Raw genomic sequence first — 57,671 nt, 5'->3', positions numbered from 1 at the left:
AAGAGGCGGTGCACCTGAGCAACGCGGCCTCGCGCTTCATTGCCGGTGGTACCAACCTGCTGGACTTGATGAAAGAAAACATCAGCCGCCCGGAACATTTGATCGATATCACTGGTTTGCCCTTGCACGAGGTTGAAGAAACCGCCGACGGCGGCGTGCGGATCGGCGCGTTGGTGAGCAATGCCGACCTGGCCTGGCACCCGCTGATCGAACAGCGTTACCCATTGTTGTCCCAAGCGATCCTGGCGGGGGCCTCGCCGCAATTGCGCAACATGGCCAGTACCGGTGGCAACCTGTTGCAGCGCACCCGCTGCTACTACTTCTATGACGCTACGGTGTCGTGCAACAAGCGCGAGCCCGGTAGCGGCTGCCCGGCGCGTACGGGGTTGAATCGCATCCATGCGATCCTTGGCGCCAGTGAGCAGTGCGTGGCCACGCATCCCTCGGACATGTGCGTGGCCCTGGCGGCGCTCCAGGCACGGGTGCATGTAGAAGGGCGTGGGGGGGCACGTGTCATCGAGTTCGCCGATTTCCACCGTCTGCCCGGCGATGCGCCACAGCGCGACAACCAATTGGCCGATGACGAACTGATCACCGCGATCGAACTGCCTGCCGACCATCTGGCCCGGCACAGCCACTACCTGAAAATCCGCGACCGGGCCTCGTATGCCTTTGCTTTGGTGTCGGTGGCTGCGGCGCTGGAACTGGACGGCGACACCATCATCGATGCGCGCCTGGCCCTTGGCGGCGTGGCGCACAAACCCTGGCGCGACCGCGCAGTGGAAGCGGCATTGATCGGTCAGACCGTCAGCCGCGAAACCTTCAGCAACGCTGCCGATGCCCTATTGCAAGACGCCGAGCCGCTGGAGCACAACGGCTTCAAGATCAAACTGGCACGACGCGCAATCATCCGTGCCTTGAGCGACGCCGCTGTCGCAGGAGAACAGCCATGAGTGCCATCGGCAAACCCCTGGACCGTGTCGACGGTCTGCTCAAGGTCACAGGCCAGGCGCGCTATGCCGGTGAGTTCCCTGAGGATGGCCTGCTGCATGGCAGTGTCGTCTCCAGCACCATCGCCAAAGGCCGCGTTATCAAGATTGATGCCTCCAGGGCCCTGGCCTTGCCCGGCGTGGTCGAGGTCATTGATCACCTCAATCGCCCCAGAATCGCCAGCTATGACGACGCCTTCCAGGATGATGATGCCGCCGACGGCTCACCCTTTCGCCCGCTGTACAACGACCGCGTGCTTTACAGCGGCCAGCCCCTGGCCCTGGTGATCGCCGATAACCTGGAACTGGCCCGGCACGCCGGTTCACTGGTGCACATCGAATACGCGCCTGAAGATTTCGAAACGGACCTGCTCACCCAGCAGGAACGGGCCTACCCTTCACCGCAGACACCGCCCGAGCCACGCGGCAACTTTCAGGCCGAGTGGGCCGGTGCGGCGATCAGCCTCGATCTGCATTACAGCACCCCCATCGAACACCACAACCCCATGGAGCCCCATGCCAGCACCGTGCTGTATCAGCCGGACGGCACGTTGCATATCCATGACAAAACCCAGGGCCCGCAGAACTGCCAAGCCTACGTGCAAAAAGTGTTCGGCCTGGATAAAAGCCAGGTGCGCATCTTTGCTGCCTTTGTCGGTGGCGCCTTCGGTTCTGGCCTGCGCCCGCAGTATCAACTACCACTGGCAGTGATGGCGTCCCTGGCGCTCAAGCGGTCGGTGCGCGTGACCCTGACTCGCCAGCAGATGTTCACCTTCGGCTATCGCCCACGCACTTTGCAGCGTTTGCAGATGGGTGCCGCCGCCAATGGGCGCTTGCTGGCCCTGGGGCATACCGCGATTGGCCAGACCTCGCGCTTCGAGGATTTCAGCGAGCACGTGGTGGAGTGGAGCGGCATGCTCTATCACTGCGACAACGTGCAACTGACCTACAAGCTGGTGCCGCTGGATGTCTTTACCCCGCTGGACATGCGCGCCCCCGGTGCTGCGCTGGGCGTGAACGGCCTGGAATGTGCCATGGATGAACTGGCCTGCGCCTTGGCCATCGACCCGGTGCAACTGCGGCTGATCAATTACGCCGAGCGCAACCAGAACGAAGGCAAACCCTGGTCGAGCAAAGCCCTGCGCGAATGCTACAGCGAAGGCGCCGAACGCTTCGGCTGGAGCCAGCGCAACCCGGAACCGCGCAGTATGCGCGACGGTCGCCAGTTGATCGGCTGGGGCATGGCCGGTGGGGTGTGGGAAGCCATGCAGATGAAGGCCAGCGCCAAGGCACGCATCGATAGCAGCGGCAAACTCACTGTCAGCAGTGCCACCACCGACATTGGCACGGGCACCTACACGGTGATGACCCAGATTGCCTCTCAGGCCAGTGGCGTGGCGATGGCCGATATCAGCTTTCTACTGGGTGATTCGTCATTGCCCACGGCGCCGTTGCAGGGCGGTTCGTTTACCGTGTCTTCCGTCGGCACCGCCGTACAGCAAGCGTGCGAAGCGCTGAATGCCAAATTGCTGGAGATCGCCCGGCAGACTTACCCGGTATTCAAGGATGCCGATTCGGTTCGGTTTGAAGACGGCCAGCTACACAGCGGTGACGTGAGCGTGTCGTTGGCGCAACTGGTCAAGGACAGCGGTGAAGACGCCTTGCAGGTACAGGTCGACAGCGAGCCCGACAAGAAGCGCGAGGGCTATGCCAGCGCTACGCACTCGGCGGTGTTCGTCGAAGTGCGGGTGGATGAAGACCTGGGCACCATCAAGGTCAGCCGTGTGGTCAGCGCGATTGCTGCGGGGCGCGTGGTCAACCCGAAGATGGCCCGCAGCCAGATCCTTGGCGGCGTGGTGTGGGGCATTGGCATGGCGCTGCATGAAGAGACCCAGGTCGACCATCAATTGGGACGCTACATGAACCACAGCCTGGCCGAGTACCACATCCCGGTGAACGCCGATATCGGCGAGATTGACGTGCTGTTTGTCGAAGAACACGACGATGTGGTCAATGCACTAGGGTCCAAGGGCGTGGGGGAGATCGGCATTGTCGGCGTGGCGGCGGCAGTGGCGAATGCGATTTACCATGCCACCGGCAAGCGGGTGCGGGAGTTTCCGATCACCTTGGATAAAGTGCTCTAGCACCGGCCTTCCAAACACCGAAGCTCCAACTGTGGGAGCTGGCTTGCCTGCGATAGCGGTGCCTCGGCCACCAGAGAGTTGCCTGATACATCGTTATCGCAGGCAAGCCCGGCTCCCACAGGGTACAACGCTTAAGCTTATGGCTTGGTTTCTTCCACCGGCACATGCATACGATCGCGATTGGCCAGGGTCGGGAACAACTTGATCCATACTCCGGTCACCACCAGGGTGCCGATCCCGCCCATCACCACCGCCGGCACGGTGCCGAACCAATGAGCGGTTATCCCGGATTCGAACTCGCCCAGTTGATTGGATGCACCGATAAACAGGCCATTGACCGCGCTGACTCGCCCACGCATCTCATCCGGTGTTTCCAGTTGCACGAACGACGCGCGGATCACCATGCTGATCATGTCCGCCGCGCCGAGCACTACCAGCACTGCGAGGGAGAACCAGAACGAGGTCGAGAGGCCGAAGGCAATGGTCGCCACGCCGAATACGCCGACGGCGGTGAACATCACGCGTCCTACCTTGCGGTCTACCGAGAACCGCGCCAGCCACAGCGACATCAGCAAGGCGCCCACCGCCGGTGCCGAACGCAGCAGGCCCAGGCCCCAGGCGCCGGTCAGCAGGATGTCCTTGGCGAACACCGGCAGCAACGCGGTGGCGCCGCCCAGCAGTACGGCAAACAGGTCCAGGGAGATGGCGCCGAGGATGTCCGGGCGGCTGCGGATAAAGCGGATGCCGGCCAGCAGCGAGTCCATCGTGGCCTTGGCTTTGTTGAGCGGCGTCTGACGGGCGGGCAGGTTCAAGGTCAGGACGCAGGCAATCAGGTACAGCGCCACGGTCGGCCCGTACACCCACACGCTACCAAACGCGTAGAGCAAACCGCCAACGGCGGGTGCGACGATGGTCGCCAGTTGCTGGGCCGATTGCGATGCCGCCACGGCCCGTGGGAACAACGCGCTGGGCACGATGCTCGGCAGCAGCGCCTGGGTGGTGGGCATTTCAAATGAGCGCGCAGCGCCCAGCAGGAAGGCTAGGATAAAGATCATCTCGCGGGTCACGTTGCCGGTCAGGCCGCCGATGGCCAGGGACAAGGCAATCAGCGCCTGTAACGTCTGGCAAATGGCGGCGACCCTGCGTCGCTCATAGCGATCGGCTACATGCCCGGTGTGCAGCATGAACAGCACGCGCGGTACGAATTCCACCAGGCCAACCAGCCCCAGGTCCAGCACGTTGCCGGTCAGTTGGTAGAGGTTCCAGCCGATCGCCACGGTGAGCATCTGGAAACCGCTGGCGGTAAAGATCCGCGCCAGCCAGAACGCGATGAAAGGGCGGTGGTGACGTAACAGCAACGCGGGTTCACTGGGCATCGGCAATCAGGTCGGCAACGGGGGAATGGCGAGATTAGCATCAAGCTGTAACAAATAGTTGCAAGAACAGGGCTGAGGCAAGCTGTCACGCGGCAAAAGACCACACAGTCCTACAGCAAAAATGGGACTACTCTTTCAACGATGCTTGATCCAGATCAAAACCTGCCCCGGAATTGCTCTGGCGGCCGCAAGGCCAGAATCCCCACGAGATGGGTAAAAAAAGAAACGAATTGAAATTCGCCACACTCCATATCCGTGGGGGCAGTGGGTGCAGGCTCCCAGCCAGCAGCCGGTATTACCTGACAGAGGAAGACTTATGTTCGGTTTGGAGGCGCTAGATCTCGCCCGAATTCAATTCGCGTTCACCATCTCGTTTCACATCCTGTTCCCGGCGATCACCATCGGCCTGGCCAGTTACCTTGCGGTGCTGGAAGGCTTGTGGCTCAAGACTCATAACGATACCTACCGTGACCTCTACCATTTCTGGTCGAAGATCTTTGCCGTCAACTTCGGCATGGGTGTGGTCTCCGGCTTGGTCATGGCCTATCAGTTCGGCACCAACTGGAGCCGTTTCTCGGACTTCGCCGGTGCTGTCACCGGGCCATTGCTGACGTACGAAGTGCTCACGGCCTTCTTCCTTGAGGCCGGTTTCCTCGGTGTGATGCTGTTCGGCTGGAACAAGGTGGGGCGCAAGCTGCACTTTTTCTCCACGGTGATGGTGGCCGTGGGGACGTTGATCTCCACGTTCTGGATTCTCGCCTCCAACAGTTGGATGCAAACGCCACAGGGCTTTGAAATCATTGATGGCCGGGTGATTCCCACCGATTGGCTGGCGGTGATCTTCAACCCTTCGTTCCCCTATCGCCTGATGCACATGGCCACGGCTGCATTTGTTGCCACGGCATTCTTCGTCGGCTCGTCGGCGGCCTGGCATTTGCTGCGCGGCAAAGACAACCCGGCGATCCGCAAAATGCTCTCCATGGCGATGTGGATGGCGCTGATTGTCGCGCCCATCCAGGCGGTGATCGGTGACTTCCATGGCCTCAATACCCTCAAGCATCAACCGGCAAAAATCGCCGCGATTGAAGGCCACTGGGAAAACATCGGCAACGAGCCGACGCCATTGATCCTGTTCGGCTGGCCGGACATGAAAGCCGAGAAGACCAAGTATGCGGTCGAGATCCCGTACCTGGGCAGCCTGATCCTGACCCACTCCCTGGACAAGCAGGTGCCGGCCCTCAAGGAGTTCCCGCCTGAGGACCGCCCCAACTCGACCATCGTGTTCTGGTCGTTCCGGGTCATGGTTGGCTTGGGTTTCCTGATGATCTTCACCGGTCTGTTCAGCCTGTGGCTGCGCCGTGGCGACAAAATGTACACCTCCAAACCGTTCCTGTACCTGGCGCTGTGGATGGGCCCGTCCGGGCTGATTGCGATTCTTGCTGGTTGGTTCACCACTGAAATCGGCCGCCAGCCTTGGGTGGTCTACGGGCTGATGCGCACCGCAGATGCCTCGTCCGGGCATAGCCTGGCGCAGATGACCATTACCCTGGTGTTGTTCGTGGTGGTGTACTTCGCGCTGTTCGGCGCAGGCCTGGGTTACATGATGCGCCTGGTGCGCAAGGGCCCTGTGACTCACGACAGTACCGAACCGGCCCATGGTGGCCCTGGTCAGAAACGCACCCCGGCGCGTCCGTTGTCTGCCGCCGACGATGGCAGCGATAACGACCACGACCACATCCAGCACAAGGGGAATTGAGATGGGTATTGATCTTCCGCTGATCTGGGCCGTGATCATCATCTTCGGCATCATGATGTATGTGGTCATGGACGGCTTCGACCTGGGTATCGGCATCCTCTTTCCGTTTATCCCCGGCAAAGTCGACCGTGACGTGATGATGAACACCGTGGCCCCTGTATGGGACGGCAACGAAACCTGGCTGGTACTCGGCGGCGCGGCGTTGTTTGGCGCGTTCCCGCTGGCGTATTCGGTGGTGTTGTCGGCGTTGTATCTGCCGCTGATCCTGATGCTGATCGGGCTGATCTTCCGCGGCGTGGCCTTTGAGTTCCGTTTCAAGGCCAAGGACCACAAGCGTCACCTGTGGGACAAGGCGTTTATCGGTGGCTCGCTGGCAGCAACCTTCTTCCAGGGCGTGGCGTTGGGCGCCTTTATCGATGGCATCCCGGTGGTGGACCGCCAGTTTGCCGGTGGTTCACTGGACTGGCTCACACCGTTCACGATGTTCTGCGGCGTGGCGCTGATCGTGGCCTATGCCTTGCTCGGCTGCACCTGGCTGATCATGAAGACCGAGGGCAAGTTGCAGGAGCAGATGCATAACCTGGCGCGGCCGTTGGCTTTCGTGGTGTTGGCGGTGATCGGTATCGTCAGTATCTGGACGCCGCTGACCCACCCGGAAATCGCTTCGCGCTGGTTCACCTTGCCGAACCTGTTCTGGTTCCTGCCGGTGCCGGTTCTGGTATTGGTCACGATGTACGGACTGTTCCGCGCCGTGGCCCGTCATGCGCACTACACGCCGTTCCTGCTGACACTGGTGTTGATCTTCCTGGGCTACAGCGGCCTGGGCATCAGCCTGTGGCCCAATATCATCCCGCCGTCCGTGTCGATCTGGGACGCTGCGGCACCGCCGCAAAGCCAGGGCTTCATGCTGGTGGGCACGTTGTTCATCATCCCGTTCATCCTGGGTTATACCTTCTGGAGCTACTACGTGTTCCGCGGCAAGGTCACCCACGAAGACGGCTACCACTAGGAGGGTTGAAACATGTCCGGTAAACCTTCACTGCACGAGATTGAACAGGCCGAGAAGCAGCCATTGTGGCGGCGCCTGGGATGGCTGGCGGGGATCTGGGTGGGCAGCGTGCTGGCCCTGTTCGTGGTGGCCAGCCTGATGCGCATGTTCATGAATGCGGCGGGCCTGACCACGCACTGACATACCGAACCGGCCTGCCAGCGTGAGAGGCAAGCCCTGCTCTTCTATTGGAAGGGCAGGGCTTTTTTATTTGCGCGCTTTGAGGATGACGAACTTTGGTGTGGCCGCCACTTGTTCGACGCCACGGAACAATCGCGCCAACTTGCTGTGGTAGCCCAGGTGGCGATTACCCACGATATACAACGCGCCGCCCACTACCAGGGCTTCGCGTGCCTGCTGGAACATGCGCCAGGCGAGGAAGTCACCCACCACTTGTTGTTGATGAAACGGTGGGTTGCACAGCACCACGTCCAACGATTGCGCCTCCTGACCGGCCAGGCCGTCATCGGCACGTACAATAACGTCGCGATTGCCCAGAGCGGCTTGCCAGTTTTCAGCCGCCGATTGCACGGCCATATAGGACTCATCCACCAACGTGTACTGCGCGTCGGGGTTTTGCAGAGCGCTGGCAATCGCCAATACGCCATTGCCGCAGCCCAGGTCTGCCACGCGGGCGCTGCCAAGGTTTTTCGGCAGGTGCGGCAGGAAGGCGCGGGTGCCGATGTCCAGGCCCTCGCGGCAGAAAACGTTGGCGTGGTTGAGCAACTCGATGGCTGGCGCGTCCAGCCTGTAGCGGGTGGGATAGGGCGAGACGGCGACAGGACGATCTGCCACGGTGGCGATCAGCAATCGCGCCTTTTTGACCGCAAGCGTCGCGTGCATCGGCCCGATGTAACGCTCCAGCAGTTCACCGGCGGCGCGGGGCAAGTGCTTGACCATCGCCCCGGCGATCACCTCGGCGCCCGGCGCCAATTGCCCTTGCAGGCGGATCAACTGTTCTTCCAGCAGCGCCAGGGTTTTTGGCACACGGATCAGCACCCGATCGAAGGGCCCCACCGGCGCGGTACTGGCGGGTACGAATGGCACGGCATCAAACGCCTTGCCGTTGCGCACCAGGTTTTTCTCCAGGGCTTGGGCGGCGAGGAACGAGTCGCCGCTGGAGGTCACCAACATCTGGCCCGCAAGGCTGGCCGCGAGGGCGCCGAAGCTGTCATTGAGTACCAGCACGCGGGTCAGCGCATTGGGTTGCTGTGCGCCAAGGTGGTTGAGCAGGTACTCGTCGGCGGCATCGAAGGCTTGCAGCGGATCATTGTGTTGCTCTGGCTGACGAATCAGATCGAGCTGGGCGAAGGGGCTGTCAAGCAGGGGCATGGGGGAAGAATGCTCTGGGTAATCGACGGAACCGTCTGAGTGAACGGCGAAGCGACCCGCTGAAGGGGGTGGCATCAACACTCAGAATTGACCGTAAATGTTACGTTTTTTTTTACGCAATGACATGGGGTGTTTAATTGACGATTAGAGCATTCCGGCTTTGGCGAGGCAGAGCACAGCCTGGATCTTACTGGTGACCTTCAATTTGCTGAGCACCCTGCCGACATGAAAACCCACCGTGCGCTCGGACAGGCACAGAATGCGAGCGATCTCCGCGGCGGTCTTGCCCATGGCGCACCATCTGAGAATCTCCGTTTCGCGGGCCGTTAACTTGAATGGCGCCTCGTCGATGGGCTCGCCGGTGTATTGAAGCGCGACGACCGCATGCATCGCATGGCAGAGCCACAATACTTGACCGGCTTTTTCGTAAAGCTCTTCAGGGCTGACCTCACCCTTGTCACGCACCAGGGTCAGCATACTGAATACACCCTTGAAATCATGCACCGCCTGGGACCAGCCCCTATGCACCCCACATGACTCAGCCAAGTCCCACAGCTCAGGTGCGTTATCGAAGGCTTGCTTCTCCCAAAGGATGGGCAGTACAGAGTGCTTGCAGTGAACTACAGCCGGATCTTTGTCGAAGAAACCTGCTTGTTGATAGATTTTGTTCCATTCATTTGGGTAGTTGTTGCAGTTGAAAGGCTTTGCTTGGGCATTTTCGGATTGAGTACTCATTGTGAACGAGCAATATTTGAACCCCATTTCCTGAGTGCGGTTGATCACCATTTCATACACGGTGGTGATTTCGCTCTCGCCTTCCAGCTTGGGCAGCCGTGAATTGTGCCAATTGACCATCGGTAACTCTCCATGGGTTTCTTTGTGACTTGGGTACTTCCTGATCCCCAATCCAACACGAAAACAAGTGTAGGACACGTCGTACAAGCTAGTCTGAAAAAAAATTCATCAAGTGTTTGGTCTTCGGGTTTCAGATATGTACAAGCGTTATTGGTTTGTATGAAAAAACCGATGGGACATTTTTTTTGCACTGGTTTTAATGACTTGCAGGTGATATCAAAATGACGTCTTCGGACGGCGTAGTTTCATCTTGTGGCGCATTCCGGTTGGGTTAATAGCCAAATGATTAGTATGAGTGTGCGGCGCGTTGTTTGCTGCGGATTGCGGGTGAACCGCTGGCTCACTTGCGTCACTGACAGGCGGTGCGCGATGGGTAAATGCAATGCCAGTACAAATCAACGGTGTTTGCGTCATCTGCTTTGAGAGACACTAGCGGCCTGTGCAAAACGGAGCCTCCCATGACGGCCAGTGCTGAGAAATTTACCCGCCAGACCTTGCTCGACGTGCAATCGCTGACCCCCAGCCTCTTCACCCTGCGCACCACTCGCGACCCAGGCTTTCGCTTTACCGCCGGCCAGTTCGTGCGCCTGGGTGTGACCAAGGCCGATGGCAGCACCGTGTGGCGTGCCTATTCTGTGGTGTCATCGCCTTTTGATGAGCATCTCGACTTTTTTTCCATCGTTGTCCCTGGCGGGGAGTTCACCAGCGAACTCAGCCGGCTGCGGGTTGGCGACACCTTGTTGGTAGAGCGCCAGGCCACCGGCTTCCTGACCCTTAATCGCTTTGTCGACGGGCGCGACCTGTGGCTGCTGGGCACCGGCACAGGGGTTGCGCCGTTCCTGTCGATCCTGCAGGACTTTGAGGTCTGGGAAAAATTCGAACGCATCATTCTGGTGTACAGCGCGCGGGAAGCGAAAGAGCTGGCTTACCAGGCGCTGATCAAGGAACTGGGGGAGCGCGAGTACTTGGCCGAGTACGCGCATAAACTCACCTACATTCCCATCGTCACTCGCGAGCAACATCCGGGTGCGCTCAACGGGCGCATTACCACGCTGATCGAAAATGGCGAACTGGAGCGCGCGGCCGGCCTTGAGTTAACGCCGGAACACTCCCGCGTATTGATTTGCGGTAATCCGCAGATGGTCGATGACACCCGCCAGCTACTCAAGCAACGGGACATGCAACTGAGCCTGAGTCGACGCCCTGGTCAGGTTGCAGTAGAAAATTACTGGTAGAAAAAAGGCGCCTCACGAGGCGCCTTTTTGCAACCGCTGATTAAAGCGGTTTGTTGTTATTTTGAGCCTTGAGCAGATCGCGGATCTCGCCCAGCAGCACTTCTTCCTTGGTCGGCGTCGGTGGCAAGCTAGGGGCTACGGCCTCTTCTCGCTTCAGGCGGTTGATGGCCTTCACACCCATGAAGATCGCAAAAGCAACGATCACGAAGTCGATGATGCTCTGGATGAACTTGCCATAAGCCAGCACCACCGCCGGTACGTCACCCTGCGCGGCCTTGAGCGTTATCGCCAGGTCGGCAAAGTCCACACCCCCGATCAGCAGACCGATAGGCGGCATAATCACGTCGCCTACAAACGAGGAAACAATTTTGCCGAAGGCGGCGCCGATGATGATACCGACGGCCATGTCGACCACATTACCTTTGACCGCGAAGGCCTTGAACTCACTGATCACGCCCATAGGTTATTCCTTGTTACAGTTGAGAAGGGTGGAGGTCAGTGTAATTCAGTCGTACAAGGCTTGCTCGACACAACTGTTAACACTGTCGATTTTTATCGACACATTAAAACGCAAATAGTTTGCAAAGTGCCACCAGTCGCGCGCGAATTACCCGTCATTTCAGCCAGTTACCAGATTATTTTATTAATCGGGCCTGTGGCGTTTTTCTATTTATCTTCTGACTCGCAGGTCTCTAGCCTCTGACAAGCACAACAGAATGTGCGCTAAAAAAACCAGAGGAAACCTCGATGAACACTCCAATCCGCCGCAGGCCCGTGTCCGCGCGTCACGCGTTGGCACTGGTGACCGCCAGCCTGCTGTCCCTCTCCGTGCAAGCCGCCAACCTGACCCGCGATAACGGGGCCAACGTCGGTGATAACCAGAACTCGCAAACGGCCGGAGCGAACGGCCCGGTATTGTTGCAGGACGTTCAGCTGATCCAGAAGTTGCAGCGCTTTGACCGCGAACGCATCCCCGAGCGTGTGGTACATGCCCGCGGTACCGGCGCCCATGGCACCTTCACGGTGACCGACAACCTCAGCGACCTGACCAAGGCCAAGGTGTTCGCCGCCGGTGAAACCACGCCAGTGTTCGTACGCTTTTCGGCGGTCGTCCACGGTAACCATTCCCCTGAAACCCTGCGTGACCCAAGGGGTTTTGCCACCAAGTTCTACACCGCCGAAGGTAACTGGGACCTGGTTGGCAATAACTTCCCGACCTTCTTTATCCGCGATGCCATCAAGTTCCCGGATATGGTCCATGCCTTCAAACCCGACCCACGCACCAACCTGGATGACGACTCGCGCCGTTTCGACTTCTTCTCCCATGTTCCCGAAGCCACGCGTACGTTGACCGAGTTGTACTCGGACTCCGGTACCCCGGCCAGTTACCGCGAGATGGACGGTAATGGCGTACATGCCTACAAGTTGATCAACGCCAAGGGCGAAGTGCACTACGTCAAGTTCCACTGGAAGAGCCTGCAAGGCATCAAGAACCTGGATCCCAAGCAAGTCACCGAAGTACAGGGTCGTGACTACAGTCATATGACCAACGACTTGGTCACCCATATCAACAAGGGCGACTTCCCCAAGTGGGACTTGTATGTGCAAGTGCTCAAGCCCGAGGACTTGGCCAAGTTTGATTTCGACCCCCTGGATGCCACCAAGATCTGGCCGGATGTACCGGAGCGTAAAGTCGGGCAGATGGTGCTCAATCGCAACCCGGCCAATGTCTTCCAGGAAACCGAGCAAGTCGCGATGGCGCCTGCCAACCTGGTGCCGGGCATCGAGCCGTCGGAAGACCGCCTGCTGCAAGGCCGGGTGTTCTCCTATGCCGATACGCAAATGTACCGCTTGGGTGCGAACGCCCTGCAACTGCCGATCAACGCTCCACGGGTCACCGTCAACAACGGTAACCAGGACGGTGCGATGAACTTCGGCAAGACCACCACCGGCGTGAACTACCAGCCAAGCCGGCTGTTGCCACGCGAAGAGCCGCAAACCGCGCGCTACAGCCAGTCGCCGCTGTCGGGCAGCACCCAGCAGGCGAAGATCCAGCGCGAGCAGAACTTCAAACAGGCCGGTGACCTGTACCGCTCCTACACCAAGAAAGAGCGTCAGGACTTGATCGACAATTTCGGCGGCTCGCTGGCCACCACCGATGACGAAAGCAAGCACATCATCCTGTCGTTCCTTTACAAGGCTGATCCGGAATACGGCACCGGCGTCACCAAGGTGGCCAAAGGTGATCTGGCTCGCGTGAAGGCGCTGGCGCAAAAACTGACTGACTGATTCGTTGGTTGCGGTCGGCGCCTCTACGGGCGTCGACCTTTGGCAGGAGAAGCCCCTATGCGTATCTCTATCGGTTTACTGATGGCCATGCTGGCCTTTGTCGCCCATGCGGAGTCTCCCGACCCGGTGGCGCTCAAAGCCCAGTTGCAGGATTACTACTTCGACGCCGCTCGCCGTGGCGACCTCGACATGCTCAATACCTTTATCGACTCCGGCTACAGCCTCAACATCCAGGATGACAAAGGCTACACGGCACTGATTCTCGCCGCTTATCACGGCCAGGGCTCGTACGTGGAGCGTCTGCTCGACGCGGGTGCCAACGCCTGCGTACAGGACAAACGCGGCAACACGGCGCTGATGGGCGCGATCTTCAAGGGTGAGCTGAAAATCGCCCAGCGCCTGCTGGCCACCGACTGCAACCCGGACCAACGCAATGGCGCGGGACAGACTGCCGCCATGTACGCCGGGCTGTTCAAACGCGTCGAGTTGCTGGGTGAACTGCAAGCCAAAGGCGCAGACCTGAACGCCGAGGACCCCGTCGGTAACAGTGCTTCACGTTTGGCCAGTGGCGAAATCCGGACCCCGGCGTCGCGCTGAGCTATCATCGCGGTTTTTCGGTTGGAGGTTCTCACATGGCAAAGGCCAAGCGCATGTACGGCTGCACGGAGTGCGGCGCGACCTTTCCCAAATGGGCGGGCCAGTGCTCCGAATGCGGTGCGTGGAACACCCTGACTGAAACCATGATTGAAAGCGGTGGTGCCGCAGCCCCTACCGGCCGCGCCGGCTGGACCGGGCAACAGGCACAGATCAAGACCCTGGCCGAAGTCAGCGTCGAAGAGATCCCGCGCTTCTCCACCGCGTCCGGCGAACTGGACCGCGTACTTGGCGGTGGCCTGGTCGATGGTTCGGTGGTGCTGATCGGCGGTGACCCGGGCATCGGCAAGTCGACCATCCTCTTGCAAACCCTGTGCAGCATCGCCAGCCGTATGCCGGCGCTGTACGTCACCGGTGAAGAATCCCAACAGCAAGTGGCCATGCGCGCCCGCCGTTTGGGCCTGCCCCAGGACCAGCTGCGGGTCATGACCGAAACCTGCATCGAAAGCATCATCGCCACGGCGCGGATTGAAAAGCCCAAGGTCATGGTGATTGACTCGATCCAGACGATTTTCACCGAGCAACTGCAATCGGCGCCGGGCGGCGTGTCCCAGGTGCGCGAAAGTGCGGCGCTGTTGGTGCGCTACGCCAAGCAGAGCGGCACGGCGATCTTCCTGGTCGGCCACGTGACCAAGGAAGGCGCGCTGGCCGGGCCACGGGTGTTGGAGCACATGGTGGATACCGTGCTGTATTTCGAAGGTGAGTCCGATGGCCGCCTGCGTTTGCTGCGGGCGGTAAAAAACCGCTTTGGCGCCGTGAACGAGCTGGGTGTGTTCGCCATGACTGACCGTGGGCTGAAAGAAGTCTCCAACCCCTCGGCGATTTTTCTCACTCGCGCCCAGGAAGAAGTCCCGGGCAGTGTGGTGATGGCGACGTGGGAGGGTACCCGGCCCATGCTGGTGGAAGTCCAGGCGCTGGTGGATGACAGCCATTTGGCCAACCCGCGGCGGGTCACGCTTGGCCTGGACCAGAACCGTCTGGCGATGTTGCTGGCGGTATTGCACCGTCACGGCGGCATTCCAACCCATGACCAGGATGTTTTCCTTAACGTAGTGGGCGGCGTCAAGGTGCTGGAGACCGCCTCCGACCTGGCGCTGATGGCGGCGGTGATGTCCAGCCTGCGCAATCGGCCGCTGCCTCATGATCTGCTGGTGTTTGGTGAGGTCGGCCTGTCGGGTGAAGTCCGCCCGGTGCCCAGTGGGCAGGAGCGGTTGAAGGAGGCGGCCAAGCATGGGTTCAAGCGGGCGATCGTGCCCAAGGGCAATGCGCCGAAGGAAATGCCGGCAGGTTTGCAGGTGATTGGGGTGACGCGCCTGGAGCAGGCGCTGGATGCACTGTTCGAATAATCACCAGCATTGCAAATCCAATGTGGGAGGGGCGGTGCGACGATTCGACTTGCTCCCGATTGCGGTGAATCAGTAACAGATAGGCTGACTGACCCACCGCAATCGGGAGCAAGTCGAATCGTCGCACCGCCCCTCCCACATTTGAGTTGTGTTGGCTTCTAGATTTCCAGCAATGCCGCCAGCTCTCTGTGTAGCTCTTCCTCATCCCCCAGGTTCAACTCAATCAGTCGCCGCAAATGGCTGATCGAATCCAGATCGATATGTTGGCACACGAAGCCCAACTGCCCCTGATCCTCGTGGCTCAGCTTCACTTGCATCTTTATATGCGCTTTCGGATCCAGGCGTATGTCTACGTCGAACGGCAGCGCCTTGTTCCCCTTCCAGTCTTCGGGGCGCTCGACCAGTAGACCCTTTAGCGAGAGATCCACCAGTTTCACCGGAAAATCCCATCCGTTTTGCCGAATTTCGGTTTTGGCATCAAAAGCAATCCGGCGAAAACGGCGGCGATCAGACGGTTGCTCAGTCATGGTGAAGTCCTCGGTGGATAGGGGGATTGTAGCCTTGCGCCATCATTTGGCATTTATTTCGTTTTTTTGCCGCATAGAAGGCTCTAGACCAACGTAGGGGGCTGGTCTTTGAGGCCAACAGCGCTAAACTCGGGCTGGCTGTCCTTTCTGTCCACCCTGGCTGGAATACAAAAATGAAAAATAATAATAGCCTGCTACGCCACCTACCCTGGCTGGTGCTGGCAATCGTAGGAGCGTGCGCCCTGGGCGTAGTGGCCTTGCGCCGCGGCGAGGCGATCAACGCCTTGTGGATTGTGGTCGCTGCTGTGGCCATCTATCTGGTTGCGTACCGTTACTACAGTCTGTTCATCGCCAATAACGTGATGCAACTCGACCCTCGGCGGGCCACCCCCGCAGTGGTCAATAACGACGGTCTGGACTACGTGCCGACCAACAAACATATCCTTTTCGGTCACCACTTTGCGGCGATTGCCGGTGCAGGCCCGTTGGTCGGTCCGGTGCTGGCGGCGCAGATGGGCTACCTGCCCGGCACCCTGTGGCTGATTGCCGGTGTGGTGCTGGCGGGTGCGGTGCAGGACTTCATGATCCTGTTCCTGTCCACTCGTCGCAACGGGCGTTCCCTGGGGGACATGGTTCGCGAAGAGATGGGCCGCATTCCCGGGACCATCGCCCTGTTTGGCTGCTTCCTGATCATGATCATCATCCTCGCGGTGCTGGCACTGATCGTGGTCAAGGCCCTGGCCGAGAGCCCGTGGGGCATCTTTACGGTGATGGCGACCATCCCGATTGCGATGTTCATGGGCATCTACATGCGCTACATCCGCCCGGGCCGCATTGGTGAAATTTCGATCATCGGCGTGCTGTTGCTGCTGGGTTCGATCTGGCTGGGCGGGCAGATTGCCGCTGACCCGGTCTGGGCCAAAGCGTTTACCTTCACCGGGATTCAGATCACCTGGATGCTGATCGGCTACGGCTTCGTTGCCGCTGTTCTGCCGGTATGGCTGATCCTGGCGCCGCGTGACTACCTGTCTACCTTCCTGAAAATCGGCACCATCATCGCTCTGGCGATTGGCATCCTGGTCACCATGCCTGACCTGAAAATGCCGGCACTGACCCAGTTCATCGACGGCACTGGCCCGGTGTGGAAGGGCGGCCTGTTCCCGTTCCTGTTCATCACCATTGCCTGTGGCGCGGTCTCGGGCTTCCACGCGCTGATCTCTTCGGGCACCACGCCCAAGTTGCTCGCCAGTGAAAGCCACGCCCGTTACATCGGTTATGGCGGCATGTTGATGGAGTCGTTCGTGGCCATCATGGCGATGGTTGCCGCTTCGGTGATCGAGCCTGGCGTGTACTTCGCCATGAACAGCCCGGCGGCGATTGTCGGTACTGACGTGGTCACCGTGGCGCAAACCGTCAGCAGTTGGGGCTTTGCAATTACCCCTGAAGCGCTGTCGGCTGTTGCCCACGATATCGGTGAAACCACCATCCTGGCGCGTGCCGGCGGTGCGCCGACGCTGGCGGTCGGTATCGCACAGATCCTGCACAGTGTGCTGCCAGGTGAAAACACCATGGCGTTCTGGTACCACTTTGCGATCCTGTTCGAAGCGCTGTTCATCCTCACGGCGGTCGATGCCGGTACCCGTGCCGGTCGCTTCATGCTGCAGGACCTGCTGGGTTCGTTCGTGCCTGCGCTCAAACGCACCGAGTCCTGGACCGCCAACCTGATTGCTACCGCAGGCTGCGTGGCGATGTGGGGTTACTTGCTGTACCAGGGCGTAATCGACCCGCTGGGTGGTATCAACACCTTGTGGCCGCTGTTCGGTATCTCCAATCAGATGCTGGCGGGTATCGCGCTGATGCTGGCGACCGTTGTGCTGATCAAAATGAAGCGCCAGCGCTACATCTGGGTGACCATGTTGCCGGCCGTCTGGCTGCTGATCTGCACCACCACCGCAGGCTTCATCAAGCTGTTCGACGCCAACCCGGCGATCGGCTTTCTGTCGCTGGCCAAGAAATACAGCGATGCCCTGGCCAACGGTCAGATCCTCGCCCCGGCCAAGAGCATCGACCAGATGCAGCACGTGATCTGGAACGCCTACACCAACGCAACGCTGACGGCGCTGTTCCTGTTCGTGGTATTCAGCATCCTGTTCTATGCGCTCAAAGTCGGCGTAGCCGCCTGGGGCAACAAAGAGCGTACGGATAAAGAAGCGCCATTCCAGGCCGTACCGGACGCATAAGCGAGGATTGCCACTATGTTCAATGACATCAGTCGCCTCGGTAAATACCTCGGTCAGGCCGCGCGCCTGATGGTCGGCATGCCCGACTACGACACCTACGTCGAGCATATGCAAACCAAACACCCGGACAAGCCGGTGATGGACTACAAGGCGTTCTTCCGCGAACGCCAGGAGGCCCGTTACGGCGGCAAGGGTGGTCCCAAGTGCTGTTGACCCGGTAACGCGGGCCAATGCGATACCCCTGTGGGAGCAGGGCTTTCTGTGGGAGCTGGCTTGCCTGCGATAGCATCACCTCGGTCTGACTGAAGCACCGAGTTGTCTGCATCGCAGGCAAGCCAGCTCCCACAGGGGCCTTTGCTCCCACATTTGTTTTGTGTTTATTCAGTTATCAGGAGAATAGTTTTGTCCTCTCCCATCCCCGTCACCATCCTCAGCGGCTTCCTCGGTGCCGGCAAGACCACCTTGCTGCGCCATCTGCTCAAGGCCGAGCACGGCTTGAAAATCGCCGTGATCGAAAACGAATTCAGTGACGCCGGCATCGACACCCAGCTCTTGGGCGACGAGCCGGTACAAGTCATGACCCTGTCCAACGGCTGCGTGTGCTGCACCATCCACACCGACTTGACCAAGGCCCTGTACCTGCTGCTTGAGCGTCTGGACAGTGGCGAAATCGCCTTCGACCGCCTGGTGATCGAATGCACCGGCCTTGCCGACCCGGCACCAGTGGCCCAGACTTTTTTCATCGACGAAGAACTGCGCGAGCGCTACATCCTCGACGGCATCATTACCCTGGTGGACGCCGCCCACGCCGAGCATCACCTGACCCAGACCATCGCCCAGGCCCAGATCGGCTTTGCCGACCGCCTGCTGGTGAGTAAGCGCGACCTGGTGGACAACGCCACCTTCGACGCCCTCAGTCAGCGCCTGACCCGTATCAACCGGCGTGCGCCGATCCGTGTGGTGGATCACGGCAAGATCGACTTGGCTGAGTTGCTGGATGTGCGCGGCTTCAACCTCAATGCCGGCATGAGCCTGCGCCCGGTCAGCGCTGCGCCATCGGTCGACCGTATTTCCAGCCTGGTGCTGCGCACCGACCAACCGCTGGATATCGACCGCCTCAGTGAGTTCATGAACGAACTGCTGGAAGACCACGGCAAGCAGCTGCTGCGCTACAAGGGCGTGCTGAATATTGCCGGGGAGGATCGACGCATGGTGTTCCAGGGCGTGCTGAAACTCTATGGTTTTGACTGGGACACCGAATGGGCCGCGGGCGAGGCGCGGGAGAGTGTGATTGTGTTTATTGCCGATGAGTTGCCGGAGGACAAGATCCTTGAAGGCTTCCAGCGCGTCTACCAATCCTGACTTGAAATGCGATCAACTGTGGGAGGGGGCTTGCTCCCGATTGCGGTGGGTCAGTAAACATATAAGTGACTGACACACTGCTATCGGGAGCAAGCCCCCTCCCACAATTGAATGCATTTCAAATTGAAATAAAAAAGCCCGGCTCAAGAGCCGGGCTTTTCATTCAAGCAACTGCAATCAAGCGCCGTAAACCGGCAGCTTCTTGCAGATGGCCTTGACCTTCTCACGTACCGCGTCGATCACGGCTTCGTTGTTCAGGTCAGCCAGGATGTCGCAGATCCAGCCGGCCAGTTCCTTGCACTCTGCTTCCTTGAAGCCACGGGTGGTCACAGCCGGGGTGCCGAAGCGCAGGCCGGAGGTGACGAACGGCGAACGTGGATCGTTCGGCACGGAGTTCTTGTTCACGGTGATGAAGGCTTTGCCCAGGGCGGCGTCAGCGTCTTTACCGGAAATGTCCTGTTTGATCAGCGACAGCAGGAACAGGTGGTTTTCAGTACCGCCGGACACCACGTCAAAACCGCGCTCGATGAACACAGATGCCATGGCCTGGGCGTTCTTCACCACTTGTTGCTGGTAGGTCTTGAACTCAGGCTGCAGTGCTTCCTTGAAGCAGATCGCCTTGGCGGCAATCACGTGCTCCAGCGGGCCACCCTGGGCGCCGGGGAATACCGCGGAGTTGAGCTTCTTCTCGATCTCGGCGTTGGCGCGAGCCAGGATCAGGCCGCCACGTGGACCGCGCAGGGTCTTGTGGGTAGTGGTGGTCACCACGTCAGCGTAAGGCACTGGGTTCGGGTACACGCCCGCTGCCACCAGACCGGCTACGTGGGCCATGTCGACGAACAGGTAGGCACCGACCTTGTCGGCGATTTCACGGAAGCGTGGGAAATCCAGGATCTGCGAGTAGGCAGAGAACCCAGCCACGATCATTTTTGGCTTGTGCTCTACCGCCAGGCGCTCGACTTCGTCGTAGTCGATCAGGCCGTTGGCATCGATACCGTACTGGACGGCGTTGTACAGCTTGCCGGAGGAAGAAACGCTGGCGCCGTGGGTCAGGTGACCGCCGTGGGCCAGGCTCATGCCCAGGATAGTGTCGCCGCCTTGCAGCAGGGCCAGGTACACGGCGCTGTTGGCCTGGGAGCCGGCGTGTGGCTGGACGTTGGCGTAATCGGCGCCGAACAGCTCCTTGGCACGGTCGATGGCCAACTGCTCAACCACGTCGACGTACTCGCAACCACCGTAGTAGCGCTTGCCCGGGTAGCCTTCGGCGTACTTGTTGGTCAAAACCGAACCTTGAGCCTCCATCACCGCAGGGCTGGTGTAGTTTTCCGAAGCGATCAGCTCAATGTGCTCTTCCTGGCGCACGGCTTCTTGCTCCATGGCGGCGAAGAGATCGGCGTCGTACTTGGCAATAGTCAAATCACGGCTGAACATGGCGGTCCTCAAGGATCGGGGGCAGAAAAGGAGGGCATTCTAACCCAATGGGTTTTAGATGGCATATGAAAGGACATCATGTCGCGGACAAGTGGGGCTCATCTGGGGATGAGTGGTGACTGTGCTGGCCTCATCGGGAGCAAGCCCCCTCCCACATTCGAAGGTATTCACAGTTCAAAGGTGGGAGGGGGCTTGCTCCCGATGGAGCCATAAGCTTCACAACAGCAGGTCAGTCGAACATGAAGAGGGCATCATTGCTGAACTGCGCCTCGAACCGATTCGCCGGCATCGGCCGCCCGAACAGGTAACCCTGGACCTCATCACAGCCATGCTCACGCAGGAAGTCCAACTGCTCATGGGTTTCCACCCCTTCGGCAATCACCGCCAGGTTCAGGCTGTGGGCCATGGCAATGATCGCCCGGGCGATCTGTGCGTCCTGCTCACCGGAGGGCAGGCCATCGACGAAGGTGCGGTCGATCTTCAACACGTCGATGGGGAATTGCTTGAGGTAGTTGAGCGATGAATAGCCAGTGCCAAAGTCATCCACTGCGATGCTCAGGCCCAGGTTCTTCAAGCTGGCGAGGATTTGCAGCGCTTCGTTGACTTCGCGCATCAGGATACTTTCGGTCAGTTCCAGCTCCAGGCACGCTGGCGGCAGGCCAGTGTCCTTGAGGATGGTGGCGATGCGCGTGCCCAGCTGGCCGTCGGAGAACTGTCGCGCCGAGATGTTTACCGAGACTTTGGGCACCCGCACCTTGTTCTGGTGCCAGGTCTTGAGTTGGCGACAGGCTTCGCTGATCACCCAATCGCCCACGTCCACCACCAGCCCGAGTTCTTCCAATACCGGAATGAAATCCCCCGGCGGCACCAGCCCGCGACGCGGGTGGCGCCAGCGCAGCAGGGCCTCGGCACCGGTCAGGCGTTTGCCGTCCCCGCTGAATTGCGGTTGGTAATACAGCACGAATTCGTTCTGGTCCAGGGCGTGGCGCAGGTCGCTCTCCAACTCCAGACGCTCCAGGGCGCTGGCGTTCATGTCGGCCTGGTAGAACTGGAAGTTGTTCTTGCCGCGCTCTTTGGCGTGATACATCGCCGTATCCGCGTTTTTCATCAGTTGGCTCAGCTCGTTGCCGTCTTGCGGGCTGAGGGCGATGCCGATACTGGCGGTCACGAAGAACTCGCGGCCTTCGAGCACGAATGGCTTCACCAGGCTGGCGAGGATCTGCTCGGCCACATGGATCGCACGGTTGAGCGCCATATCGCGGCTGGCCCGTGGTTGCAGGAGCAAGGTGAATTCGTCGCCGCCCATGCGCGCCACGGTGTCGTCCTCGGCCACACAACCGAGCAGGCGGGTGGCCATTTCCTTGAGCATGCGGTCGCCGGCGGCGTGGCCGAGGGAGTCGTTGATCGGCTTGAAGCGGTCAAGGTCGAGGAACATCAGCACCACCCACGACTTCTGCCGTTCGGCGGACTGCAACGCGGTGTGCAGGCGGTCCTGGAACAAGGTGCGGTTGGGCAGGTGGGTCAGGGCGTCGTAGTAGGCCAGGCGGTGGATGCGCTGCTCACTGGCCTTGCGCTCGCTGATATCGCTGAAGAAACACACGTAGCTGGCCAGGTCACCTTCATCGTCGAACACCGCGGTAATGCCCACCCAGGCCGGGTAATGCTCGCCGTTGCGACGCTTGAGCCACACTTCACCTTCCCAGGTGCTGTGCTGGTGCAATTGCTTGAGCACATAACGCAGGTGGGCTTCCTGCTGCTCGTCGACGGTGAGCATGTTCGGCAATTGGTCGAGCACATCCGCCACTTCATAGCCGCTGACCCGGCTGAACGCCTCGTTGGCCTGCACGATATAACCGGCTGGGTCGGTGATCAGGATCGCCGAGGTGGAATGTTCGAACACCGTGGCTGCCATGCGCAGGTCTTTTTCGGCGCGGCGTTGCTGGCTGATATCGCGGCCCACGCCGAGGATGCCCTCAAAGGCGCCATGTTCATCCCACACCAGCACCAGGCGCAGTTCGATCGGTACTTTGCGCCCGTCGGCGCGCAGGCAGTCGAACAGGAACAGTTGGGTCTGGACTTCATCGCGCAAGGTGTTCAACGCCTCGGGGTTGCCGAGGGCGCGACTGACCTGTTCCATCAGGCTATAAATGCCGGTCAACTGTTGCGGGTTGGCAACGATCGACTGCCAGCCATGCTTGAATACCCAATCCACGTCATAGCCCAGCACGGTGTTGACCGATGGGCTGATGTAATTCAGAGCCAGTTGGCTGTCGGTAGAGCAGATCACGTCGCTGATGCTTTCAGCCAACATGCGGTAGCGCTGTTCGCTGTCGCGCAGGGATTCGCTGGCTTCGATCTGGTCGGTAATGTCCTTGGCCACACCGATGATCCGAGTGACCACCGTGGACGTATCCCGGGCCAGGGCCTGTTCGCGAATATCGAAGCGGCGCCATTGGTTATTGCGGTGACGAAAGCGCAGTTGGCAGTGCAGTTGGGTCGTGTAGCCGACCTGGCGTTGCCGTTCGCGCGAGTCATGATAGTGCTCGGCGTCTTCGGGGTGCAGCAGGATTTCCCAGAAGTACTCACCCATTTGCTGCAGTTCGGCTTTGTTGTAGCCCAGGGTGTGGCCCAGATGGTGGTTGCTGAAAATCATGCGCTGGCTGATCACGTCCTGCACATACAGGTGATCGGGCACGGTGCGCACCACATCCGACCAGAAGCTCTCACGCTCCACCAGCGACAACTCGATCAGTTTGCGGCTAGTGATGTCGCTGATGCTGAGGATCACGGCCTTGACGTCATCCTGCTGCTCCGGCAAACGCATCACCAGCCACAGGTACTGTTCGTTGCCGGCCACGTCGTTGAGCTGGATTTCCAGCTCCAGCTGTTTTTGCCGGGTCAATACGGCTTCCAGCACCTGATAGCCGATGGACGTGGCATTGCGCGGGCAATCATCGATCAGGCGTTCCCACGCCTGCTCGCAGGACGCGACGTTGAGCAGGCGCACGGCCATCTGGTTGACCTCGGTGACGCGCAACTCCCTGAGCAGTTGCTTGCGCTCGGCGGGGTTGGCCTGCAACCAGGCGTGCAACTGCTCGCGGCTTTGCACCTGGGTCTTGTTGCAAAACGCCTTAAGCCCCGACAGGTCCAGAACGCACAAGGCCACGCCCGTGCCTTCGAAGATGTCCTGGTAGCGTCGCCGGCCTTCATTCACCTGGCGTTGGCGGCGGCGCATGTTGAGCAGCACGATCACCGGGATCAGCGAAAACGCCAGGCCCAGCAAGCACTTGCCGATAAAGGCCGGCAGCAGTTGTTCCAGCACCGCACTGCGGTCAAACAGGCCGCGCAGTTGCCAATCGCTTTTGCTCAACGGCGTGACCAGCACGCTGCGGTTCAATTCTTCCGGCGTCAGGGCGCCGGACCACTGCGCCGGCATACCGCTGTCACGGCTGACCACACGATGGTTCAGGCTGTTCTCGATCGCCCACATCGGGCGTTGACCCTGGACATCCTGGCGCGTGAGGTTGGCCAGATAATTGGGCGCCAGGCGCAGGGCCCAGTACACCTTGGAGCCACCGCTGGGTTGGTGCAGCAACAGATAGATGACCGTGCCGTCATTGTCGTTGCTCAGGTAGTAGGACTGGGCGTGACTGCGTTTGACCAGGTCTTCGAGCAGGGCACTGTCTTGGCTGCCTTCGGCAGTGTCGCTGATCAGCGCGCCGCTGGGGGCGAGCAGGGCGAAGCTGCGCAGGTCCGGCAACGAGCGTTGCAAGGTGCGCATCAGGGCCTGCTGCTGTTCGGCATTGCGCGGCGGCTCGACAATCGGCAACAGGTTCAGGGCGATCTGCGCGCTCAGTGCCATGCTCTGGCTGATCTGCTCGGCCAGGTCGGCACTGTAGTCGATGGTGTATTGCTGCTGGTTTTTCTGGTTTTGCTGCAACTGGTCAAGCAGTTGCCAGAACAATAACGCGAGCAACATCAGCACAAGCGTCGCCAATGCGCCCTTCAAGGTACCGTGCAGGGGCGCTCCCGGCGCAATATGAGCGGCGCGCAAGGGAGTGGGCGGCGTGACTTTGGACAAGCTGTGATCCTGCGGTTGGCTGGACTGGCGCGCGACGTGCACTATAAGCCGGACGCCCGGAGGGCGGCTAGCATGCCTTGAGTTGTGGCAAAGTGCCAGTCCTCCCTGGCTGGACTGCCCCAGCGCATTCAGGTAGCTTTGCCGGTTACGCGGGGGCGTTCCAGCCCCAGACATTCAGGCTTTTTCCCCACGCAGGCATTGATGATAGTCAAAGGCCCGCGCGGCGCATGGCCTGGCACGGGCTTCGTCCGCTTAATTCATCAGTCACTGACGCTAGGTTCACCATGGCTCAATACGTCTTCACCATGCATCGGCTGGGAAAAGTTGTTCCGCCGAAGCGGGAAATCCTGAAAAACATTTCGTTGTCCTTCTTCCCAGGCGCCAAGATCGGCGTGCTCGGCCTCAACGGCTCGGGTAAGTCCACGCTGCTGAAAATCATGGCCGGCGTCGATACCGAGTTCGAAGGCGAAGCCCGCCCGATGCCGGACCTGAATATCGGTTACCTGCCGCAAGAGCCGATCCTGGATCCGACCAAGACCGTGCGCGAAGTGGTTGAAGAGGCCGTCAGCGTGATCAAGGACGCCCAGGCGCGCCTCGACGAGGTGTATGCCGCCTACGCCGAACCGGATGCCGACTTCGACAAGCTGGCCGCCGAGCAGGCCAAGCTCGAAGCCATCCTGCAGGCTGGCGACGGTCACAACCTGGAGCGCCAACTGGAAGTCGCCGCCGATGCGCTGCGCCTGCCGGCGTGGGACGCCAAGGTCGAGCACCTGTCTGGTGGTGAAAAACGTCGTGTGGCCCTGTGCCGCCTGCTGCTGTCGGCTCCCGATATGCTGCTGCTCGACGAACCGACCAACCACCTGGACGCCGATTCCGTCGCCTGGCTGGAGCACTTCCTGCACGATTTCCCGGGCACCGTGGTTGCAATCACGCACGACCGGTACTTCCTGGACAACGTTGCCGGCTGGATCCTCGAGCTCGACCGCGGCGCCGGTATCCCTTACGAGGGCAACTACTCCGGTTGGCTGGAAGCCAAGTCCGACCGTCTGGCCGCCGAATCCAAGCAGCAATCGGCCCACGAAAAAGCCATGAAGGAAGAGCTGGAGTGGGTGCGCAAAGGCGCCAAGGCCCGCCAGTCCAAATCCAAGGCCCGTCTGCAACGCTTTGAAGAAATGCAGTCGCAGGAATTCCAGAAGCGCAGCGAAACCAACGAGATCTACATCCCGGCCGGTCCGCGCCTGGGTGACAAGGTCATCGAGTTCAAGAACGTATCCAAGGGCTATGGCGACCGCGTGCTGATCGACAACCTGTCGTTCTCCATGCCAAAAGGCGCGATCGTCGGCGTCATTGGTGGTAACGGTGCGGGTAAGTCCACGCTGTTCCGCATGTTGATGGGCAAGGAAACGCCGGACTCCGGCAGCATCGAGATCGGCGACACCGTGCAACTGGCCTGTGTAGACCAGAGCCGCGACGACCTCGACGGCAGCAAGACTGTATTCCAGCAGATCTCCGACGGCTCCGACCAGATCCGTATCGGCAACTATGAAATCCCGTCGCGCACCTATGTCGGCCGTTTCAACTTCAAGGGCGGCGATCAGCAGAAGTTCGTCAAGGACCTGTCCGGTGGTGAGCGTGGTCGCTTGCACCTGGCCCTGACCTTGAAAGAGGGCGGCAACGTGTTGCTGCTCGACGAACCGTCCAACGACCTCGACGTTGAAACCCTGCGTTCCCTGGAAGAAGCCCTGCTGGACTTCCCGGGCGCCGCCATTGTGATCTCTCACGATCGGTGGTTCCTTGACCGCGTCGCGACCCACATCCTGGCGTACGAAGATGACTCCCAGGCGGTGTTCTTCGAAGGTAACTACACCGAGTACGAAGCAGACCGTAAAAAGCGCTTGGGCGAAGCAGCTGCCCAGCCGCACCGTGTGCGTCACAAAAAACTGGCCTGATTCGGGCTGGTTTGAAAAAAGCGGAGCCTTCGGGCTCCGTTTTTTTTTTGGCGCTGTTCAGGTGGACCGAGGCGACTTCATCGCAGGCAAGTCAGCTCCCACATTAGATCGAGTACCTCTGCTACGACACGGTCCAATGTGGGAGCTGGCTTGCCTGCGATAGCGGTTTAACTATTGGTGCATATCTCGCGTTGAAATCCCTGTTAGAGGGCAAAAATCCTGATTATTTATATCCAATGCACCATTTAAATTCACAAAAGCGACATTTTGCCCTGTCACGGTGCGAAATGAATTGATAAAGTCCGGCTCATTCTCTGTTTAACAACAATCAATTTGCCGAGACTTTTCATGATCGAATCCGTCGAATCCTTCCTGGCCCGCCTCAAGAAACGCGACCCCGACCAGCCGGAATTCCACCAGGCTGTAGAAGAAGTCCTGCGCAGCCTGTGGCCCTTTCTTGAAGCCAACCCCCACTACCTGACCTCGGGCATTCTGGAGCGCATTTGCGAACCGGAACGCGCCATCACCTTCCGGGTGTCGTGGGTGGATGATCACGGCAAGGTTCAGGTAAACCGCGGTTTCCGTATCCAGATGAACAGCGCCATCGGCCCGTACAAAGGTGGCTTGCGCTTTCACCCTTCGGTCAACCTGGGCGTGCTGAAGTTCCTCGCCTTCGAGCAGACCTTCAAAAACTCCCTGACCTCGCTGCCCATGGGCGGCGGCAAAGGCGGCTCGGACTTCGACCCCAAGGGCAAGAGCGATGCCGAAGTGATGCGCTTCTGCCAGGCGTTCATGAGCGAGCTGTACCGCCACATCGGTGCGGACGTCGACGTGCCGGCCGGAGATATCGGTGTGGGCGCACGGGAAATCGGCTTTCTGTTCGGCCAGTACAAGCGCCTGAGCAATCAATTCACTTCAGTGCTGACCGGCAAAGGCATGACTTATGGCGGCAGCCTGATTCGTCCGGAAGCCACCGGTTTCGGCTGTGTGTATTTCGCCGAGGAAATGCTCAAGCGCCAAGGTCAGCGGGTCGAAGGCAAGCGGGTGGCGGTGTCCGGCTCCGGCAACGTGGCGCAATACGCGGCGCGCAAGGTCATGGACCTGGGCGGCAAGGTGGTTTCCCTGTCGGACTCCGAAGGCACCCTGTACGCCGAAAGTGGTTTGACCGAAGAACAATGGTCGGCCCTGCTGGAGCTGAAAAATGTACAGCGCGGGCGTATCAGTGAACTGGCTGAACGTTTCGGCCTGGAATTCCGCAAAGGCCAAACCCCTTGGGAGCTGGCGTGCGATATCGCGCTGCCATGCGCCACCCAGAACGAACTCGACGCCCAAGCCGCACGCACGCTGTTGCGCAACGGCTGCATCTGCGTGGCCGAAGGCGCCAACATGCCGACCACCCTGGAGGCTGTGGATATCTTCATCGACGCGGGCATCCTGTTTGCGCCTGGCAAGGCGTCCAACGCCGGCGGTGTGGCAGTGAGCGGCCTGGAAATGTCGCAGAACGCCATGCGCCTGCTGTGGACCGCCGGGGAAGTGGACAGCAAACTGCACAACATCATGCAGTCGATTCACCATGCCTGCGTGCATTACGGTGAGGAAAACGGCCGGGTCAACTACGTCAAGGGCGCCAACATCGCAGGCTTCGTGAAAGTGGCTGACGCGATGCTGGCCCAGGGTATCGTCTAGGCCTCGGGTTCGATGCGCAGCACTTCGATCAACTGATCGCCGACGGGACGCTGCCACAGCACCTCGTCGCCCACCTGGGCCCCCAACAAGGCGCGGCCCAGAGGCGAGCCCCAGTTGATCAAACCGGCGTTGGCGTCGGCTTGATCCTCACCTACCAATTGAATGCGCTGTTGCTCGTCCTGCTCATTGGCGAATGTGACCCAGCTGCCGATCTGCACCTTGTCGGTGGCTGTCGCCGGCGCGACCACCTGAGCGCTTTGCACCCGCTGGTTGAAGTAACGCAGGTCCCGCTCAAGATCCGCCTGGCGCTGCTTATCGGCCTGCTCACCTTTGGCGGACTCGGCGCTGTACTCAAGCTGCAATTGCGCCACCTTGGCTTGCAACTGCGCCAACCCTTGCGCGGTCAGGCGGTTGGGCTGTTCGCTGACCTGACGCTCCACCGGCTGGTCGGCCTGGGCGGCGGCGTTGTCTTCATTTACAAAAGCTCGGCTCATGGTGTTCTCCCTCTATGGCATTTGGGCCATGTTTGCCGTGCTTTAGTTTCGATGGATGTCTGCAAACGACCTATTGCGAGCGATACGCCTTGGCCGCATCGCGGTCTTTTTCCTGCTGCCACTCGCGCTCGCGGTCGTTGTTGCGGTTTTCCTGGTAGTCGCGCAGTTCTTCGTTCTCACGCATGGCTTTGCACTGGCGAAACCCGTCTTCCCAGCCTTCGGCGTATTGCCGGTCTTTCAAATAGCGTGGAACGTTCTTGCGAAACTCCCCGGTAATCACCCCAGCGGCCTGGCGACCGCTGCTGCAACCGTCGTCAAAGCCATCGGCAAAGGCGGGTGGATAACCCTTGGCCAGCAACTCTTGGTGAGTGGATTGGCAGCCTGACAAACACACCATTGCACACAGCATTACCGCATACCGCCACATGGCGTACTCCCTGGCCGATTCACGGCTGATAAGGGGAGTCTAGTCAGTGATTTGTGGGGGCGGTGTGAAAGGGCGGTGAGAAATGTGTTGGGTTAAAAGGCCTCGTTGACCGTCAGAGCGGCATGTTCAGCCAACTCCTGCTGGATAAACGCCGCAATCATCGCGCGATACACCTGCTCAGTTACCTCTGGGTTAGCGCCTACTACCTCGGACAACCCCCGCACCTTGGCGATCACCTGTTCAACTCGTTGCGGCGCCTTGACGCTATCCGAATCTTTTTTGAAGCGCGCTGCTTGAGATACGTAGTGGCCTCGCTCGGCGAGCAGGGTGACGATTTGTTGGTCAAGGTGGTCGATGTTTTCGCGGACTTCTTCGAGGGTGGTGCAATTAACGGCCATGTTGATAGAGCTCCTATTGGACAGGCAACGCGATGGTTTTGAAAGCATGCGGTCAAGTGTGGGAGCGGGCTTGCCCGCGATAGCGTTGTTTCAGCCTCGTATTCGGTGACTGACACTCTGCCATCGGGAGCAAGCCCCCTCCCACATTTTGATCTTCGCCAGGCCTATGTCAGTAGTGGTACCACTTCACTTCAAGCATCACTTCATTCACGGGCGTGGATAAGTGGCTGTATTCACGCTGCGCACTCAGGCGCAGGCCCAGGTTGCGCGACAGTTCCCACTGCTGGTTGAGGCTGATGCTGCGCCGCACTTCACCATTGGTAAAGAAATCCCCCTTGGCTTCCAGGCTCAGGTTGCCCAGTGGGTTTTTCCACAGCACGCCGGTGTTGAAGCCGGCGGCGGGCGAGATGGCTTCGCTGAAATCGTTGTTGTGTTCCACGCGCACGGTGCCAAGGGCGAAGCCGAGCGTGTCGTCGCTCAGTTGCCAGGTGCCGCCGGCGCCGCCGTTGACGTGGGCGACCAGGGTTTCGTCGTCGTGCTTGCCCGGTACCCGTTCCAGGCCGCCAGTCACTTGCCATGACCAGGGTTGCAGCAGCGCGTTACGCGGCGTCAGCGAGCGGATGGTGGCCAGGTCCAGTTGCTGCAACTGCCAGTGATTGCCTTCGTACTGGCGCAGTTTCATTTGCAGGATTTCGATTTGGGCGCCGAGGGGGAAGCCTTCGGCGTTGTCGTTAAGGTCGTGATAGGCCATGCGCAGGCCATATTCACCAAAGGCTTTGTCGCCACGGGTGCCGATGCCGGCTTGCCAGGTGCGTGACTGGTGGCCGTTTTCCGGCAAACCAGGCGGCGTGATCTTGAGGTCTGGCGCAGGGTTCTGGTTGATCGCGCGCAGCAGTTCGAAGCTACGTTGGGAGCGTGCGGTGTCACGCTCCAGGCCGTTGGCGCGGTAGCGGCCAAGGCGATAGGCGGCATCCACAATCAGTGCCTGGCGATCACGCGCCAGAGCCTTGAAGGCCGGCTCTTGCAGTTGCTTCTGATCGTCGCTGATTTTCAGTACCCATTGCTGCTCATCACTATCCAAAGGTTTAGCGCGTTCGAGCAACTCGCGTTCACGGGAGGGCCGATAGTCGATCTTCTCCACCAAGCCCGCTTCCTTGACGGCCTTGACCGTGTCGGTAGGGATCGCGGTGAGCGGGAATTGCTCGGTCAGGCGCAGGCCGGGGCGGGCCACTTGCAGCAGTTCCAGCAGGCGATAGGAGCAGTTTTCGTCGAAGAAGAAATAGTCGAACTGGATCTGCTTGAGCTCCCACACGTGCTCGACCATGCGCTTGGTCTCGACCTCGGTTAGGTTCAGGCGGTATTCCCACAGGTCGCGGTTTTCCAGGCTGCGGTATTCGGAGAGTTTCTCCTGATAGGGCACCAGGGCGAACAGGCCGGGGTAGCCGCCCATCAGGCCCTTCCAGGCATACAGAATGCTGTTGTCGGAGCCTTCGATATAGGCACCGAAGTTGATGGCATAGCTGAGCAGCGCAGTGTTGTTGCTTTGCACGTCGGCCTGGTCGATGCGCAGCAGGGTGTGGCCGAACATCGACGACGGGCTGTTGAGATAGGCCGCGGGGAAGATCATCACCGCGCTATGGGGGGCGACGTCCTTGAACCATTGGGTGAATTCTTTGCAGTCCAGGGCGGGCAGGTCAGTCAGGTGCAACTGATCCTTGAGCCAGCGGGTACGTGCGGGGTACACACACTGGGCGTGCTTCTCACCCAGGCTGGCCGGTGCATACAGCGCTTGCACGGTGGCCTTGAGTTCGGCGTCCGGGTGATGGGCGCCGTCGGCGGCGAGGAAGAATTTCTTGTCGCTGACATAGCTGCGCCAGCCACTGATCTTGCCGGCTTCGTAATGCCCCAGCGACAGCCAGAACGGATCATTGGCCAGTTGCTGCAAACGTTGATCGTCGAGGTGCGGTGCCGCATGCAGCGGGGCGCAGGCGAAGAGAGCCAGGCAAGCGAGGCGTTTGAGCATGGGGGCTACTTAAGTCGGACGGAAAAAAAGACCCAAGGTGGGCGGGTCGAAAAAATAAAACCCGCGCCTCGAAAGGCGCGGGCAGGTCGAGCTTAAGCCTGGGTTGCGTATTTCGCCAGACGGGCATCGCTTTTCAGTACAGCAATGGTGTTGTTGTGCACGTCGTCAGCGGTCACGTCAGCCTTGCTGAAGATCTGCTGGAAGTGCTCGTGGGTCACGGCCGCGAAGTGATCGCGGTCTTCCGGGGCAACACCCAGTACCACGGCATAGGTGGTCAGTGCTTCGCCGTTGCCTTTGGCCATGTCTTCGGACAGCTCGTTCATCATGCCATTCATGGCAATCCAGGACTTGCCGCCGTAGGTCAGGGCGCTGTTGGTGCTGCAACCATTGGTGCCCGAGGTCATGCCGAAGGTGGCGTTACCCGAGGTGCCGTTGGTGGTGGAAGCGAGGAAGTGAGCCGGAGTACCGCGCTGGCCTTCGAACAACATGTTGCCCCAACCGCAGTTCGGGCCACCTGGTGCTTCTGCCATTGCATTGAGGGAGACGACGGTGAAGAGAGTACCAAGAAGGATCCGTTTCATAGCTTTGTTCTCTTTGTGTGCAAACCAATGGACAAGGGTTCAGGTGCTTCTCAGCACCCTAGGGGCCAGTTATTAGTCCAACCCGCGCAGTTTGGAGTTTAGGCACGTTCCTAGGGTTCCGTGTTTTTTTATAAACATTCAGTCTCGGGCGATTTTTTTGTAGGACGCGTGCGGTGGCTATGCTTTCCCGAAAGCGCGCCTTGCCAGAGCGCTCAACCCGGAGCCAGAATGCCCCCATCTGCCCCGCCTGATGTAAGGAAGCCCGATGCCTGATCCTGTTGCTGCCAGCTTGCGTCTAGCGCCCGAAGCGCTGACTCGCCCTTTCTCCGCTGAACAGTTCAGCTTCTCGACCACCAATGATTTGGAGCCCTTTCGCGGTGTGCTTGGCCAGGAACGTGCGGTTGAAGCCTTGCAGTTCGGCGTGGCCATGCCACGCCCCGGTTACAACGTGTTTGTGATGGGCGAGCCCGGCACCGGCCGCTTTTCGTTCGTCAAACGCTACCTCAAAGCCGAAGGCAAACGCCTGCAGACCCCGGCGGACTGGGTCTATGTGAATAATTTCGATGAGCCACGCGAGCCCCGCGCCCTGGAATTGCCAGGGGGCGGCGCCGCGGCGTTTATCGCCGATATCAACGGGTTGGTCGACAACCTCGTAGCCACCTTTCCGGCAGTGTTTGAACACCCCACTTATCAACAGCGCAAAAGCGCCATCGACCGGGCCTTCAATCAGCGCTACGACAAGGCGCTGGATGTGATCGAACGCCTGGCGCTGGAAAAAGACGTGGCGCTGTACCGCGACAGCTCCAACATCGCCTTTACGCCGATGCTCGACGGCAAGGCGCTGGACGAAGCCGAGTTTTCGCAATTGCCGGAAGCCGATCGCGAGCGTTTCCATAACGATATTTCCGAGCTGGAAGAGCGCCTCAACGAAGAGTTGGCCAGCCTGCCGCAGTGGAAGCGCGAGTCCAACAACCAGCTGCGCCAGTTCAACGAAGAAACCATCACCCTGGCCCTGCAGCCGTTGCTGGCACCGTTGTCGGAAAAGTATGCAGAAAACGCCGGCGTTTGCGGCTACCTGCAAGCGATGCAGGTGTACCTGCTTAAAACCGTGGTCGAGCAACTGGTGGACGACGCCAAGACCGACGCCCAGGCGCGCAAGCTGCTTGAAGAGCAGTACTGCCCGAGCCTGGTGGTGGGTCACCCGGTCAACGGTGGTGCGCCAGTGGTGTTTGAACCCCACCCGACCTACGACAACCTGTTCGGCCGTATCGAATACAGCACCGACCAGGGCGCGCTTTACACCACCTATCGTCAGTTGCGTCCGGGCGCCTTGCACCGCGCCAATGGCGGGTTTTTGATTCTGGAAGCCGAAAAAATGCTCAGCGAGCCGTTTGTATGGGATGCGCTCAAGCGTTCCCTGCAATCTCGCAAGCTGAAGATGGAGTCGCCCCTGGGCGAACTGGGCCGCCTGGCCACCGTGACCCTCAACCCGCAAATGATCCCGTTGCAGGTCAAGGTGATCATCATCGGCTCGCGCCAGTTGTATTACGCGCTGCAAGACGCCGACCCGGACTTCCAGGAGATGTTCCGCGTACTGGTGGACTTCGACGAAGACATCCCGATGGTCGACGAGAGCCTGGAGCAGTTCGCCCAGTTGCTCAAAACTCGTACTTCGGAAGAAGGCATGGCGCCGCTGACCTCGGATGCGGTCGCGCGCCTGGCGACTTACAGCGCACGCCTGGCCGAACATCAGGGCCGCTTGTCGGCGCGTATTGGCGACCTGTTCCAGTTGGTCAGCGAGGCGGACTTCATTCGCCACCTGGCCGGCGACGAAATGACCGATGCCGGGCATATCGAGCGCGCCCTCAAGGCCAAAGCCACACGCACCGGTCGCGTGTCGGCGCGGATTCTCGACGACATGCTCGCCGGCGTCATCCTGATCGACACCGCCGGCGCCGCTGTGGGCAAGTGCAACGGGTTGACGGTGCTGGAGGTCGGCGACTCGGCATTCGGCGTACCGGCGCGGATTTCCGCCACGGTGTACCCGGGGGGCAGCGGTATTGTCGACATCGAGCGTGAAGTCAACCTCGGCCAGCCGATTCACTCCAAGGGCGTCATGATCCTCACCGGTTACCTGGGCAGCCGTTATGCTCAGGAATTCCCGCTGGCGATCTCCGCGAGTATCGCCCTGGAGCAGTCCTACGGTTATGTGGACGGCGACAGTGCGTCCCTGGGCGAGGCATGCACCTTGATTTCGGCCTTGTCGAAGACGCCACTCAAGCAGTGCTTTGCCATCACCGGCTCGATCAACCAGTTTGGTGAAGTGCAGGCGGTGGGCGGGGTCAACGAGAAGATCGAAGGTTTCTTCCGCCTTTGCGAAGCACGCGGGCTGACCGGTGAGCAGGGTGCGATCATCCCTCAGGCCAACGTCGCGACGTTGATGCTCGACGAGAAGGTGCTGCAGGCCGTGCGCGCCGGGCAATTCCACATCTATGCGGTACGCCAGGCCGATGAGGCGCTGAGCCTGTTGGTGGGCGAGGATGCCGGTGAGCCGGACGCCGAGGGGCAATTTCCGGAAGGCACCGTGAATGCGCGGGTGGTGGAGCGTTTGCGCGCGATTGCCGAGATGATCAGCGAGGAAGATCTGAAGGAGGCGGAGAAAGAGCTGGCGCAGCAGGCGTTGGCAGAAGCCAAGCCAAGCTGATCCCTGAAGCTCAATGGGAATCAAATGTGGGAGGGGGCTTGCTCCCGATAGCAGTGGGTCAGTCAAAATTACTTAGACTGGCACACCGCAATCGGGAGCAAGCCCCCTCCCACATTTAGAATTGTTTATGCCACAAAATTGACTCCATTCTCGGGGACCGACGCCCGTTGGTCCCTACAACCTTGGTTTGTGGTGTTTTTCTTCTATTCTCAGAGTCAGGGATATCCACAGGAGTCGCAGGATAGAAACAGCCTCGCCCTGCGCTGGGGCTGAACACCGATCTACCGAGGGGCGCCGCCATGTCGCGCAACCTTTGCCTTACCCGCCAGTGCTTGGGCCTGGTCACCCGTATCGAATGCTCCATTCGCCCCCTCGCCGGGGATAACGGCATGTGGACGCTATTGTTTGCCGCCGGGATGTCGGGCGAGCAGCCTTCCACCATCAAATCCCAGGGCCCGTTCCATGGTCCCTTCGTGGCCGAAAGAATGCTGGGCACCATCGTTGATAGCCTGACCTTGCATGGCTACGAGCAAATGGACGAGCCGCAGATCTGGTGCCTGCACCTGCAAGCCCATCTGCGCCAACTCAATGGCGGCCAGGAGCAGTTGGCCCTTTAGCGCCGGCTATTTGCTCTCTGGTTTGTCCAGCTTGACCTCGAAGCCGTACTGCACGGTGTTCAGGTCGGTGCGCTGGTAACTCTCCAGCGTAGTCGGCTGGCCGTAGAAGTAATGCACGTCGAACAGCGCGGTGCCGTACTCCTCGGCGCGGTGGCTGACATTGAGGATTTCCTTGAGGTAATTGCCGCTGGCGTCCTTGGCGTAGAAGCGCCAGCTGTCGGAGGGGAAGTCCTTTTGATCGACGATCAGCGCGTTGTCCTTCAGCGACAGGCCCTTGGGCAGCTTGGCGACATCAATCACGGCTTTCTCGATAGTTGCCAGGAACAGCGGCACCGAGCCCACCACAAACGCCGGGGTCTCCGGGAACAGATTAAGGTCGTAAGTCAGTGTGCCGTTTACTGCGTTCAGCTCGAAAGCCTCGGTCGGCAGCTCGATGGGCTCGCCGCGCTCGCCCTTGTCGTCGGCGGTGAAGAAGGTGATAGGCGCATCACTGTTGTTACGCTCGGCGCCGACCAGGTCGTCGTTGAAGGTGAAAGGGTGGTCAAACACGATTTTCGCGGCGCTGGCGTCGTCGGTCGATTGGCTGATGGTCACGCTGCTTTTGAGTTGGTCCTCGGTCATCGAGGCATCTTTGAGCCAGCTGGCGGCGTCGTCGTCATACACCGTGACCGGCATCGGCAGGGCCTGCACCGTGGTTTGCAGGCTGTTCCTGTCGAAGCGTAATACCGGCAGATCCAGGTCTCTGTGGGTAACCGTGGCCTGGGAGAAATCCAGGACATTGACCTGCAGGTTGTCGATCAGCCCGTTGAAATACACCTTGGCGTAATGGCTGGTTTGTTTGTGTTCGAAGGCTTTTTGCTCATCGGTGAGCTGTTTCTCGAAGGCGTCGGACCAGGCTTTTTGCTTGTGCATTTCAGCCAGTTGCTTCTCGTAGAACGCCACTTGCGCGGCACTCTCGTTGATCGAGCCCGAACGGGTCAGAAATTGCCCGGTAGTGTCCCGCGCTTGCACCAGCAAAGGGTTCGGTGATTCGTCGCCCACGTCTGCGGCCAGGGGGGCGCTGTTGGTCAGCTCGATCTCGGCGTAGTTCTTTTCCAGCGTCAGCAGGTTGAGGGTGATGTTGCCCTCGGTGCGTTTATGGCCCACGTCCTTTTTGCTCAGGTCGAAGGTCAGCACCTTGCCCGGTGTGATCACTTCAACCGCGCCCTTGAGGCTGACGGGCTGCGGCTGGCTTTTGTTTTCCGTCTCGATGCCTTCGATAAACGGGTAGGTCACCGTCAGGTCATCGGGGTTGGTGAGGTTGGAGCTGCTGGGGCTCAATTGGATGCCCGGGTCGGTTTCCGACCATTCCGGCTGGAAGGGAATGACTTTGTTGTTGCTCAGTGTCACCGACTGCCATTCCAGGCCATGGGGGAAGGGGAACTGGTCAGGGGCGTTGAAATTGAACGGGAAGACCGGTTGTAAATCCGTCAGATAGTCCGAATGAGAGCTTTTGCGCAGCACGAACAGGCCATTGATATAGGTATCCACCAGTGCCTGGGGCGTGGGGTAGTGCTTGAGCAAGGCCAGGGTGTCTTCGCCGTACTCGGCCTCGATGGGCTTGGTGGCGAGCTTGAGGCGCGCACGCTCCAGCAACAGCAGCGAGCCGCCCAGATCCGCGATGGCATCGCGCAGCTTGGGGTCCTGGATGGTGTCCAGGGACTGTTCGAACTTCGCGGTTTTCTCTTCGAGGGTCGCCTGCTTCTGCTCTTCTTTGGGGGAGCAGCCGCTGGCCATCAGCAACGCCGCACACAGGCCGAGAGTGGCCAAAGGGGATCGCACATCCATCATCTGAGTTTTCCTGTCCGACATCATCGAGCCGAGTTAATGGCCTCGACACTAGCAGAAAAATTCTCTTACAGATGCCACTTGGGTCAGTTTTCTCGCGGTGACAGGGGCCGGGTGGCGGCTGGTATACTCGGCGCCATTTTTAGCCAAGCTGTGTGAGATTCAATGGAACGCTTTATCGAAAATACGATGTACGCCTCGCGTTGGCTGCTGGCGCCGATCTATCTGGGGCTGTCCCTGGGCTTGCTGATCCTGGCGCTGAAGTTCTTCCAGGAAATCATTCACGTGATTCCCAACATCTTCACCATGTTGGAAGCGGAAGTGATCCTGTTGCTGCTGTCGTTGATCGACATGGCCCTGGTTGGCGGCTTGCTGGTGATGGTGATGATTTCCGGCTACGAGAACTTCGTCTCGCAACTGGATATCGATGAAAACAAGGAAAAGCTCAACTGGCTGGGCACCATGGACTCTTCGTCGCTGAAGATGAAAGTGGCGGCCTCCATCGTGGCGATTTCCTCCATCCACCTGCTGCGCATCTTCATGGACGCCAAGAACGTCGATCCGCAACACCTGATGTGGTACGTGATCATCCACATGACCTTCGTGGTCTCGGCGTTTGCCATGGGCTACCTGGACAAGCTCACCAAGCACTGATGCCCCGCGCCGGCCTTACTGCTCGACGAAGTAGTAAGGCTGGCGGTTGATCGCCATTTGCTTGATCACCGTGACCGGCTCTTTCAGTCGGTCGGTGTGGTCCGTCAGCGCAACGTTGCCGGGCTTGGCGGTGAGGAAGGCGCGCAACTCGGGTTCGGTCTTGAGGATCGGCAGGTAGGCTTGCAGGTAGAACACGCTGGCGCCGGCGATCCGCTCGTTGGGCTGAAACATCGCCACCGTTCGGCCTTCGTCTTGCAGGGTCTGGACCTGGCTGATCACCGGCACGAATGATTGGCGCACATCGGCTTTTGGTGCAAACCAGAACGCTGCGCTCAGGTAGCAGGCGATGGCCAGGGTGAAAACCCCGCCGATGATCTGCCGGTGGTAGCGGTACAGCGCCGGCCTGTGGTCTTTGGCCCACTCCAACAGCACCCGCGCATATTCGGCGGCCAACACCGCCGCGGCTGGCGTCAGCGCCATCAAATACACCGTGCGTTTGCTGGAAGCCAGGGTCAGCAGGGTGAACTGCGCCACCAGCCACACGCTGAAAAACAGGCGGTAGCGGTTGCGCACCAGGCTTTTGCGGAAATGCCACAAGCCCAGGTACACCAGGATATTCCAGGGCAGGAAGGCCTCGGGCAGTTTCGCGAGGTAATAGTAGAACGGTTCGTAATGCCCGGCTTCGACGAACGAACCGCTGAAGCGCCCGACGCTATTGGTCCACAACACCTCGCCCACCGCCTGCATCCCACCGCGCTGAAACAGAAACCCCAGCCAGATCAACAGCGGCACCAAGGCCAGCAGCGTGAACAGTGCCGGCTTGAGCCAGTCGCCGATGCGCAGGCGTTTATCCATCAGACTGGTACTGAGCAGGTACACAAAGATCACGATCCCCGGCAGCGCCAGGCCCAACACACCCTTGCTCAGGGTGGCGATGACCATGCCAGCGGTAAACAACGCCCACGCCCACACACTGGAGCTGTCGCGCTCGGGCCGCACAGCCTGGTAAAACCCCAACAATGCCGCGGTCACACCGAGGCTGAGCAACGAATCCTCACCCACACCTCGCACATTGCCCCAGTAACTGGCCATGGTCGCCAGAATCAGTGCGGCACTGAACGCCAGCGTCTGCGGCCGCCCGAAGCGACGCAGCATCCCGTACAACAGCATCACGCTGAACAACCCGGCAAACGCCGACGCCAGACGCACCGCCCCGGTGCTGGCGCCGAACACGCGAATCGCACCGGCATCCAGCCACAGACTCAGGGGCGGTTTTTCCAGGAAGGGTTCGCGAAACAGGCGCGGCACCACCCAGTCATTGTCCAAGTGCATCGCCATGGCGATCCCGGACACCCGGGCTTCGGTGGAACCTTGCAGCTCGTGGTTGCCAAGGGCGAAGAAGAACAACAGACCAGCAAGCAGGAGCAGCAGGGGAGCGGGACGCGTCATGGAATCTGGCTACCGGGGCATGAGACCGATCGGGCGACCGGTCATGGGTAGTCAGGGAGTATACGAGCGCGATTCTTAACCTTTGGTGAACGGCTGCGGGGTTTTTCTCGGGCGCGTCAGGGCATTTTCAAGCTGGGCACTGCCGCTTTGCCTTGTTCGGTCAGCACCGGCTCCAACTGCTCCCAGGTGAAGGCCAAGTCGTTGTCGCAACCGTCACCATTGGCCGGTGTCGAGAGTTGCAGGCCCTGGGTGTTGAAGCTGAGGTGAAAGTTGGAGTAATCGGTGATCGCCGGGCAACCCTCGTCGGTAGTGGTTTGCTTGGCCAGCCAAGTGCTGAAGGCGGCCGGCAGCTTCAAATGGCCGGAATAGGCGTCATGCCATTGCTGATGGCCGCCGAGCCAGGTCCATGGGTCCACACTCTCCCCGGTTTGCAGGTTCCAGGAGTGCAGGCCCCAACTGATGCCCATGGCGCCCTGGCCTGCGGCCCAGCGGTAGAACCGCACGGTGAGAAATTGCGATGACCAATAGGCGGGCTCAACCTCGATCTCACTGGTATAGACCGAGCCGTTTCGACCCAGGTATTCACGCCGCTCATAAAAATAGTCGGTTAGATCTTCGTCATTGACGGCCAGAGCGGCGAGTTGCTGGTTGATCTTCTGCACCGCCGGGCTGTCACCCTCCAGCTTGAGCGTGACGCGGGGGCCTTGGGTCTTGAGCAAGTAGGGATGGTTGTGGAAAGTCTTCTTCTCAGTCTTGATCGGCAGCGGCGCGGCTTCCATGGGCGCGTTATAGGCATCGCTGCCGCAGCCGTCCGTGCCGATGCGACGCAGGGCCAGTGGCAGCGGCGTACCGCCATCGATTTTGCTCCAGGCACCCGAAAGGGTATCGGCCTGAGGTTTTTGCAGGGCCCAGAAACCGGTGTTGCCTTCCTCCACCCAAGGGGCGTTGTCGTTGGCCTGGGTCAGTTGAATCGGTGTACGGATGCGCTGGTAGTAATAACTGCCATGCTCCCCGTCGGCGCCGTTGAAACAGACGGTGATAGCGGACTTGCCCAAGGTGCCTTGCCAGACCCCATCCAGCTCGGCAGCGGTGGCGAATGAAGGGATGAAGGCGAGGGCGATGACGGCGAAAGGCTTGAGCACGGGTATCTGACTTCCGATTGTCTGATAAAGGCCGTCAGGGTAATGGGAAGTGCTAGGGGATTCCAGCGGGCGAGGTGGGCGTTGAGGCTTCTCGCCCTTTTTATAGGGTGGCGACCGTGCGCGGGTTAGCAGACCAGGAATCAAGGAACCCGGCGCACCCGAAAGTGCCCCACGCACAGCCGCCATGATACGAACCAGCGGATGCTGAAAGCATCGCTCGAACGGATGGTGGCTTTGCAGGCCTTGATATCAACCGAGCTGCTAAACCCGGTCGCTGATTTTGCAGCGACAGGGGAAGGCTAGGCTTGTTGGTTGGGGTGCGCCAGTTCACCGACAGCGCGGCATCTTGCAGGAAAGTTCCGAAGCCCGGCCCTGTTGACCTCCCCGTCGTCAGGCTCTGTTAAAAGCTCCAGTCCTCAGCCTGAACCAACTGGCAGAACGGCCCGTTGAGCGTGGCATTGTGATGAGCCACGATGGCCTCGGCTTTCATCAAGGGCGTATCAGAACAGGTATGACCGTCTGCGATAAGCACCGCATCGAAGCCAAGATCACGCGCGGCACGGCAGGTGCTGTCGACGCAGTATTGCGTTTTCATCCCAGTGACTACCACGCCGGTGGCGCCGCTGGAGCGCAGATTGTCCGCCAGGTCAGTCATTGCAAAAGCGCTAGGCCGGCGCTTTTCGAACACCACTTCTCCACCCAGCAACTTCAGCTCCTCTGCAACCAGTGTAAGCGGGCTGCCTGGTTCGATTGGCGAGCCAGCGGGGCCGATGTGGCGAGCGAGAAAAATCGGCGCGCCTGCGCTACGGGCCTTGCCCATCAGGGTGTTGAGCGTTTCCAACAGCTCGTCGCAGCGCCAGGGTTTTTCCGGGCCGTGGATGAGTCCGACTTGGATATCCAGTATCAACAGGGCGTACATGGGTGCATCTCCTTGCGTGTGAACCAGCGACACAAGGGCATAAAAAAGGCCCTGTCCATCGCTGGCGGGCCTTTGAAATTCGTTTGCTAGTGGCTCACGAAACCTCGCACGCTCCGCTTGAAGCGGTCGTGGTGGTGGTTGTCGAGGTGAGGCAAGAGGTAGTCATGCATCGACACTAGCAATATCGCCGCGGGCTGACAAGGCAGAAACCTGGGCGGGGCACCGGGGTAATCTGAATAGGCCAGCCGTGTACGATCAGGCACCTCGCGGCGGTTCGTCATGACTTTCGCTCAATCAACATCCTTTCCAGCGTGTTGTCCTTCATCCAATAGTGATGGAACAGCCCCGCTGCCGCATGCAAACCAATCAACCAATACCCCGTAGTGCCGATCAGCTCATGCCAGTACTTGAGCTGTTTGGCGAAGTCCGGGTCGACGGCTACCGGTGCCGGCACGTGAAAGCCGAAGTACGGGAACGGTTTGTCGCCAGCGGCGAGCATCAGCCAGGCGAGAATAGGCGTGGCGATCATCAGCCCGTAGAGCGCAAGGTGTGTCAGATGCGCGAGAGCGGTCTGCCAGGCCGGTGGTTTTGGGGTGATCGGTGGCCGTGGGCTCAGGCGCCCGAGCAGACGAACCCAGACCAGGGCGAAAATGCTTGTACCAAACAAGCCGTGAAACCCCATGAGCAAACCCCGCGCTTCGCTGCCTTTGGGCAGATAACCCTTGATTTCGACACAGGCATAAACGCCGATGAACAGCGCCAGCATCAGCCAGTGCAGGGTTATTGAAAGCTTTCCATATCGGGTGACGACGGTGTCGCGGGTCATAAAAAGCGCCTCTTGATTATTGTGATGGACGGTCGATCCGGTTGCCTTGAACCGGCCACGTCACCCTGCTCGTGCTGTCTTAAGAGAGTCTGAAGATCGACTCTCAGGTTGACCTTCTTTCACCTTCAGACTTCGTTAAGAAATGGCTTGGATACTTCGCTCAAACCCATTGAGGGAGGCGTTCGGCCCATGCCCGATTTTGACTGGAACATACCCCTGCCGTTGCATTTCGGCCAAGCTGAAACGCCGCCGTTTACCCTGACGGGTGCGTTGCCGGACGACGCTTTGCGAGCGAAGTTCGAAGCCTTTATCCAGCAGCGTTTCCGCAAGGCCCACGGCGCCGACATCCGCCACTTCATGCCCGAGCTGTTCGGTATGCACAACAGTGAAGGCCAGTTGTGCGCAGTGGCCGGCGTGCGTCGCGCGCACCTTGAGCCGCTGTTTCTGGAGCGGTATCTGGACGAACCGATCGAGCCATTGATCAGCGCGGCGGCTGATCACTCGGTAGACCGAAATGCCATTGTCGAGGTTGGCAACCTGGCGGCCAGCGATACCGGCAGCGCGCGCCTGAGCATCATCGCCATCACCTATCTACTGGCCATGGGTGGCCTGGAATGGGTGACGTTCACCGGCAACATCGGGCTGGTCAACAGCTTCCGTCGTCTCGGCCTGAAACCGGTGACATTGTGCGCCGCTGATCCGGATCGACTGGGTGACGAGCGTCAACATTGGGGCAGTTATTACGAGAGCAAACCCTGGGTGCACGTCGGCGACATCCGCGCCGGGTTCGTCCACCTGCGCAATATCGGCCTGTTCAGCCGCCTGGGTTTGCCGATCCCGATTGAAGGAGCCTGCCATGTCGCTTGAACTGCAACGCTTTCAGGAAACCTTGCGCGAACATGCCCGGCGCAATGACAACGCGACCTCGCTGTGGGGCGATACGCTGAAGCTCGATTACGCCACCCTGTATGCAGAAGTGCTGTATCGCCAGGAGCGCCTGCGCGATGAGCAGGTGCAAGTCGTCGCCCTGGCGCTGGACAACGGCGTCGACGCAATGCTCTGGGATCTGGCGGTATTGTTCGAAGGGTTGACCTGCGTAACGCTGCCGCCGTTTTTCAGCGCGGCACAACGCGCCCATTGTCTGGAGCAGAGTCAGGCCGAACGCGTGATTGCCGAACCGGAGCTGGAGCCCGAACTGCGCGCTGCCGGCTATGAGCAACGCGGCGAGTTCTGGTGCCGCGCCTTCAGTGGCCAAAGACGCATACCGATGGGCACCGCCAAGCTGACCTTCACGTCTGGCACCACCGGCACGCCGAAAGGTGTTTGCCTGAGTGCCGACAGCCTGTTACGGGTCGCACGTGAGTTGGATCAGGCGAGCGAAACCAGCAGCCCGCAACATCACCTGGCACTGCTGCCATTGGCCATTCTATTGGAGAACCTGGGCTGTTATGCCGCGCTGTATGCCGGTGCAATGCTCAGTTTGCCGAGCCAGAAAACCCTCGGCATCCAGGGCGCCAGTGGCGTCGATGTCCCGCACCTGCTGGGTTATCTCGCCGAGCGTGCACCGCAAAGCCTTATTCTGGTGCCACAGCTGTTATTGATGCTGGTCAGCGCCGCCGAACAGCAAGCCTTTGCCCCGCAAACCCTGCGTTTTGCGGCGGTCGGTGGTGCACGTGTGTCCGAAGACTTGCTGCACCGTGCACAACAGGTCGGCTTACCGGTTTTTGAAGGTTACGGTTTGTCTGAATGCGCCTCGGTGGTGTGCCTCAATCGCCCCGGCGCGCACCGCCCCGGCAGCGTCGGTCGGCCACTGCCCCATGTCGAAGTGCGGTTGGCAGAGGACGGTGAAGTGCTGATCAAGGGCTCGATGCTGCTCGGTTATCTAGGGGAAGCACCGTACGCCGATGAGTGGTGGCCGAGCGGCGACCTGGGCGAGTTCGACCCGCAGGGTTTTCTTTATCTCAAGGGCCGCAAGAAGCATCAGTTCGTCACCAGTTACGGGCGCAACGTCAACCCGGAATGGGTCGAGTCCGAGCTGACCCAGCGCCGCCACATCGCCCAGGCGTTCGTTTACGGCGAGTCTATGCCGCGCAATCACGCCTTGCTCTGGCCGCATCGCCCGGATTGCACCGATGCCGAACTAGCCGCTGCCGTCGCCGAAGCCAACGAGGCGTTGCCCGATTACGCCCAGGTGCATCAGTGGACGCGCCTGCCGCACCCCTTCACCGCAGCCAATGGCTTTCTAACCGCCAATGGCCGCCCACGCCGCGACGCCATCGTCGCGCAGTACCACGCCCAATTGACCGAATCCGTTGTCCGGGAGGAATCCGCATCATGAGTTTTTTCGACACCCTGCAAGAAGCCACACAGCATGAACGCCACGAGCTGTTCAACCTGCCGATCATCCTCGATGCGCTGCACGGTAAGGTCAGCCTCGACAGCTATCAGGCTTTTCTCGCACAGGCCTACTATCACGTGCGCCACACCGTGCCGTTGATGATGGCGTGCGGCGCACGTTTACCGACACGTCTGGAATGGCTGCGCAAAGCGGTGTGCGAGTACATCGAAGACGAATACGGCCATGAACAGTGGGTGCTCAACGACATTGCAGCCTGCGGAGGTGATCGCAAGGCCGTGCATGATGGCCAACCCTCGCTGCCGATTGAGCTGATGGTGAGCTACCTTTATGACTTGATCGCCCGAGGCAACCCGGTGGGGCTGTTCGGCATGGTCAATGTGCTCGAAGGCACCAGCATTGCCCTGGCCACACACGCGGCAGGGAGCATTCGGGAGCATCTGTCGTTGCCGGAAACCGCCTTCAGTTACCTGAGTTCTCACGGTTCGCTCGACATCGAACACATGCAAACCTACCGCCGCCTGATGAACCAGTTGGACGATCCTCTGGATCAAGCGGCAGTGATTCATGCATCAAAAGTCGTGTACCGACTGTACACCGACATGTTTCGTGGCCTGCCGCGTGGCGCGGAGGCTGAACATGCAGCTGCGTAACGCGCGCGTGGTGTTGACCGGTGCCAGTGGCGGTATCGGCGTCGCTATCGCTGAAGCGCTGTGCGCCGCGGGTGCGCGAGTATTGGCCGTGGCGCGGCATCAGGAAGCCTTGGCTGCGCTGCTCAAACGCTACCCCGACACCCTGTGCTGGGTCGCGGCTGACCTGACGTTTCTCAGCGACCGACGCAAAGTACTCGCTGCCGCCGAAGCGGTTGGCGGAGTCAATCTGTTGATCAACGCCGCCGGGGTGAATCACTTCGCCATGCTCGAACAGCTCGATGACAGTGACGTCAATACGATGCTCGCGGTGAACATCAGCGCGCCGATCTGCCTGACCAAGCTACTGCTGCCGTCACTAAAGCAGGCCGACAGCGCCATGGTAGTCAACGTCGGCTCGACCTATGGTTCGATCGGCTATGCCGGTTACGCCAGCTATTGCGCGACCAAGTTTGCCCTGCGCGGGTTTTCCGAAGCGTTGCGCCGAGAGCTGGCCGACACCCGGGTCAGCGTGCTCTACGTCGCACCGCGGGCCACCCGCACGTCGATGAACAGCGCGGCGGCGCAAGCCCTCAACGATGCGCTCAAGGCCAACGTCGATGATCCGCAAACCGTGGCCGCGGCGGTGATGCACGCAATTGCCGGTGACCGCCGTGATCTGTATCTGGGCTGGCCCGAACGCTTCTTTGTGCGCCTCAACCATCTACTGCCGCATCTGGTCGATCGAGGTTTGCGAAAGCAGTTGCCCCTGATCCGGCGCTTTAGCGAAAAAACTGACAACGAGACCCTCAAACCATGAAAAAAATCTTCGCGTGCCTGTTGATCGCAACCCTCAGCCAAAGCGTCTGGGCGCTGGAGGCTGCCGACCAGCAACGCCTGAGCAGCATTCAACAAAGCTGGGCGCATATCCAATATGAAGTGGCGGAAAAACAGCGCGCCGCCGCGTTCGAACAGTTGTCCAGCGAAACCCAGTCGTTCACTGCGCAGCGCCCATTGGTGGCCGAAGCCTGGATCTGGAAAGGCATTGTCACCAGCAGTTGGGCCGGTGCCCAGGGAGGGCTCGGAGCGCTGGGCAAAGCCAAGGAAGCCAAGGCCGACCTGGAGAAGTCCCTGACCCTCGACCCCAAGGCTCTGCAAGGCTCGGCCTATACCAGCCTGGCGGCGCTGTATGATCGTGTGCCCGGCTGGCCCATCGGTTTCGGCGACAACGACAAAGCTGAACAACTGCTCAAGCAGGCGCTGCAACTCAACCCCGATGGCATTGACAGCCTGTACTTCTGGGGCGATCACCTCTACCGTCAGAAACACTACGCTGAAGCTAAGGCAGCGCTGCAAAAAGCCCTGCAAGCGGCACCGCGTCCCGGCCGTGAAACGGCAGATGCGGGACGTCGCAAAGAGATCGCCACTGTGCTGGTGGACGTCAACAAGAAACTCGACTGACAGGAGTCCGCGTGCGTTTATTACTGATTGAGGATGATGTGGCGCTAGGTGAAGGCATTCATCAAGCGCTGGGGCGCGAAGGCTACACCGTCGATTGGCTCAAGGACGGCAGCAGCGCGCTGCATGCCCTGCTCAGCGAAACGTTCGATGTTGCTGTGCTGGATCTCGGTTTGCCACGCATGGACGGTCTCGAAGTACTGCGGCGCCTGCGCGACAGCGGCTCGAACCTGCCGGTGTTGATTCTCACCGCCCGCGATGCAACCGAAGATCGCATCGCGGGCCTGGATGCCGGTGCCGACGACTACCTGATCAAACCGTTCGACCTGGCCGAACTCAAGGCGCGATTGCGAGCGTTATTGCGGCGCAGTGCCGGACGCGCGCAAGCGCTGATCGAACATGCCGGCATCATCCTCAACCCCGGCACCCAGCAGGTCAGCTACCAGGGCCATCTCGTAGCACTGACGCCCAAGGAGTATCAGTTGCTGCATGAACTGCTCTCACCTCCGGGCCGGGTGATGACTCGAGACCAACTGATTCAACTGCTCTATGGCTGGAATGAAGAAGCGGAAAGTAACACCCTGGAAGTGCACATCCATCACCTGCGCAAAAAGTTCTCTACTGAGCTGATCCGTACCATTCGAGGTGTGGGCTATCTGGTGGAGGAGCGCTGATGACTTCGATCCGCCGCCGTACATTAACGCTGATCATTGGTTTGCTGCTGGCCGGTCTGGCGGTGCTGAGCGTCTTTAACCTGCACGATAGCAATCATGAAATCGCCGAGGTTTACGATGCTCAACTGGCGCAGAACGCGCGCTTATTGCAAGGCGTGATGCGCATGCCAATGGCGAGCAAGCAGCACGCCGAACTGTACCGGGCCTTCAATACCGCACTGGGCGAAGCGGTGCCGCGCGGCGATGGTCATCCATACGAACGAAAAATTGCTTTTCAGGTGTGGAGCCCCGGCGGGGAGGTGTTGGTGCACACCGCCAGCGCACCCGCCTTCAGTTCACCGCCGACGCAACCGGGTTTCAGTGATGTGGTGGATTTGAACCATCGACATTGGCGCGCCTTCCTTCTTGAAGACCCACAAAACGGCATGCGCATCTGGGTTGGCGAGCGCGATGATGTGCGCGCAGATCTGGTCGACCGCATCGTGCGTCATACGCTATGGCCGAACATCGTCGGCAGTTTACTGCTCGCGGCGATGGTCTGGCTCGCTATAGGCTGGGGCTTAAAGCCCTTGGCAAACATGGCCGAGACCCTGCGTGCCCGCCACAGCGGTTCACTGGAGCCATTGCAACTGGCACCGTTGCCCAGCGAACTTGAGCCCATGCAAGCGGCGCTCAACCGCATGCTCGCGCAGATTCAAGAAGTGCTTGGCCGCGAACGACGCTTCATCGCCGACGCAGCCCACGAAATGCGTACACCACTCGCCGTGCTGCGGGTACACGCGCAAAACCTGCTGGAGGCAGGCACAGAACAGGAACGTCGAGAATCGCTGGAATTCCTTATCTCAGGCGTTGATCGCACCAGCCGACTGGTCAACCAGTTACTGACCATGGCGCGACTGGAACCCAAATCCAATCCGCCACCGCTACAGCGCATCGACCTCAGCGAAACCGTGCGCAACAGCCTCGTGCAACTGTCACCGTGGTTATTGAGCAAAAACCTTGAACTGATATTCGACGTCAGCGACCAGCCCTTTCACGTATTCGCCAACCCCGCCGCCATCGACATCGCGCTGAACAACCTGATCACCAATGCAGCCAATTTCTCTCCCGAACACGGCGCAATCACTGTGCAACTGAGCCAGGCGGATGGCTTCTGTCATTTGACCGTCGACGACCAGGGGCCGGGAATTGACGAGTCATGTAGAGAGCGATTATTTGAGCGTTTCTACAGCCGTGGCACGGCGCAAGGAGCCGGGTTAGGGCTAACCATCGTCAACACCATCGCCACGCGTTTGAATGGACGTATCGAACTGGCAAACCGGGCAGAAGGGGGGTTGAGGGCGACGTTATCAATTCCAGCTACGGAATAATTGCAAAGCATCCAGCCGATTATTTTGTTTCGTATAGGCGGTGAAACATGTTGCGGGGCGGGGGGTGGCAGGTTGGGGGGGACGCTTGGGATAACGAAGCGGCTGGGATGCGGGACGGTTTCAAAGTTTATCGTAGCTGTGAAATTCTTTTGGGGACTGGGTTTTAGGGATGGAAAAAGACGTCTGGGGGACGTCTTTTTTGTTGAGTTGGTGGGCCGGGGTAATCTGAACTGGATTTTTAGGTGCTTGATTTAATTGATTAATATGGGTTTCTGAATTTCTTTGGAATACCAACTGGAATACCGCGAGAAGTTGGATTGAGCAATATGCTTCGTATCCGAGTCTTGCAGAGGGCAGCCAAAAGGATCATCTGTTTAATCGAAACCGGGCAAGCTGAGCATGCCGCCTGTGGTGCGTTTGCCGAAACCGCTGGGCATGAGGACTTTGTGCTTCTTCATCTCCTCGAGTACCGCCAACCATTCGGTTTTGCCGAAGCGCAGCTTGGTGTCGTTCCAGCTATGCATGACTTCGTCCACGATGGCGTCATCGGAAACCGGGCGGCCTTCGAGAATAAAGTCGTTCCAGGCGGCATAGAGCGTCACAGTCATTTCACAACGATCTGTATCCCAGTCCCGCATTAGTTCGATGACCTGCTCAATGGTGGCCCGCTCAGCGGCCGACCAGACGCTGTTATACGCCTGCCTATGCTGCCCTGCTTGGGAAAGCGGGCGGTAAGCATGGCCAACAGTCTCGCGCTCGATGCGTTCATACCACTGATGGTTTAGCATCTCGCCTTCGACCTTATTCATCAACTGGCGGTCATGTGGGCCGGCAGCATCGCGGAGATACTCGCCTTGTATCGCTGCGAGCTTGGCAACATGTTCAACCAGGTAAATCACCTTTTGCAGCTTGCGCTGACCAAATGTCCGTTGGCCGTGCAGCTGGTGAGTGATTTCGGCGGCGAGCAAAGTGCGCCCAATTAGCCGATCCGGAACAATTAGTACTCGCTGGCTATCATCGGTAAGGGCGCGCTCGACCAGAGCGCTAGCCAGCTGTTCGTTCAGTTGGCGGGCCTGATTCAGATAGGAGTTTAGGTGGTCACAGAGGACCGTAAGTCGGTCGACTTTTGCGACGATACGGTGCATTTCATTTGCAGGCGGTAATGGCACACACAGTAATCCAAGAATTTCCAAGTTGATATTTTTCTGAGCGGTAGATGGTGCGAAGTCCTCAAGATGTGACTTTGCAGTGCGTAGGAAAAACTCAAAATAACGAACGTCTAGCTCGGGAAAATCAGGAGTGAAACCCACAACGCTGTCGGGGAAACAGGCGTCGAAACCGAGAACGGCACTGTCACCAATATTCGCCGCAATGGTGATGCACATGGTACCAGTAGGCCACAAGCGACTTTGCTCAACACCTTTAGCGTTGTATAGAGCGCTGTATGTTTTAACTACTCCGTTGGCCCGAGCAACATCGCCTGTTTGAATCAAAGGAACATTTCCCTCCGTATACAGAGATGGGTCATTTCGAGGTCGATGCCTCGACTTACCTCGGGCGAGTTCGCCCACTGCCGGTAAAGTTACCCATGCCCAATTGCTCGGTAGTTCAAAGGGCTTTTCTACCTCGGAAATATCCGCGATAGATTTCTGCTTTTTATCCCGATGGTTTAAGCGAGTATTTGAAATGCGTTCAAGCAGCTTGCTGGCGGGCTCATCGTTTTGATCTTGCGGTACTAACTTGCCCATGACGGCCAATTGCAGCAGGGTCTGTTTGAGGGCGTTGATGCTGGAGGTTGTGGCGAACAAGGTGTGGAAGTGTTCAGCCAGGCGCTGCCAGTTGGTGGCGAAATCGGTGGCGTCGCTGGCTTGCGTTAGGCTGTCGAGCAGCGCTTGCACCAGTTGGGCGTGGGCGCTTCCGGCGTCGGCCTGCTGGGCTTCTAGGCGGGCGCACAGAGCCATCAGTTCATCGACTTTAGCGACGATACGGTGTTGTTCAGCGAGTGGAGGGATGGCAAACGGCAAGGGGCGAAGCTTTGCCAGAGACACATTGGCAATGTTCGTGGTTTGGCTCGCGCTCTCAATTAAGACGCTCCGAGCATGAGGCGTACGCAGTAGTGCCATTACAAATCGAGGTTCGATCAGCACTGGGCGTAGAACGCCGAGAAATCCACCGAATGTTGTTGGCTGATCAAGCGATGAACCAATCAGAGCAACTTTTCCTACTAGTTCCCGGCTGTTTGCCATCGACATAACAATGTCATGCGGCTGGACGTACTGATCTGGTCGAGAGATAAAACTGTCGCGAATGTAAAGCAGATCGTCCCATTCAATTTCGTTCTGTACGTTTGCAGTTCGTAGGCAAGCAACACGTCCGCACTCTGGAACTCTCGACTTCTCGCTGGCAGGGAAAGTAATTCCACGAACGATCTCGACGACCTGACCAAGGGAGGCGACGGCCCAGGTAGACGGTATTGGGTAAGAAATTTCGGCTACTGAGTCATCTACTGTCTTTCCTTTCTTGATCGCCCCTTCAGACATCAATCGTGCTTTTTCCTCCGCAATCCGCTTCAGTAAATCGCTGGCCGGCTCATCGCTTGGGTCTTGCGCCACTAACTTGCCGCGCACTGCGAGCTCCAGAATTAGTTCACGCAATTTCTTAATGCCATTGGGCGCGCCGGCCAACAGCGGCAGTTTATCGGTGAGTAACGCCGTCATACCTGACGCTCCAAGGCTTCAGCCAGCACTGCTTTGAGTTGGTCGCGCAGATCATTGATTTCGATTTGCAGGTTGGCGTAGTTGCGCAGCAGTTCGTTCGGGTCATGGCTGATCTGCTCGCCGATATGCGGGTTTTTGCAGTCCAGGTTCCAGTTGCGCGCTTGCAGGTCTTCGACACTGACCTTCCAGGCGAATTCGCACTCTACCCGTGCAGCAAAACCGTCGGTCTCTTTGCCCCACCAGGCCTCTTCAACGGCGAACTCTTCGATACGCATGGGGCGGGTCTTGGAGTAATTCTTCACACCGGCCGGATACTGGTGCTCGTAGAACCAAACCTGTTTGGTCGGTGTGCCCTTGGTGAAGAACAGCAGGTTGGTCTTGATGCCGGTATAGGGATTGAACACGCCGTTGGGCAGGCGAACGATGGTGTGCAGGTTGCACTCGGTGAGCAGCTTTTCCTTGATGCGGCTTTTGATGCCTTCGCCAAACAGAAAGCCATCGGGCAGCACCACAGCGGCGCGGCCACCGTCTTTGAGCAGCTGCATGATCAGCACTAAAAACAGGTCTGCGGTCTCACGAGTGCGAAAGGCCGCAGGGAAGTTGGTTTCGATGCCGTCTTCTTCCATGCCACCGAACGGCGGATTGGCGACGATGCAGTGCACGCGCTCGCTTGGCCCCCAACTGATCAGCGGTTTGCTCAGGGTATTGTCGTGGCGAATCTGGTTGGGCACCTCAATGCCGTGCAGGATCATGTTCGTGGTGGCCAGCAGGTGCGGCAGCGGCTTTTTCTCCACGCCGAAAATGCTGGCCTGCAGGGTGCGTTCGTCTTCGGCGGTTTTTACATAGCGGCTGCGTTTGTGTTCGATGGCACAGGTGAGAAAACCGCCGGTGCCGCAGGCCGGGTCCATGACCTTTTCGTCCAACTTGGGATCAACCATGCGCACCATAAATTCGGTGACAGGGCGCGGGGTGTAGAACTCACCGGCGTTGCCAGCGTTCTGCAGATCGCGCAGCAGTTGCTCGTAGAGGTTGCCGAACTCGTGGCGCTCCTGGGCTTTGTTGAAGTCCACGCCTTCCTGAATCTTGTTGATCACCTGGCGCAGCAACTGGCCGGATTTCATGTAGTTGTAGGCGTCTTCAAACACGCCGCGCACCACAAAGGCGGAGGGCGTGTTGCTGTACTCGTGCAGGTTCTGCAGCTGCGGGAACAGGTTATTATCGATGAAGTCCTTCAGCGCATCGCCGGTCATGCCTTCCGGGTCGGCGGCCCAGGTGCGCCAACGGCAGCTTTCGGGGATGGGCGAGCGGTAGTTGTCGTCCATCAGTTCCCATTCCAGCTCGCGGTCATCGAAGATCTTCAGGAACAGTAGCCAGACCAACTGGCCGATACGCTGGGCGTCGCCATCGACGCCCACGTCTTTGCGCATGATGTCCTGGATGGATTTGATGGTTGAGCTGATGGACATGGGTATCTCACTGAGGTGCTGCAAAAAAGGATTCGTGGCGCTAGGCAGCAAGTTGCTGCTTAGGCCGAGTAACGGGGTGGCACTTTAACTGGCGTAAAGCTCGTCTTCCAGTTCATGGATGGCCTTGTTGTAGCCAGCCTTGCCGCCAAATGCCTTGACCAGTTCGATGGGCGCACCTATTCGGCTGAAGGGGTCTAGCTGGAGGATTTTGATGTCCTCGATATGCTCGATACCGGTGTCGGCATATTTATCCAGCAACGCTTCGAGTACTTGGCGTGCTGCGCCGGAATACCTGGCGAAGTAGTTGCGCTTTTTCACCTGCTCGGCGCGCTCTTTACGCGACAGTGGCGGTTGGTCGAAGGCGACGTGACAGATCAGGTCGAATGGATCGAGGGGCTTGCCCTGTTTCTTTTCCACTTCCTCGGCCAGGGCTTCCCACATCACACCCTGGGCGGCCATTTCGTCGATGATGGCTTTCTTCTGTTCGGCATCACTCCAGCGCCGAAAAAAGTCATCCAGCGAGGCGAACTGCTTTTGTACGCAGGTGCGGGTGTAGTCGTGCAGCGATTCGGTGATCAGTCGGCCATCCGGGCCGTAATACTGCACACGCTCGGCGATGACATAAATCGGGACGTTGTCGATGACATATTTGATGCGTTTTTTGCCCTCTTCTTCGCCGGTGAAATCCAGGTCATCACCCTCGTTATCGTTGCCTGCGCTGATGCCATCTTCATCGGCAAGCGGGTCATCCGGCGGTACGGGGGAGTCATCGCCTTCTGGGGCGTAGATCACTACTGGGTCGCCGTCGAAGGCCGGGTCGGCAAACAGCTCGGTGGCCTTTTTGAAGTCCATGATGGTGAACCAGTACTTGCCGTAGTCCTCGTTGATGCGAGTGCCGCGACCGATGATTTGCTTGAACTCGGTCATCGATTTGATGTGCTGGTCGAGCACGATCAGCTTGCAGGTCTGAGCATCGACGCCGGTGGTCATCAGCTTGCTGGTGGTGGCAATCACCGGGTAGCGTTCTTCCGGGTTGATGAAGTTATCCAGCTCAGCCTTGCCTTCCTGATCATCGCCGGTGATACGCATGACGTATTTGCGATTCTCGGCCACACGCTCGGGGTTGAGGTTGACCAGTGCCTGGCGCATGCGCTCGGCGTGGTTGATGTCGTCGCAGAAGATGATGGTTTTCTGAAACGGATCGGTGGCCTTGAGGAGTTCGGTGACCTTCTGCGCCACCAGTTGGGTGCGCGCCTCGATCACCAGGGTGCGATCCATATCCTTGAGGTTGTAGATGCGGTCTTCGATCAGCTCGCCATTCTTATCGAGCATGCCTTTGGGTGGCCGCCAGCCTTGCAGGTCTTTATCGAAGTCAATACGCACCACTTTGTAGGGGGCGAGAAAGCCGTCTTCGATGCCTTGCTTCAAGGTATAGCTGTAAATCGGTTCACCGAAGTAGGTGATGCTGGATACCTCATTGGTCTCCTTCGGTGTGGCGGTAAGGCCGACATGGGTGGCACTGGAGAAATAGTCGAGGATTTCACGCCAGGCGGAATCCTCGGAGGCGCTGCCACGGTGACATTCGTCGATCACGATCAGGTCGAAGAAGTCGCGGGAGAACTGCTTGTAGATGTTCATTTCTTCATCAGTGCCGGTGACGGCCTGATAGAGCGACAGGTAGATCTCGTAGGAGGTATCGATCTGGCGTTTGGCGATTTTGGTCATCGCCTGGCCGAAGGGCTTGAAGTCGTTGTTCTTGGTCTGGTCGACCAGGATGTTGCGGTCGGCCAGAAACAGGATGCGTTTCTTCTGTTTCGATTTCCACAGCCGCCAGATGATTTGGAAGGCGGTGTATGTTTTTCCGGTACCCGTGGCCATCACCAGCAGGATTCGGTCCTGGCCGCGCGCCACAGCCTCGACGGTGCGATTGATGGCATTCATCTGGTAATAGCGAGGCATGCGCCCGGAGCCGTCGTCGTAGTAGGGCGCTTCGATCTTGTGTTGGGCTGTTGTATCCAGCCCCTTCCACTGGCAGTAGCGGTGCCAAAGTTCGGCAGGGCTGGGGAATTGATCAAGGGTAAGTTCGGTTTCTACCTGGCCGCCTGTGCCACTGCGGTCGTGAAACAGGAAGCCATCGCCATTGCTGGAGAACACGAACGGTACGTCCAGGGCCTCTGCATAGCCCAGGGCTTGCTGCATGCCGGAGCCAACGGAGTGCTTGTTGTCCTTCGCCTCGATTACAGCGATAGGCAGGTTGGCCTGATGGTAGAGGATGAAGTCTGCGCGGCGTGCTTCGCCGCGGCTGTGCAGTTTACCCCGGACGATGATGCGGCCTTTGGTAAAGCTGACTTCCTCGCGCACCTGCTTATGCATGTCCCATCCAGCTTGCTGAACGGCTGGGGCGATGTACTTGCTGCAGATGTCCCGCTCGGAAAGCGACTTTTTGTCCATAACCCCAATTCCCTTTCAAGCCGGCCTGGTCGCTCCATTCCGGCACTGCTGATCGTGCTCGATGGGCGTAAATGTACCTTGTTTGATGGTGGCACGGGGGAAGATCAGATTTTGGTGGTTGAAGCTGTAGGCAAGATGAGTCGAGGCCATGACAGCGCGAGTGTTTTGCGTCGTCCCGATTCCTTTATCTTGGATCGTTCTCTGCAGCGGGCTGAAGATGGCTAGGGTGGATAGGGCCACAAGCGAATCGTTGGTACTGAATTAACTTCCGTCGGCGTACATAACCAATTTGGCGGAGCATGTTCGGTCGTTCCCGATCCATGTAGGCCGCTGGAAACAGCGCCGGATCGTAGGGGATGGCGTCCAGCACGTCGATTCCATATTCGACATAAACACGCTTGCCGAGCGGTGTCAGGGCCAAGGCCTTAATTCGATGGATATGCTCTGATATGACTCGATACCCATCATGAACGAGCAAGTCGCGCAGGTAGTGGTTCGATGCGCGTAGTGCGATCTTCACTCGCACTGACTCCCGGTGCTTTCGATCCTGCCAGTAAGCGAATAGATTGAACAAACGGGACTTTAAACACGTGATGGGGTCGATGACGGCGACCTGCACACCTTCGATATCCAGGACGGATAAATACTTGAAAATCTCTTTTTTGGGCGCGCCCCCTACGCTGTCCATTTCCAGGATATCGACGATGACCTCTTTACCGTCAACCCAGTCAATGTACGCGGCGGCAATATTTATCGTGTTGTCGTCCATCTTCGCCTTGCGAAAAGGGACGCCCATCATCTGGGCGCAATAATCAATAGAGTTGGGCTTGCCGATAAAGTCCAAGTCATCGCTAGTGACGAATCCGACATCCTCGCCTGTCATTTCGTCGATGAGGTATTGCCGGGCCCAAAGCGTAAGCGATTGCCCGCCAACGATCACAAGGCCGTAATCGGTGACAGCCGATTGAATTGAGGGACGGTAGACGCGCTGAATTAGATCGAGCAGGAAAGCGAAGAGCTCTGAACGTTCAAGTAGGGCGAACGGAGCGTCTTCGTTTACCGCTTCGGGCATCAGTTGCTTAGCGCAGAGAATCGTTGTGGGCGAGCGATTGAAGCAGAGTTGCCACGAAGGGCGGCTTTGGCACGGGCAGCAGCCATTTCAAGCATCTGAGGGTCAGCTGCATAGACAGCATCAACCTGGCGGTCACGTGAGCTGCTTTTTAGGCTCATCATTTCCGCAAAGCTAAGGTCTTTTGAATGCTGGTGGCCGCTGATCATGGCGAAAGTACCCGTAAGGGGGAATAGACTTGGACTGAAGGTTAGCACATCCAGTTGGCGCAATTACAGGTGAAGAGCAGTGGCTGCAAGGCTTTAGCCGACGAAATGCATAGTCATCAGGCCGTCCAGGCGCCGAGGGCCTGTTACACAGACCCTCGGCGCCTGGACTGCGCATATCGAGCGAAGCGCCACGATCTTTATCGAGATAACCAGTTGTCAAGATAAAAGTCAAGATGAAGGGACGCCCAACTCAGCTGAACCATAAAAATCGTTCGCACGAGGCAGCACTCTATGTCTGCTCACAATTGGACACTTGCGTACTGCCTGTGAATGTCAGCGTATCCAGCACCCTCTCCAGTAACAACTCACCCAAAACGACTAGTTGCTGAGCAGCCAGCAGCTTGTGGCGGTGCGAGCCCTCTAGCTCAAATGCCAGATCTGTGGTCATAGCGTTCAGCGAAGCGAGGGTTTCACTGGCTTGGACCAGCAGGGTTTCGGTGGGGATGTCTGGGGCGAGGGTAAAGAGGGTCGTTGGCGGATTGGGGGTAATCTTTTTCATGAGGAAGCTCCCACACTGTTTAATGGAGCTACCACCCCCTGCTGTCAAACAGGATTGGGTGGCAGCTGTACGCAGGTTGACAGACCGGAAGTGTAGGAACCCGGCGCACCCGAAGATGCCCCACGCACAGCCGCCATGAACGAGTCGGAATGCGTAGTGCATGCCGCTTTACCAAAGGGGTGTGAAGGTTACACTTTTCGGCCTGTCAAAGCCGGTCGCTGATGAGCAGCGACGAGGAAAATTTAGCGTGATGGAGGGGGCTGCGCCAGTTCATCAATGGCGCGAAATGTTGAAGGAAAAATCCGAAGGCCCGTCAGTCGGGCCTTTTAAACCCCAGAAACGACAAAACCCG

48 protein-coding genes (1 of these 48 cut by a window edge) are annotated in these 57,671 nt (G+C 59.2%); 25 read left to right on the top strand and 23 right to left on the bottom strand.

What is annotated here, in order from left to right; translation table 11 throughout:
• Both E4P00_RS12960 and E4P00_RS12955 read left to right on the top strand, forming a co-directional pair.
• Positions 1 to 953, top strand: partial view of a xanthine dehydrogenase family protein subunit M gene (locus tag E4P00_RS12960; protein WP_248131667.1) — the 3' portion only. The gene continues 37 nt to the left of window position 1, outside the view; 953 of the gene's 990 nt are visible here — the last part of the coding sequence; its start codon lies off the left edge, out of view; its stop codon occupies positions 951 to 953.
• Entirely contained in the window at positions 950 to 3,133 is a 2,184-nt protein-coding gene (locus E4P00_RS12955) for a xanthine dehydrogenase family protein molybdopterin-binding subunit (protein WP_248131666.1), read from the top strand. The genes E4P00_RS12960 and E4P00_RS12955 overlap by 4 nt, the downstream gene beginning before the upstream one ends.
• Before the next feature lie 137 nt (positions 3,134 to 3,270).
• Here the strand turns inward: E4P00_RS12955 and E4P00_RS12950 are convergent, their stop codons facing one another.
• Positions 3,271 to 4,509: an MFS transporter gene (locus tag E4P00_RS12950; RefSeq protein WP_005791631.1), complete on the bottom strand. Its 1,239-nt coding sequence runs from the start codon at positions 4,507 to 4,509 to the stop codon at positions 3,271 to 3,273.
• 316 nt (positions 4,510 to 4,825) lie between these two features.
• On the opposite strand from E4P00_RS12950, the gene E4P00_RS12945 reads away from it, so the two are divergent.
• The 3 genes from E4P00_RS12945 to E4P00_RS12935 are packed head-to-tail and all read left to right on the top strand — an operon-like array spanning position 4,826 to position 7,454.
• The gene (locus E4P00_RS12945; protein ID WP_005791629.1) at positions 4,826 to 6,265 is read left to right on the top strand and encodes a cytochrome ubiquinol oxidase subunit I; all 1,440 of its coding nucleotides are present in this window, start codon (positions 4,826 to 4,828) and stop codon (positions 6,263 to 6,265) included.
• Position 6,266: 1 nt separating this feature from the next.
• On the top strand, positions 6,267 to 7,274 hold the full coding sequence (gene cydB / locus E4P00_RS12940) for a cytochrome d ubiquinol oxidase subunit II (RefSeq protein ID WP_005791627.1): 1,008 nt from the start codon (positions 6,267 to 6,269) through the stop codon (positions 7,272 to 7,274).
• A gap of 12 nt (positions 7,275 to 7,286) precedes the next feature.
• Positions 7,287 to 7,454 (top strand): DUF2474 domain-containing protein, encoded by a 168-nt coding sequence (locus tag E4P00_RS12935; RefSeq protein ID WP_078822377.1) that lies wholly within the window; start codon positions 7,287 to 7,289, stop codon positions 7,452 to 7,454.
• Between the two features lie 66 nt (positions 7,455 to 7,520).
• Here E4P00_RS12935 and E4P00_RS12930 read toward each other — a convergent pair whose 3' ends face one another.
• Both E4P00_RS12930 and E4P00_RS12925 read right to left on the bottom strand, forming a co-directional pair.
• Entirely contained in the window at positions 7,521 to 8,645 is a 1,125-nt protein-coding gene (locus E4P00_RS12930; RefSeq protein ID WP_078822376.1) for a class I SAM-dependent methyltransferase, read from the bottom strand.
• A 144-nt stretch (positions 8,646 to 8,789) separates the two neighbouring features.
• Positions 8,790 to 9,500 carry a LuxR family transcriptional regulator gene (locus tag E4P00_RS12925; protein WP_248131665.1) on the bottom strand — a complete coding sequence of 237 codons (711 nt, stop codon included), beginning with the start codon at positions 9,498 to 9,500 and terminating at the stop codon, positions 8,790 to 8,792.
• Between the two features lie 458 nt (positions 9,501 to 9,958).
• On the opposite strand from E4P00_RS12925, the gene E4P00_RS12920 reads away from it, so the two are divergent.
• A complete protein-coding gene (locus tag E4P00_RS12920; protein WP_057703272.1) occupies positions 9,959 to 10,735 on the top strand; it encodes a ferredoxin--NADP reductase in 777 nt (258 codons plus the stop codon).
• Between the two features lie 40 nt (positions 10,736 to 10,775).
• Here the strand turns inward: E4P00_RS12920 and mscL are convergent, their stop codons facing one another.
• Positions 10,776 to 11,195 carry a large-conductance mechanosensitive channel protein MscL gene (gene mscL, locus E4P00_RS12915; protein WP_005791618.1) on the bottom strand — a complete coding sequence of 140 codons (420 nt, stop codon included), beginning with the start codon at positions 11,193 to 11,195 and terminating at the stop codon, positions 10,776 to 10,778.
• 287 nt (positions 11,196 to 11,482) lie between these two features.
• Between mscL and katB the strand changes: the two genes are divergently transcribed.
• From katB to radA, 3 genes are read left to right on the top strand one after another with little or no spacing between them, the layout of a single operon-like run.
• On the top strand, positions 11,483 to 13,024 hold the full coding sequence (gene katB, locus E4P00_RS12910; RefSeq protein WP_216092129.1) for a catalase KatB: 1,542 nt from the start codon (positions 11,483 to 11,485) through the stop codon (positions 13,022 to 13,024).
• Positions 13,025 to 13,081: 57 nt separating this feature from the next.
• Positions 13,082 to 13,621, top strand: coding sequence for an ankyrin repeat domain-containing protein (locus E4P00_RS12905; protein ID WP_078822375.1), 540 nt, complete (start codon positions 13,082 to 13,084; stop codon positions 13,619 to 13,621).
• A gap of 35 nt (positions 13,622 to 13,656) precedes the next feature.
• Positions 13,657 to 15,024, top strand: coding sequence for a DNA repair protein RadA (gene radA, locus E4P00_RS12900; RefSeq protein WP_005791613.1), 1,368 nt, complete (start codon positions 13,657 to 13,659; stop codon positions 15,022 to 15,024).
• Positions 15,025 to 15,182: 158 nt separating this feature from the next.
• Here the strand turns inward: radA and E4P00_RS12895 are convergent, their stop codons facing one another.
• Complete coding sequence (locus E4P00_RS12895) at positions 15,183 to 15,551, bottom strand: PilZ domain-containing protein (protein WP_216092128.1); 369 nt, start codon at positions 15,549 to 15,551, stop codon at positions 15,183 to 15,185.
• 173 nt (positions 15,552 to 15,724) lie between these two features.
• Between E4P00_RS12895 and E4P00_RS12890 the strand changes: the two genes are divergently transcribed.
• The 3 genes from E4P00_RS12890 to yjiA all read left to right on the top strand — a co-directional run bounded on the left by E4P00_RS12890 (position 15,725) and on the right by yjiA (position 19,153).
• Positions 15,725 to 17,791, top strand: coding sequence for a carbon starvation CstA family protein (locus E4P00_RS12890; RefSeq protein WP_005791609.1), 2,067 nt, complete (start codon positions 15,725 to 15,727; stop codon positions 17,789 to 17,791).
• Between the two features lie 15 nt (positions 17,792 to 17,806).
• Positions 17,807 to 18,004, top strand: a complete 198-nt coding sequence (locus tag E4P00_RS12885; protein ID WP_003194308.1) for a YbdD/YjiX family protein — start codon at positions 17,807 to 17,809, stop codon at positions 18,002 to 18,004.
• Positions 18,005 to 18,193: 189 nt separating this feature from the next.
• Positions 18,194 to 19,153: a GTPase gene (yjiA, locus tag E4P00_RS12880; RefSeq protein ID WP_248131664.1), complete on the top strand. Its 960-nt coding sequence runs from the start codon at positions 18,194 to 18,196 to the stop codon at positions 19,151 to 19,153.
• Positions 19,154 to 19,330: 177 nt separating this feature from the next.
• Here yjiA and glyA read toward each other — a convergent pair whose 3' ends face one another.
• Both glyA and E4P00_RS12870 read right to left on the bottom strand, forming a co-directional pair.
• Positions 19,331 to 20,584: a serine hydroxymethyltransferase gene (glyA, locus tag E4P00_RS12875; protein WP_078822372.1), complete on the bottom strand. Its 1,254-nt coding sequence runs from the start codon at positions 20,582 to 20,584 to the stop codon at positions 19,331 to 19,333.
• Positions 20,585 to 20,813: 229 nt separating this feature from the next.
• A complete protein-coding gene (locus E4P00_RS12870; RefSeq protein ID WP_282443218.1) occupies positions 20,814 to 24,665 on the bottom strand; it encodes a bifunctional diguanylate cyclase/phosphodiesterase in 3,852 nt (1,283 codons plus the stop codon).
• A gap of 284 nt (positions 24,666 to 24,949) precedes the next feature.
• Here E4P00_RS12870 and ettA point away from each other — a divergent pair, with 284 nt between their 5' ends.
• Both ettA and gdhA read left to right on the top strand, forming a co-directional pair.
• Complete coding sequence (gene ettA, locus E4P00_RS12865) at positions 24,950 to 26,614, top strand: energy-dependent translational throttle protein EttA (protein ID WP_005791601.1); 1,665 nt, start codon at positions 24,950 to 24,952, stop codon at positions 26,612 to 26,614.
• Between the two features lie 348 nt (positions 26,615 to 26,962).
• Positions 26,963 to 28,300: an NADP-specific glutamate dehydrogenase gene (gene gdhA, locus E4P00_RS12860; protein ID WP_032879406.1), complete on the top strand. Its 1,338-nt coding sequence runs from the start codon at positions 26,963 to 26,965 to the stop codon at positions 28,298 to 28,300.
• Here gdhA and E4P00_RS12855 read toward each other — a convergent pair.
• The 5 genes from E4P00_RS12855 to E4P00_RS12835 form a co-directional block, all read right to left on the bottom strand.
• Positions 28,297 to 28,794 carry a GreA/GreB family elongation factor gene (locus E4P00_RS12855; protein ID WP_248131663.1) on the bottom strand — a complete coding sequence of 166 codons (498 nt, stop codon included), beginning with the start codon at positions 28,792 to 28,794 and terminating at the stop codon, positions 28,297 to 28,299. The two genes, gdhA and E4P00_RS12855, sit on opposite strands and share 4 nt — an antisense overlap.
• 70 nt (positions 28,795 to 28,864) lie before the next feature.
• Positions 28,865 to 29,221 (bottom strand): hypothetical protein, encoded by a 357-nt coding sequence (locus tag E4P00_RS12850; RefSeq protein WP_032879410.1) that lies wholly within the window; start codon positions 29,219 to 29,221, stop codon positions 28,865 to 28,867.
• 92 nt (positions 29,222 to 29,313) lie between these two features.
• Positions 29,314 to 29,619 (bottom strand): chorismate mutase, encoded by a 306-nt coding sequence (locus E4P00_RS12845; protein WP_032879411.1) that lies wholly within the window; start codon positions 29,617 to 29,619, stop codon positions 29,314 to 29,316.
• Positions 29,620 to 29,788: 169 nt separating this feature from the next.
• A complete protein-coding gene (locus E4P00_RS12840; RefSeq protein ID WP_216092126.1) occupies positions 29,789 to 31,642 on the bottom strand; it encodes a DUF4105 domain-containing protein in 1,854 nt (617 codons plus the stop codon).
• 92 nt (positions 31,643 to 31,734) lie between these two features.
• Positions 31,735 to 32,223, bottom strand: coding sequence for a DUF3015 domain-containing protein (locus tag E4P00_RS12835; protein ID WP_003194274.1), 489 nt, complete (start codon positions 32,221 to 32,223; stop codon positions 31,735 to 31,737).
• 265 nt (positions 32,224 to 32,488) lie between these two features.
• Between E4P00_RS12835 and E4P00_RS12830 the strand changes: the two genes are divergently transcribed.
• Both E4P00_RS12830 and E4P00_RS12825 read left to right on the top strand, forming a co-directional pair.
• Positions 32,489 to 34,927 (top strand): ATP-binding protein, encoded by a 2,439-nt coding sequence (locus E4P00_RS12830; protein ID WP_032879413.1) that lies wholly within the window; start codon positions 32,489 to 32,491, stop codon positions 34,925 to 34,927.
• A 299-nt stretch (positions 34,928 to 35,226) separates the two neighbouring features.
• Positions 35,227 to 35,544: a hypothetical protein gene (locus E4P00_RS12825; protein ID WP_005791586.1), complete on the top strand. Its 318-nt coding sequence runs from the start codon at positions 35,227 to 35,229 to the stop codon at positions 35,542 to 35,544.
• Between the two features lie 6 nt (positions 35,545 to 35,550).
• Here the strand turns inward: E4P00_RS12825 and E4P00_RS12820 are convergent, their stop codons facing one another.
• Positions 35,551 to 37,374 carry a hypothetical protein gene (locus E4P00_RS12820; protein WP_248131661.1) on the bottom strand — a complete coding sequence of 608 codons (1,824 nt, stop codon included), beginning with the start codon at positions 37,372 to 37,374 and terminating at the stop codon, positions 35,551 to 35,553.
• Positions 37,375 to 37,536: 162 nt separating this feature from the next.
• Here E4P00_RS12820 and E4P00_RS12815 point away from each other — a divergent pair, with 162 nt between their 5' ends.
• Positions 37,537 to 38,025 carry a TIGR00645 family protein gene (locus tag E4P00_RS12815; RefSeq protein ID WP_005791582.1) on the top strand — a complete coding sequence of 163 codons (489 nt, stop codon included), beginning with the start codon at positions 37,537 to 37,539 and terminating at the stop codon, positions 38,023 to 38,025.
• Between the two features lie 15 nt (positions 38,026 to 38,040).
• Here E4P00_RS12815 and E4P00_RS12810 read toward each other — a convergent pair whose 3' ends face one another.
• The 4 genes from E4P00_RS12810 to E4P00_RS12795 form a co-directional block, all read right to left on the bottom strand.
• Positions 38,041 to 39,474 carry a glycosyltransferase family 39 protein gene (locus E4P00_RS12810; RefSeq protein WP_248131659.1) on the bottom strand — a complete coding sequence of 478 codons (1,434 nt, stop codon included), beginning with the start codon at positions 39,472 to 39,474 and terminating at the stop codon, positions 38,041 to 38,043.
• Between the two features lie 116 nt (positions 39,475 to 39,590).
• On the bottom strand, positions 39,591 to 40,616 hold the full coding sequence (locus E4P00_RS12805; protein WP_248131657.1) for a hypothetical protein: 1,026 nt from the start codon (positions 40,614 to 40,616) through the stop codon (positions 39,591 to 39,593).
• A gap of 400 nt (positions 40,617 to 41,016) precedes the next feature.
• On the bottom strand, positions 41,017 to 41,535 hold the full coding sequence (locus E4P00_RS12800) for a cysteine hydrolase family protein (protein ID WP_078822366.1): 519 nt from the start codon (positions 41,533 to 41,535) through the stop codon (positions 41,017 to 41,019).
• 277 nt (positions 41,536 to 41,812) lie between these two features.
• A complete protein-coding gene (locus tag E4P00_RS12795) occupies positions 41,813 to 42,361 on the bottom strand; it encodes a cytochrome b (RefSeq protein ID WP_078822364.1) in 549 nt (182 codons plus the stop codon).
• A gap of 189 nt (positions 42,362 to 42,550) precedes the next feature.
• Here E4P00_RS12795 and E4P00_RS12790 point away from each other — a divergent pair, with 189 nt between their 5' ends.
• The 7 genes from E4P00_RS12790 to E4P00_RS12760 are packed head-to-tail and all read left to right on the top strand — an operon-like array spanning position 42,551 to position 48,848.
• Positions 42,551 to 43,228 (top strand): thermostable hemolysin, encoded by a 678-nt coding sequence (locus tag E4P00_RS12790; RefSeq protein ID WP_248131655.1) that lies wholly within the window; start codon positions 42,551 to 42,553, stop codon positions 43,226 to 43,228.
• A complete protein-coding gene (locus tag E4P00_RS12785) occupies positions 43,218 to 44,699 on the top strand; it encodes an AMP-binding protein (RefSeq protein ID WP_078822362.1) in 1,482 nt (493 codons plus the stop codon). Before E4P00_RS12790 ends, E4P00_RS12785 begins: the two co-directional genes overlap by 11 nt.
• Positions 44,696 to 45,370, top strand: coding sequence for an iron-containing redox enzyme family protein (locus E4P00_RS12780; RefSeq protein WP_228308991.1), 675 nt, complete (start codon positions 44,696 to 44,698; stop codon positions 45,368 to 45,370). The genes E4P00_RS12785 and E4P00_RS12780 overlap by 4 nt, the downstream gene beginning before the upstream one ends.
• Entirely contained in the window at positions 45,357 to 46,166 is an 810-nt protein-coding gene (locus E4P00_RS12775) for an SDR family oxidoreductase (RefSeq protein ID WP_248131653.1), read from the top strand. The genes E4P00_RS12780 and E4P00_RS12775 overlap by 14 nt, the downstream gene beginning before the upstream one ends.
• Positions 46,163 to 46,807, top strand: a complete 645-nt coding sequence (locus tag E4P00_RS12770) for a tetratricopeptide repeat protein (protein ID WP_248131651.1) — start codon at positions 46,163 to 46,165, stop codon at positions 46,805 to 46,807. Before E4P00_RS12775 ends, E4P00_RS12770 begins: the two co-directional genes overlap by 4 nt.
• An 11-nt stretch (positions 46,808 to 46,818) precedes the next feature.
• On the top strand, positions 46,819 to 47,478 hold the full coding sequence (locus tag E4P00_RS12765; protein WP_216092118.1) for a response regulator: 660 nt from the start codon (positions 46,819 to 46,821) through the stop codon (positions 47,476 to 47,478).
• Positions 47,478 to 48,848: an ATP-binding protein gene (locus tag E4P00_RS12760; protein WP_078822357.1), complete on the top strand. Its 1,371-nt coding sequence runs from the start codon at positions 47,478 to 47,480 to the stop codon at positions 48,846 to 48,848. Before E4P00_RS12765 ends, E4P00_RS12760 begins: the two co-directional genes overlap by 1 nt.
• Before the next feature lie 374 nt (positions 48,849 to 49,222).
• On the opposite strand, the gene E4P00_RS12755 is transcribed toward E4P00_RS12760, so the two are convergent.
• The 6 genes from E4P00_RS12755 to E4P00_RS12730 all read right to left on the bottom strand — a co-directional run bounded on the left by E4P00_RS12755 (position 49,223) and on the right by E4P00_RS12730 (position 57,319).
• On the bottom strand, positions 49,223 to 51,565 hold the full coding sequence (locus E4P00_RS12755) for a restriction endonuclease subunit S (RefSeq protein WP_248131649.1): 2,343 nt from the start codon (positions 51,563 to 51,565) through the stop codon (positions 49,223 to 49,225).
• A complete protein-coding gene (locus E4P00_RS12750; protein ID WP_248131647.1) occupies positions 51,562 to 53,031 on the bottom strand; it encodes a class I SAM-dependent DNA methyltransferase in 1,470 nt (489 codons plus the stop codon). Before E4P00_RS12750 ends, E4P00_RS12755 begins: the two co-directional genes overlap by 4 nt.
• Positions 53,032 to 53,115: 84 nt before the next feature.
• Entirely contained in the window at positions 53,116 to 55,482 is a 2,367-nt protein-coding gene (locus tag E4P00_RS12745) for a DEAD/DEAH box helicase family protein (RefSeq protein ID WP_248131645.1), read from the bottom strand.
• A 184-nt stretch (positions 55,483 to 55,666) separates the two neighbouring features.
• Positions 55,667 to 56,554, bottom strand: a complete 888-nt coding sequence (locus tag E4P00_RS12740; protein WP_248131644.1) for a hypothetical protein — start codon at positions 56,552 to 56,554, stop codon at positions 55,667 to 55,669.
• Positions 56,554 to 56,760, bottom strand: coding sequence for a hypothetical protein (locus E4P00_RS12735; RefSeq protein ID WP_130925956.1), 207 nt, complete (start codon positions 56,758 to 56,760; stop codon positions 56,554 to 56,556). The genes E4P00_RS12740 and E4P00_RS12735 overlap by 1 nt, the downstream gene beginning before the upstream one ends.
• A gap of 289 nt (positions 56,761 to 57,049) precedes the next feature.
• On the bottom strand, positions 57,050 to 57,319 hold the full coding sequence (locus tag E4P00_RS12730; protein ID WP_034117832.1) for a DUF6124 family protein: 270 nt from the start codon (positions 57,317 to 57,319) through the stop codon (positions 57,050 to 57,052).
• Positions 57,320 to 57,479: 160 nt separating this feature from the next.
• Here E4P00_RS12730 and E4P00_RS12725 point away from each other — a divergent pair.
• Positions 57,480 to 57,671 (top strand): hypothetical protein (locus tag E4P00_RS12725; RefSeq protein WP_248131642.1); only part of this gene is annotated, 192 nt, incomplete at its 3' end.

The sequence above is a fragment of the Pseudomonas sp. B329 genome, assembly GCF_023127835.1.
GTDB lineage: Bacteria > Pseudomonadota > Gammaproteobacteria > Pseudomonadales > Pseudomonadaceae > Aquipseudomonas > Aquipseudomonas synxantha_A.
The sequence above is the reverse complement of the archived record's forward strand: the minus strand, read 5'-3'. Positions and strand labels throughout refer to the sequence as shown.

Bases quoted from the DNA above. Each gene is read 5' to 3' on its own strand.
- E4P00_RS12815 (WP_005791582.1), top strand. From the start codon at position 37,537: ATGGAACGCTTTATCGAAAATACGATGTACGCCTCGCGTTGGCTGCTG.
- E4P00_RS12795 (WP_078822364.1), bottom strand. From the start codon at position 42,361: ATGACCCGCGACACCGTCGTCACCCGATATGGAAAGCTTTCAATAACC.
- gdhA (WP_032879406.1), top strand. From the start codon at position 26,963: ATGATCGAATCCGTCGAATCCTTCCTGGCCCGCCTCAAGAAACGCGAC.
- katB (WP_216092129.1), top strand. From the start codon at position 11,483: ATGAACACTCCAATCCGCCGCAGGCCCGTGTCCGCGCGTCACGCGTTG.
- E4P00_RS12850 (WP_032879410.1), bottom strand. From the start codon at position 29,221: ATGTGGCGGTATGCGGTAATGCTGTGTGCAATGGTGTGTTTGTCAGGC.
- E4P00_RS12820 (WP_248131661.1), bottom strand. From the start codon at position 37,374: ATGATGGATGTGCGATCCCCTTTGGCCACTCTCGGCCTGTGTGCGGCG.
- E4P00_RS12905 (WP_078822375.1), top strand. From the start codon at position 13,082: ATGCGTATCTCTATCGGTTTACTGATGGCCATGCTGGCCTTTGTCGCC.
- E4P00_RS12950 (WP_005791631.1), bottom strand. From the start codon at position 4,509: ATGCCCAGTGAACCCGCGTTGCTGTTACGTCACCACCGCCCTTTCATC.
- glyA (WP_078822372.1), bottom strand. From the start codon at position 20,584: ATGTTCAGCCGTGATTTGACTATTGCCAAGTACGACGCCGATCTCTTC.
- E4P00_RS12750 (WP_248131647.1), bottom strand. From the start codon at position 53,031: ATGTCCATCAGCTCAACCATCAAATCCATCCAGGACATCATGCGCAAA.
- mscL (WP_005791618.1), bottom strand. From the start codon at position 11,195: ATGGGCGTGATCAGTGAGTTCAAGGCCTTCGCGGTCAAAGGTAATGTG.
- E4P00_RS12930 (WP_078822376.1), bottom strand. From the start codon at position 8,645: ATGCCCCTGCTTGACAGCCCCTTCGCCCAGCTCGATCTGATTCGTCAG.
- E4P00_RS12945 (WP_005791629.1), top strand. From the start codon at position 4,826: ATGTTCGGTTTGGAGGCGCTAGATCTCGCCCGAATTCAATTCGCGTTC.
- E4P00_RS12745 (WP_248131645.1), bottom strand. From the start codon at position 55,482: ATGGACAAAAAGTCGCTTTCCGAGCGGGACATCTGCAGCAAGTACATC.
- E4P00_RS12855 (WP_248131663.1), bottom strand. From the start codon at position 28,794: ATGAGCCGAGCTTTTGTAAATGAAGACAACGCCGCCGCCCAGGCCGAC.
- E4P00_RS12735 (WP_130925956.1), bottom strand. From the start codon at position 56,760: ATGATCAGCGGCCACCAGCATTCAAAAGACCTTAGCTTTGCGGAAATG.
- E4P00_RS12785 (WP_078822362.1), top strand. From the start codon at position 43,218: ATGTCGCTTGAACTGCAACGCTTTCAGGAAACCTTGCGCGAACATGCC.
- E4P00_RS12840 (WP_216092126.1), bottom strand. From the start codon at position 31,642: ATGCTCAAACGCCTCGCTTGCCTGGCTCTCTTCGCCTGCGCCCCGCTG.
- E4P00_RS12895 (WP_216092128.1), bottom strand. From the start codon at position 15,551: ATGACTGAGCAACCGTCTGATCGCCGCCGTTTTCGCCGGATTGCTTTT.
- E4P00_RS12955 (WP_248131666.1), top strand. From the start codon at position 950: ATGAGTGCCATCGGCAAACCCCTGGACCGTGTCGACGGTCTGCTCAAG.
- E4P00_RS12835 (WP_003194274.1), bottom strand. From the start codon at position 32,223: ATGAAACGGATCCTTCTTGGTACTCTCTTCACCGTCGTCTCCCTCAAT.
- E4P00_RS12810 (WP_248131659.1), bottom strand. From the start codon at position 39,474: ATGACGCGTCCCGCTCCCCTGCTGCTCCTGCTTGCTGGTCTGTTGTTC.
- E4P00_RS12920 (WP_057703272.1), top strand. From the start codon at position 9,959: ATGACGGCCAGTGCTGAGAAATTTACCCGCCAGACCTTGCTCGACGTG.
- E4P00_RS12935 (WP_078822377.1), top strand. From the start codon at position 7,287: ATGTCCGGTAAACCTTCACTGCACGAGATTGAACAGGCCGAGAAGCAG.
- E4P00_RS12830 (WP_032879413.1), top strand. From the start codon at position 32,489: ATGCCTGATCCTGTTGCTGCCAGCTTGCGTCTAGCGCCCGAAGCGCTG.
- E4P00_RS12825 (WP_005791586.1), top strand. From the start codon at position 35,227: ATGTCGCGCAACCTTTGCCTTACCCGCCAGTGCTTGGGCCTGGTCACC.
- E4P00_RS12885 (WP_003194308.1), top strand. From the start codon at position 17,807: ATGTTCAATGACATCAGTCGCCTCGGTAAATACCTCGGTCAGGCCGCG.
- E4P00_RS12845 (WP_032879411.1), bottom strand. From the start codon at position 29,619: ATGGCCGTTAATTGCACCACCCTCGAAGAAGTCCGCGAAAACATCGAC.
- E4P00_RS12740 (WP_248131644.1), bottom strand. From the start codon at position 56,554: ATGCCCGAAGCGGTAAACGAAGACGCTCCGTTCGCCCTACTTGAACGT.
- E4P00_RS12775 (WP_248131653.1), top strand. From the start codon at position 45,357: ATGCAGCTGCGTAACGCGCGCGTGGTGTTGACCGGTGCCAGTGGCGGT.
- E4P00_RS12755 (WP_248131649.1), bottom strand. From the start codon at position 51,565: ATGACGGCGTTACTCACCGATAAACTGCCGCTGTTGGCCGGCGCGCCC.
- E4P00_RS12780 (WP_228308991.1), top strand. From the start codon at position 44,696: ATGAGTTTTTTCGACACCCTGCAAGAAGCCACACAGCATGAACGCCAC.
- E4P00_RS12760 (WP_078822357.1), top strand. From the start codon at position 47,478: ATGACTTCGATCCGCCGCCGTACATTAACGCTGATCATTGGTTTGCTG.
- ettA (WP_005791601.1), top strand. From the start codon at position 24,950: ATGGCTCAATACGTCTTCACCATGCATCGGCTGGGAAAAGTTGTTCCG.
- E4P00_RS12925 (WP_248131665.1), bottom strand. From the start codon at position 9,500: ATGGTCAATTGGCACAATTCACGGCTGCCCAAGCTGGAAGGCGAGAGC.
- radA (WP_005791613.1), top strand. From the start codon at position 13,657: ATGGCAAAGGCCAAGCGCATGTACGGCTGCACGGAGTGCGGCGCGACC.
- E4P00_RS12730 (WP_034117832.1), bottom strand. From the start codon at position 57,319: ATGAAAAAGATTACCCCCAATCCGCCAACGACCCTCTTTACCCTCGCC.
- E4P00_RS12770 (WP_248131651.1), top strand. From the start codon at position 46,163: ATGAAAAAAATCTTCGCGTGCCTGTTGATCGCAACCCTCAGCCAAAGC.
- E4P00_RS12800 (WP_078822366.1), bottom strand. From the start codon at position 41,535: ATGTACGCCCTGTTGATACTGGATATCCAAGTCGGACTCATCCACGGC.
- cydB (WP_005791627.1), top strand. From the start codon at position 6,267: ATGGGTATTGATCTTCCGCTGATCTGGGCCGTGATCATCATCTTCGGC.
- E4P00_RS12890 (WP_005791609.1), top strand. From the start codon at position 15,725: ATGAAAAATAATAATAGCCTGCTACGCCACCTACCCTGGCTGGTGCTG.
- E4P00_RS12790 (WP_248131655.1), top strand. From the start codon at position 42,551: ATGCCCGATTTTGACTGGAACATACCCCTGCCGTTGCATTTCGGCCAA.